General features: G+C 65.1%; 59 protein-coding genes (2 of these 59 only partly in view). 30 read left to right on the plus strand and 29 right to left on the minus strand.

What is annotated here, in order from left to right; translation table 11 throughout:
* Window positions 1-1,242: the 3' portion of a flagellin N-terminal helical domain-containing protein gene (locus RID11_RS14570; protein ID WP_350140445.1), read on the plus strand. The gene continues 237 nt to the left of window position 1, outside the view; 1,242 of the gene's 1,479 nt are visible here — the last part of the coding sequence; its start codon lies beyond the left edge, outside the window; it ends in the stop codon at window positions 1,240-1,242.
* Window positions 1,243-1,425: 183 nt separating this feature from the next.
* Complete coding sequence (gene rpoN / locus RID11_RS14575) at window positions 1,426-2,748, plus strand: RNA polymerase factor sigma-54 (protein WP_350140446.1); 1,323 nt, start codon at window positions 1,426-1,428, stop codon at window positions 2,746-2,748.
* Between the two features lie 6 nt (window positions 2,749-2,754).
* Here rpoN and RID11_RS14580 read toward each other — a convergent pair whose 3' ends face one another.
* The gene (locus tag RID11_RS14580; RefSeq protein ID WP_350140448.1) at window positions 2,755-3,414 is read right to left on the minus strand and encodes a hypothetical protein; all 660 of its coding nucleotides are present in this window, start codon (window positions 3,412-3,414) and stop codon (window positions 2,755-2,757) included.
* A gap of 9 nt (window positions 3,415-3,423) precedes the next feature.
* Window positions 3,424-4,122, minus strand: a complete 699-nt coding sequence (locus RID11_RS14585) for a hypothetical protein (protein WP_350140450.1) — start codon at window positions 4,120-4,122, stop codon at window positions 3,424-3,426.
* 149 nt (window positions 4,123-4,271) lie between these two features.
* On the opposite strand from RID11_RS14585, the gene RID11_RS14590 reads away from it, so the two are divergent.
* From RID11_RS14590 to RID11_RS14605, 4 genes are all read left to right on the plus strand, one after another.
* Window positions 4,272-4,859, plus strand: a complete 588-nt coding sequence (locus RID11_RS14590) for a hypothetical protein (protein ID WP_350140452.1) — start codon at window positions 4,272-4,274, stop codon at window positions 4,857-4,859.
* A gap of 109 nt (window positions 4,860-4,968) precedes the next feature.
* Window positions 4,969-6,447, plus strand: a complete 1,479-nt coding sequence (locus RID11_RS14595; RefSeq protein WP_350140454.1) for a hypothetical protein — start codon at window positions 4,969-4,971, stop codon at window positions 6,445-6,447.
* Window positions 6,448-6,658: 211 nt separating this feature from the next.
* Entirely contained in the window at window positions 6,659-7,129 is a 471-nt protein-coding gene (locus RID11_RS14600; RefSeq protein ID WP_350140456.1) for a putative pterin-binding protein, read from the plus strand.
* Window positions 7,130-7,131: 2 nt separating this feature from the next.
* Window positions 7,132-9,771: a hybrid sensor histidine kinase/response regulator gene (locus RID11_RS14605; protein ID WP_350140458.1), complete on the plus strand. Its 2,640-nt coding sequence runs from the start codon at window positions 7,132-7,134 to the stop codon at window positions 9,769-9,771.
* 3 nt (window positions 9,772-9,774) lie between these two features.
* On the opposite strand, the gene RID11_RS14610 is transcribed toward RID11_RS14605, so the two are convergent.
* From RID11_RS14610 to flgB, 13 genes are all read right to left on the minus strand, one after another.
* Window positions 9,775-10,800, minus strand: a complete 1,026-nt coding sequence (locus tag RID11_RS14610) for a sigma-54 interaction domain-containing protein (protein WP_350140460.1) — start codon at window positions 10,798-10,800, stop codon at window positions 9,775-9,777.
* A gap of 130 nt (window positions 10,801-10,930) precedes the next feature.
* Window positions 10,931-11,659 (minus strand): transglycosylase SLT domain-containing protein, encoded by a 729-nt coding sequence (locus tag RID11_RS14615; RefSeq protein ID WP_350140462.1) that lies wholly within the window; start codon window positions 11,657-11,659, stop codon window positions 10,931-10,933.
* Window positions 11,660-11,806: 147 nt separating this feature from the next.
* Window positions 11,807-13,042, minus strand: coding sequence for a flagellar hook-associated protein FlgL (gene flgL, locus RID11_RS14620; protein ID WP_350140464.1), 1,236 nt, complete (start codon window positions 13,040-13,042; stop codon window positions 11,807-11,809).
* Window positions 13,043-13,050: 8 nt separating this feature from the next.
* A complete protein-coding gene (locus RID11_RS14625; RefSeq protein WP_350140466.1) occupies window positions 13,051-17,052 on the minus strand; it encodes a flagellar hook-associated protein FlgK in 4,002 nt (1,333 codons plus the stop codon).
* Between the two features lie 3 nt (window positions 17,053-17,055).
* Window positions 17,056-17,358, minus strand: a complete 303-nt coding sequence (locus RID11_RS14630; RefSeq protein WP_350140468.1) for a rod-binding protein — start codon at window positions 17,356-17,358, stop codon at window positions 17,056-17,058.
* An 11-nt stretch (window positions 17,359-17,369) separates the two neighbouring features.
* Window positions 17,370-18,482: a flagellar basal body P-ring protein FlgI gene (locus RID11_RS14635; RefSeq protein WP_350140470.1), complete on the minus strand. Its 1,113-nt coding sequence runs from the start codon at window positions 18,480-18,482 to the stop codon at window positions 17,370-17,372.
* Between the two features lie 12 nt (window positions 18,483-18,494).
* Complete coding sequence (locus RID11_RS14640; protein ID WP_350140472.1) at window positions 18,495-19,157, minus strand: flagellar basal body L-ring protein FlgH; 663 nt, start codon at window positions 19,155-19,157, stop codon at window positions 18,495-18,497.
* A gap of 10 nt (window positions 19,158-19,167) precedes the next feature.
* Window positions 19,168-19,956 carry a flagellar basal-body rod protein FlgG gene (flgG, locus tag RID11_RS14645; RefSeq protein WP_350140474.1) on the minus strand — a complete coding sequence of 263 codons (789 nt, stop codon included), beginning with the start codon at window positions 19,954-19,956 and terminating at the stop codon, window positions 19,168-19,170.
* A gap of 80 nt (window positions 19,957-20,036) precedes the next feature.
* Window positions 20,037-20,798, minus strand: a complete 762-nt coding sequence (locus RID11_RS14650; protein WP_350140476.1) for a flagellar hook-basal body complex protein — start codon at window positions 20,796-20,798, stop codon at window positions 20,037-20,039.
* A 20-nt stretch (window positions 20,799-20,818) separates the two neighbouring features.
* Window positions 20,819-22,078, minus strand: a complete 1,260-nt coding sequence (locus RID11_RS14655) for a flagellar hook protein FlgE (protein WP_350140478.1) — start codon at window positions 22,076-22,078, stop codon at window positions 20,819-20,821.
* Between the two features lie 29 nt (window positions 22,079-22,107).
* The gene (locus RID11_RS14660) at window positions 22,108-22,767 is read right to left on the minus strand and encodes a flagellar hook assembly protein FlgD (RefSeq protein ID WP_350140481.1); all 660 of its coding nucleotides are present in this window, start codon (window positions 22,765-22,767) and stop codon (window positions 22,108-22,110) included.
* Between the two features lie 15 nt (window positions 22,768-22,782).
* The gene (flgC, locus tag RID11_RS14665; protein WP_350140483.1) at window positions 22,783-23,205 is read right to left on the minus strand and encodes a flagellar basal body rod protein FlgC; all 423 of its coding nucleotides are present in this window, start codon (window positions 23,203-23,205) and stop codon (window positions 22,783-22,785) included.
* Between the two features lie 3 nt (window positions 23,206-23,208).
* Window positions 23,209-23,595: a flagellar basal body rod protein FlgB gene (gene flgB / locus RID11_RS14670; RefSeq protein WP_350140485.1), complete on the minus strand. Its 387-nt coding sequence runs from the start codon at window positions 23,593-23,595 to the stop codon at window positions 23,209-23,211.
* An 85-nt stretch (window positions 23,596-23,680) separates the two neighbouring features.
* Here flgB and RID11_RS14675 point away from each other — a divergent pair, with 85 nt between their 5' ends.
* Window positions 23,681-24,103 (plus strand): hypothetical protein, encoded by a 423-nt coding sequence (locus tag RID11_RS14675; protein WP_350140487.1) that lies wholly within the window; start codon window positions 23,681-23,683, stop codon window positions 24,101-24,103.
* A 158-nt stretch (window positions 24,104-24,261) separates the two neighbouring features.
* Window positions 24,262-24,432, plus strand: coding sequence for a hypothetical protein (locus tag RID11_RS14680; protein WP_350140489.1), 171 nt, complete (start codon window positions 24,262-24,264; stop codon window positions 24,430-24,432).
* Window positions 24,433-24,502: 70 nt separating this feature from the next.
* On the opposite strand, the gene RID11_RS14685 is transcribed toward RID11_RS14680, so the two are convergent.
* Together RID11_RS14685 and RID11_RS14690 are read right to left on the minus strand one after the other, a co-directional pair.
* Complete coding sequence (locus tag RID11_RS14685; RefSeq protein ID WP_350140491.1) at window positions 24,503-25,141, minus strand: hypothetical protein; 639 nt, start codon at window positions 25,139-25,141, stop codon at window positions 24,503-24,505.
* A complete protein-coding gene (locus RID11_RS14690) occupies window positions 25,138-25,497 on the minus strand; it encodes a hypothetical protein (protein ID WP_350140493.1) in 360 nt (119 codons plus the stop codon). The genes RID11_RS14685 and RID11_RS14690 overlap by 4 nt, the downstream gene beginning before the upstream one ends.
* 133 nt (window positions 25,498-25,630) lie before the next feature.
* Between RID11_RS14690 and RID11_RS14695 the strand changes: the two genes are divergently transcribed.
* Together RID11_RS14695 and RID11_RS14700 are read left to right on the plus strand one after the other, a co-directional pair.
* Complete coding sequence (locus tag RID11_RS14695) at window positions 25,631-26,122, plus strand: flagellar basal body-associated FliL family protein (RefSeq protein ID WP_350140495.1); 492 nt, start codon at window positions 25,631-25,633, stop codon at window positions 26,120-26,122.
* Window positions 26,123-26,179: 57 nt separating this feature from the next.
* The gene (locus RID11_RS14700; RefSeq protein WP_350140497.1) at window positions 26,180-26,329 is read left to right on the plus strand and encodes a hypothetical protein; all 150 of its coding nucleotides are present in this window, start codon (window positions 26,180-26,182) and stop codon (window positions 26,327-26,329) included.
* Window positions 26,330-26,345: 16 nt separating this feature from the next.
* Here the strand turns inward: RID11_RS14700 and RID11_RS14705 are convergent, their stop codons facing one another.
* From RID11_RS14705 to RID11_RS14755, 11 genes are all read right to left on the minus strand, one after another.
* Window positions 26,346-26,558 carry a hypothetical protein gene (locus tag RID11_RS14705; RefSeq protein WP_350140499.1) on the minus strand — a complete coding sequence of 71 codons (213 nt, stop codon included), beginning with the start codon at window positions 26,556-26,558 and terminating at the stop codon, window positions 26,346-26,348.
* Window positions 26,555-26,866: a hypothetical protein gene (locus RID11_RS14710; RefSeq protein ID WP_350140501.1), complete on the minus strand. Its 312-nt coding sequence runs from the start codon at window positions 26,864-26,866 to the stop codon at window positions 26,555-26,557. The genes RID11_RS14705 and RID11_RS14710 overlap by 4 nt, the downstream gene beginning before the upstream one ends.
* Before the next feature lie 17 nt (window positions 26,867-26,883).
* Window positions 26,884-27,276 (minus strand): flagellar export chaperone FliS, encoded by a 393-nt coding sequence (locus RID11_RS14715; protein WP_350140503.1) that lies wholly within the window; start codon window positions 27,274-27,276, stop codon window positions 26,884-26,886.
* 82 nt (window positions 27,277-27,358) lie between these two features.
* Window positions 27,359-30,730 (minus strand): chemotaxis protein CheW, encoded by a 3,372-nt coding sequence (locus RID11_RS14720; protein ID WP_350140505.1) that lies wholly within the window; start codon window positions 30,728-30,730, stop codon window positions 27,359-27,361.
* Between the two features lie 32 nt (window positions 30,731-30,762).
* On the minus strand, window positions 30,763-31,167 hold the full coding sequence (locus tag RID11_RS14725) for a response regulator (protein WP_350140507.1): 405 nt from the start codon (window positions 31,165-31,167) through the stop codon (window positions 30,763-30,765).
* Window positions 31,168-31,224: 57 nt separating this feature from the next.
* Window positions 31,225-33,033, minus strand: a complete 1,809-nt coding sequence (locus RID11_RS14730) for a methyl-accepting chemotaxis protein (protein ID WP_350140509.1) — start codon at window positions 33,031-33,033, stop codon at window positions 31,225-31,227.
* Window positions 33,034-33,165: 132 nt separating this feature from the next.
* A complete protein-coding gene (locus RID11_RS14735) occupies window positions 33,166-33,687 on the minus strand; it encodes a chemotaxis protein CheW (protein ID WP_350140511.1) in 522 nt (173 codons plus the stop codon).
* Between the two features lie 2 nt (window positions 33,688-33,689).
* Window positions 33,690-34,793 (minus strand): protein-glutamate methylesterase/protein-glutamine glutaminase, encoded by a 1,104-nt coding sequence (locus RID11_RS14740; protein WP_350140631.1) that lies wholly within the window; start codon window positions 34,791-34,793, stop codon window positions 33,690-33,692.
* Window positions 34,793-35,599 (minus strand): CheR family methyltransferase, encoded by an 807-nt coding sequence (locus RID11_RS14745; RefSeq protein ID WP_350140513.1) that lies wholly within the window; start codon window positions 35,597-35,599, stop codon window positions 34,793-34,795. The genes RID11_RS14740 and RID11_RS14745 overlap by 1 nt, the downstream gene beginning before the upstream one ends.
* Window positions 35,596-36,810 carry a chemotaxis protein CheA gene (locus RID11_RS14750; protein WP_350140515.1) on the minus strand — a complete coding sequence of 405 codons (1,215 nt, stop codon included), beginning with the start codon at window positions 36,808-36,810 and terminating at the stop codon, window positions 35,596-35,598. Before RID11_RS14750 ends, RID11_RS14745 begins: the two co-directional genes overlap by 4 nt.
* 132 nt (window positions 36,811-36,942) lie before the next feature.
* Entirely contained in the window at window positions 36,943-37,251 is a 309-nt protein-coding gene (locus RID11_RS14755) for a hypothetical protein (RefSeq protein ID WP_350140517.1), read from the minus strand.
* A 367-nt stretch (window positions 37,252-37,618) separates the two neighbouring features.
* On the opposite strand from RID11_RS14755, the gene RID11_RS14760 reads away from it, so the two are divergent.
* The 19 genes from RID11_RS14760 (at window position 37,619) to RID11_RS14850 (ending at window position 52,973) form a co-directional block, all read left to right on the plus strand.
* Complete coding sequence (locus tag RID11_RS14760) at window positions 37,619-38,731, plus strand: sigma-54 interaction domain-containing protein (protein ID WP_350140519.1); 1,113 nt, start codon at window positions 37,619-37,621, stop codon at window positions 38,729-38,731.
* Window positions 38,732-38,743: 12 nt separating this feature from the next.
* Complete coding sequence (fliE, locus tag RID11_RS14765) at window positions 38,744-39,070, plus strand: flagellar hook-basal body complex protein FliE (RefSeq protein WP_350140521.1); 327 nt, start codon at window positions 38,744-38,746, stop codon at window positions 39,068-39,070.
* 31 nt (window positions 39,071-39,101) lie between these two features.
* Window positions 39,102-40,769 (plus strand): flagellar basal-body MS-ring/collar protein FliF, encoded by a 1,668-nt coding sequence (fliF, locus tag RID11_RS14770; RefSeq protein WP_350140523.1) that lies wholly within the window; start codon window positions 39,102-39,104, stop codon window positions 40,767-40,769.
* Window positions 40,766-41,800: a flagellar motor switch protein FliG gene (fliG, locus tag RID11_RS14775; protein WP_350140525.1), complete on the plus strand. Its 1,035-nt coding sequence runs from the start codon at window positions 40,766-40,768 to the stop codon at window positions 41,798-41,800. Before fliF ends, fliG begins: the two co-directional genes overlap by 4 nt.
* A 3-nt stretch (window positions 41,801-41,803) precedes the next feature.
* The gene (locus RID11_RS14780; RefSeq protein WP_350140527.1) at window positions 41,804-42,598 is read left to right on the plus strand and encodes a FliH/SctL family protein; all 795 of its coding nucleotides are present in this window, start codon (window positions 41,804-41,806) and stop codon (window positions 42,596-42,598) included.
* A complete protein-coding gene (locus tag RID11_RS14785; RefSeq protein ID WP_350140529.1) occupies window positions 42,595-43,929 on the plus strand; it encodes a FliI/YscN family ATPase in 1,335 nt (444 codons plus the stop codon). The genes RID11_RS14780 and RID11_RS14785 overlap by 4 nt, the downstream gene beginning before the upstream one ends.
* On the plus strand, window positions 43,926-44,342 hold the full coding sequence (locus RID11_RS14790; protein WP_350140531.1) for a hypothetical protein: 417 nt from the start codon (window positions 43,926-43,928) through the stop codon (window positions 44,340-44,342). The genes RID11_RS14785 and RID11_RS14790 overlap by 4 nt, the downstream gene beginning before the upstream one ends.
* A gap of 61 nt (window positions 44,343-44,403) precedes the next feature.
* Window positions 44,404-45,552 (plus strand): flagellar hook-length control protein FliK, encoded by a 1,149-nt coding sequence (locus RID11_RS14795; protein WP_350140533.1) that lies wholly within the window; start codon window positions 44,404-44,406, stop codon window positions 45,550-45,552.
* 8 nt (window positions 45,553-45,560) lie between these two features.
* Window positions 45,561-46,130 (plus strand): flagellar basal body-associated FliL family protein, encoded by a 570-nt coding sequence (locus RID11_RS14800; RefSeq protein ID WP_350140535.1) that lies wholly within the window; start codon window positions 45,561-45,563, stop codon window positions 46,128-46,130.
* A 9-nt stretch (window positions 46,131-46,139) separates the two neighbouring features.
* Window positions 46,140-47,117 carry a flagellar motor switch protein FliM gene (gene fliM / locus RID11_RS14805; protein ID WP_350140537.1) on the plus strand — a complete coding sequence of 326 codons (978 nt, stop codon included), beginning with the start codon at window positions 46,140-46,142 and terminating at the stop codon, window positions 47,115-47,117.
* A 22-nt stretch (window positions 47,118-47,139) separates the two neighbouring features.
* On the plus strand, window positions 47,140-47,451 hold the full coding sequence (gene fliN, locus RID11_RS14810; RefSeq protein WP_502949359.1) for a flagellar motor switch protein FliN: 312 nt from the start codon (window positions 47,140-47,142) through the stop codon (window positions 47,449-47,451).
* A gap of 81 nt (window positions 47,452-47,532) precedes the next feature.
* Window positions 47,533-47,805 carry a flagellar assembly protein FliO gene (locus RID11_RS14815; protein ID WP_350140538.1) on the plus strand — a complete coding sequence of 91 codons (273 nt, stop codon included), beginning with the start codon at window positions 47,533-47,535 and terminating at the stop codon, window positions 47,803-47,805.
* Entirely contained in the window at window positions 47,802-48,536 is a 735-nt protein-coding gene (gene fliP, locus RID11_RS14820) for a flagellar type III secretion system pore protein FliP (RefSeq protein ID WP_350140540.1), read from the plus strand. The genes RID11_RS14815 and fliP overlap by 4 nt, the downstream gene beginning before the upstream one ends.
* Window positions 48,536-48,802 (plus strand): flagellar biosynthesis protein FliQ, encoded by a 267-nt coding sequence (fliQ, locus tag RID11_RS14825; protein WP_350140542.1) that lies wholly within the window; start codon window positions 48,536-48,538, stop codon window positions 48,800-48,802. Before fliP ends, fliQ begins: the two co-directional genes overlap by 1 nt.
* A gap of 3 nt (window positions 48,803-48,805) precedes the next feature.
* Window positions 48,806-49,627: a flagellar biosynthetic protein FliR gene (gene fliR / locus RID11_RS14830; RefSeq protein ID WP_350140544.1), complete on the plus strand. Its 822-nt coding sequence runs from the start codon at window positions 48,806-48,808 to the stop codon at window positions 49,625-49,627.
* Entirely contained in the window at window positions 49,620-50,768 is a 1,149-nt protein-coding gene (locus RID11_RS14835; RefSeq protein WP_350140546.1) for an EscU/YscU/HrcU family type III secretion system export apparatus switch protein, read from the plus strand. The genes fliR and RID11_RS14835 overlap by 8 nt, the downstream gene beginning before the upstream one ends.
* 3 nt (window positions 50,769-50,771) lie before the next feature.
* Window positions 50,772-50,960: a hypothetical protein gene (locus RID11_RS14840; protein WP_350140549.1), complete on the plus strand. Its 189-nt coding sequence runs from the start codon at window positions 50,772-50,774 to the stop codon at window positions 50,958-50,960.
* Window positions 50,961-51,141: 181 nt separating this feature from the next.
* Entirely contained in the window at window positions 51,142-51,759 is a 618-nt protein-coding gene (locus RID11_RS14845) for a LuxR C-terminal-related transcriptional regulator (protein WP_350140551.1), read from the plus strand.
* A 167-nt stretch (window positions 51,760-51,926) separates the two neighbouring features.
* Complete coding sequence (locus tag RID11_RS14850; protein ID WP_350140553.1) at window positions 51,927-52,973, plus strand: sodium:calcium antiporter; 1,047 nt, start codon at window positions 51,927-51,929, stop codon at window positions 52,971-52,973.
* Window positions 52,974-53,018: 45 nt separating this feature from the next.
* On the opposite strand, the gene RID11_RS14855 is transcribed toward RID11_RS14850, so the two are convergent.
* The gene (locus RID11_RS14855) at window positions 53,019-54,290 is read right to left on the minus strand and encodes an MFS transporter (protein ID WP_350140555.1); all 1,272 of its coding nucleotides are present in this window, start codon (window positions 54,288-54,290) and stop codon (window positions 53,019-53,021) included.
* A gap of 225 nt (window positions 54,291-54,515) precedes the next feature.
* Between RID11_RS14855 and metG the strand changes: the two genes are divergently transcribed.
* A protein-coding gene (metG, locus tag RID11_RS14860) for a methionine--tRNA ligase (RefSeq protein WP_350140557.1) crosses the window boundary here: on the plus strand, window positions 54,516-55,606 show its 5' portion. The gene runs 622 nt beyond the window's last position; 1,091 of the gene's 1,713 nt are visible here — the first part of the coding sequence; it begins with the start codon at window positions 54,516-54,518; its stop codon lies off the right edge, out of view.

Genomic DNA, 55,606 nt, shown 5'->3' on the forward strand with positions numbered 1-55,606 from the left:
GCGCATGTCGAAGTATCGAACATGCTTCAGCGTCTGCGCGAACTCGCCGTGCAGTCCTCGAACGACACCAATACCGCGTCCGACCGCTCGAACCTCGGTGCGGAATCCAAGCAGTTGCTGACCGAGATCAACCGCGTTGCCCGTGACACCACGTTCAACGGGATGAACATCCTCGACGGCTCGTTCTCCGGCAAGCAGTTCCAGATCGGCGCGGATTCGGGCCAGGTGCTGAATGTCAGCGTCGATAGTGCCGCCGCCACTGATATCGGCGCACATACCTTCACGTCGAATGTGTCACTGGCTGCCGGTGCAGGCACCGCCGATACAGGCATCGCCGCCGCGACCACGATCAACATCACCGGCTTTGCCGGTAGTGCCGAACTGACCACCACCGCAGGCCAGTCCGCACAGGAAATGGCCGCAGCCGTCAATAATGTCAGCGCCTCGACCGGCGTGACCGCCTCTGCCGTCACCAAGGTGGAACTGTCGGGCTTTTCGGCCGCCGACACCATGACTCTCGACGTCAACGGCGTGAACATCGGCACTGTTGCGGTCTCCGACACGTCCGACCTGCGCGGCGTCGCGGTCGCGATCAACAACCAGTCGGGCCGGACCGGCGTTACCGCCGAAATGGGCAGCGACAACTCCACCATCGTCCTGACCGATGCCACGGGCGCAGACATCCTGATCGAGGATTTCACCACCGGCACAGGCGCAAGTACGATGGCCGCCACGGCGCTCAACTCCGATGGCACTGCATCGGGCGCGACCGCAGGCACCCACACCGCGACCCTCGACGACACCGACAATGACACCGCGATCAGCGGTCAGGTGGAACTGAGCTCGACCAAGCTCTTTTCGGTGGGCACCGATGTGACGACGGCGGGCACGGCATTCTTCGAGGCCGCCGCCAACACCTCCACGCTGAGTTCGGTCGCAGAAATCGACCTGACGACGCTGGATGGGGCAGCTGCCGCCCTCAAGGTGATCGACGTGGCGCTGCAAAAGGTAAGTCAGGCGCGCTCCGACCTCGGCGCCGTCTCGAACCGGCTCGACAGCACCATCTCGAACCTGACCAACATCACCGTGAACGTCGAAGCGGCGCGCTCGGGGGTGATGGATGCGGACTTCGCGAAAGAATCATCCGAGATGGCACGCTCCAAGATTCTCGCTCAAGCCAGCACCGCGATGCTCGCACAGGCCAACAAAGCGTCGGAAAACGTGCTCAGCTTGCTCCGCTAAGCGTCGAAATCCCGACAGTATCGAAAGAACCCCGGCGTTATCGTCGGGGTTTTTCTCGTTTTATCAGACAGTTGAAACAACAGGATCAGGCGTCGGATTTTCGCCCGCACCGCTGACGCATTGGCGATCTTCACCTTAACGGCAGCAGCTTTCATCATTTAAGCGAAAGTTCGGAGAAAAGTTATGAATATCCACGTTTCACAGCGCACCAGCCAGAGCCAGTCCCTCACGATGACCGGGCAGATGCAGCAGGCGATCGCCCTTCTGCAACTCTCCAATACCGATCTGCAAAGGTATATCGAGAAGGAGGCCGAGGAAAATCCCTTTATCGACGTGACCCCTGCCAATCGTACCATGCCCGCGCTGCCCTATTCGGGCGGTGGCCGCGCCGAGGGAGACGATCCCGCAAGCCGCCTCGCCGATCATCCGCTCTCGCTTTATGGCCATGTGGCGGCGCAGTTCGACCTGATGTTCTCTGATGCAAGCGAGCGCGCCATCGCCGAACGCTATCTCGAAGCGCTCGACGCCAATGGCTGGCTGAGCGAGCCTCTCGAAGAGCTGGCCTTTGCCTGCGGCCTCGACATGGACGGGGCCGAGGACATGCTGTGCCGCGTGCAACAGGTGGAACCGGCCGGGCTGTTCGCGCGCAACCTCGCGGAATGCCTCAGCCTTCAGGCCGAAGATCTGGGACTGATGACACCGATCTTTCGCCGCGTGCTGGACAACCTGCCCCGCCTCGCCGCCGCCGACCTTGTCGGGCTGGCCCGGGTGTGCGGCTGCGACATGGACGACCTGCGCAGCACGCTCAAGCAATTGCGCGGCCTCAACCCCAAGCCGGGCGCAGATTTCAGCCTTGGCGAGGTGATGGAGCGCGAGCCTGACCTGATTGTCACCCGTGGCGCAGATGGCTGGAAGGTCGATCTGAACCGCTCCACCCTGCCCGCCGTCACGGTGGACGAGGACAGCGCCACCGCGATCACCCGCGACGCCTGTGCACGCGGCTATGTCGGCGAGCGGCTTGGCGTAGCGCGCTGGCTGCGCCGCGCGGTCGAGCATCGCAACCAGACGACCCTCGCCGTCGGGGCCGAAATCGTGCGCCGCCAGACCGCCTTTCTCGAACACGGGCCGTCGCAGATCGCGCCGATGACGCTGGCGGATGTGGCGCAGGCCATCGGCGTGCATGAAAGCACCGTGAGCCGCGTCACCACGGGCATCCTGATGGTCACGCCGCAGGGCACGCTGGGGCTCAAGCGGTTTTTCAGCACCGCGCTCCAGGGCGATGCCTCGGGCGAGGGCGGTGCCTCTGCCGCCGCCGTACGCTACCGTATCCAGAAACTCGTCGCAGCAGAAAACCCGGCCAGCCCGCTCAGTGACGATGCCATCGCCCGCGCGATCAGCGATGGCGGCCCGGTTCTGGCCCGGCGCACGGTGGCGAAATATCGCGACATGCTGAACATCCCGTCCTCGTTCCAGCGCAAGCGGCGCGGCAAGCTCAACGCGATCTGAGCCGCGTCATTCGGTCTGCGGCTGCGGCCGCGCATGGACAAAGCGTAATGCCGGGGCAAGGTCCTGCATCTGACGATGCAGGCCCTTCTCGCCGCGCGCCGCGATGATCCGCCACAGGCGAAAGCCCCGCGCGCTGCGATCCGCGCGCACCAGCGACGGGGCGGCACGCCAGAAATAGAGCCAGATCACCGCCTGCACCAAGCCCCCCGCGATCCATCCCAGCGGCAGACACAGCGCCGAGAGCGCCGCCCACAGCGCCAGCGCCCCCCACAGCCGCATCTGGATCAGGTGGATCGGCACCAGCAGCGCCATCCAGGACGCGCGGCACGGCTGCACATCATAGCGCCCCCCGGCGTCCACCATCACCTCCCAATTGCGCAGCCCCTCCGCCGGGGGCGCGTTTGGGACAGGATCAGGCAAGGTGGCCCCGCGCCACCGGCCAAGCGCCGGGGTTGGGCTCAGCACCTGCCAGATCTCGCCCGCGCGCCAGACGCAGAGCGCATGTTCGGCCCCATCGCGAAACCGCGCTTGCAGGGTCGCGGTCCGGCCATCAATCTCCTGCCCGTCGAGACGCAGCAGAATATCACCCGCCCGAAGGCCGAGCGCGCGACCCTGCGGGTTGACGCTGTCGAGACGCAGACAGGCGGGCGCAGCATCTGGGGTCATAGCGCGCATTCAGGGAAACGAAAACGGATTGGGTTCAGGCCGCGGCGCGGGGCGCGCACGGCGCACCGGGGCCGGTTTGCTCGGTGTCGCCGCCACGGCTTCGGTCTTTTGCTCGACCGGACGATCAGCCAGCATCCGGGTCAGCGCCAGTTGCAGATCGGACAGCCCAGCGGCGAAATCGGCGCGCGTCTCGGCATGGCTCGCCTGCATCCTCTCCGAGAGGCTGCGCAACATCTGTGGCGTGGTCGCCGGGCTGGCCTCATCCGGTTCAGCCTCGGTCAGCCTGGTCTGCAATTCCGTGAATTTCGCCTCGAGCACGGCCTGAACCGCCTCGAACCCTGCCGCCTGCGCCGGTTCGAGCGCGGCCAGCGTCTCGGTTACCCCGTCAAGCGCGGCAAGCTGCGCCTGAAGGTCGGCCACCGACTTGGAAAACACCGTCAGCGCCTCGGTCTGCGTGGCGGTCGCCGCGCGCATGTCCGACAGCGTGCGCAGATAAACCAGCCCGCCCAGCCCGATCGCCAGAACGGCCCCGGCGACGACCCCCATCATCACCGGTTTCATCACCTTGGCAAAGCCGTCCAGCCGGGCGGCGGCGGCCTGCGTATCGGCCGACAGGCGCGCCACGTCCTCGGCGCTGTCATTGGCGGCGGCGGCGGCCTCCAGCGCCAGTTGAATGCTGTTTTCAAGATCGGTCGGTGTCGCGCTCATCGCTGGCTCCTGTCAGGATCATGCGGCCGCAAGATCGGTTTCGCCGCATTTGGCCGTCTCCTGCATGCATCGTGCCAAGCACGGGCTAAACTCTGCCACCGCACTGCCGTTGAATGGGTATGCGCCACAGGGCAACCAGAGATCAGATCATGCAGATGCACCCCCAGATGACCGACATCCAGACCCCGAGACCCGGGGCAGACCGCCCGCGCAGCGCCAGCCATGGCCATAGCTGCCGTGCCAAGGCACCTTTCGCCCGCCTCGGGATCGGGCCGGGCACCTACGAGGTGGCCGAGATGGCCGGCGACAGCGCCCTGCTCGCCTTTCGCGTCGAGGGACAGCAGGAATGGACCGCGCTCGACCGGCCGATCTCGGATGGCTGGGTTGAAATCGCCGCAGATATCATGCTGCTGGATCCGGACGTGCTTTTCGAGTTCCTGCAAACCCACGCGCTACGCGTGACGACAGAAACTGAACCGCCCTACGAGATGGAGTTCGACACGCTCGGCGTGCGCTGGTCCGCGCGTCTGCTGGAAAACCGCGACGGCGAGGTGCGCTTCGGGGATGAGGCATGGCAACACGCCCGGCTTGGCCTTCAGGCTCCGAGAGACGGGCGCGCACGCGCAATCATGATCCTGCTTGCCACCACGCGCGACGCACGCGCACGCTTTGAGCCGCATATCAGCAACTGGGCGCGCCGCATCTCACAAGGGGTCAGCGTTCAGCCGATCCTTTAACACGTCGGTCACGAAAAAGGGGTCGAGAAGAGCCACGTCATCGCGTAACAGCCGCAGCGGCAGCACATCCCCGACGGACGTGGCTGCCTCCGAACGACCGCGAGGGCACATGCAGACTCTTCTTTCTCCCAGACCGACACCGCCGCCCGATGCCGCATTGCAGGAGGATTGGTTTTTCGGTCAAACGACGGAATCCTTTCTGGCCCAGTGGCAAAGGCGTGCGGAACAGCAGCCAAGACTTTACCTCTGGGTCTTTTCGATCTTCTGGCTGGTGTGGACACTGGCCTACATGGCGACGATGCACCGGCACGAGCCGCCGATGGTCGCCGTACACGCCGCCCCCCATATCGGCTATTCTGCCATCGTCTTCGGCGCGATCCTGTTTCCGCGTCAGAACTGGTGGCTGCCTATGGGGTTGTTCGCCGGACTTTTCGCCCTGACGCTGCCCAGCGCAGAAATGCAACCGTTCCTGCGCGACGGCACGGGCATGACACTTGGCGCGGTGACCTTCGCGCTCAACATGGCGCTTGGGCTTATCGCCGCATATCTGGCTCAACACCTTGCCCCGCGCATCGTCGCGCGGCACCCAGATGTCAGCCAGGATGTGGTGATCCTCTGTGCTCTTTTCTTGAGCGCGCCGCTTGTGGCTGTGGCGATCCACCTCTCTGAATGGCTTATCGTCGTGGCGCTCAGCGGCCAGGAGGCCGCGCTGTCGCTCTACGGCTACGGAGCGGAGTCGGCGGTGCATGTGCTGCATCGGGGCATTCGCGCGGGTATTGTGGCTGTGGTTCTTCTCGTGATCTTCATTCGCCCGCCTAAGCGACGTGAAGTGAGACTGATCGCGATCAGCCTGCCGTTCTTCGGGCTGCTTGTATTGGCCCAGACCCGGTTCGGACTGATCTTTCCCGAACTGCAACTGGCCACGGTGATGTTGGCCTATGCCGTTCTGATGCCTCCCGCGGTGACAGCTGCGGTGATCATGGGGGTTGTCTGGCCGTTCGCGTTCTGGAGCGGCATATTCGTGCAGCCGATCGACAGTGCCTCATCCGAACATGTGCTGACCGAAGCGGTATCGAGCGTGCTTATCGTGCTTCTGGCCCTGCTGATCGCCAACCGCCTGCAATCCGAAATCCGCAACCGCCAACGTGACAGCCACATGCTGCGCATGAAGCGCGTGCGCGATCTGGCGGATGTGGGGCGGTTCACGCTCGACCCGCAAGCGGGTTGGATCAGCATCGACGGTGCAGCCCAACGCCTCACCGGCGCGCCCGCGACCAGCGATCTGGACAGTTTCGCAAGCCATCTGGATGAGGACAGCCAATCAAGACTGACTGCGATTCTGATGCGGCCATCAGAGCACAATCATGCACTCACCCTGCACCGCCCCGAACGCATGCATCTTCCGGCGCTTGATCTCAGGATCAGCTTCTGGTCGGATACCGATCCGTTCGGCCATGTTCTATTTCACGGATATCTCGTCAACGTGACCGAAGAATACGCTCGCGAGGCCAAGCTGCGCTTTGCCTTGGCACAACTGACCGGACAGGGCAGTTCTAATCCGCAAGGCATTGATATCCCAGACCTATAGCACTCATCATATTGGGAAAACCTCCGCCAATCATGCGCACGCAGGCCCGACCTAGGCGGACGCATGACAGTTCTGGAAAGCCATTAACTATCTTTCGATAGTTTGCTCGCTATAGATAGAGTCGTGTCGACCAAAAACTCTGCTATCCAAATGCCGTTATATCCCTTGTTACAACCGGAAAGAGTATCTTGTGATGAAGCGCAGACTATTCATGACACTTGCAACCGCAGCCATGCTGATCGGGGCGGGGCCGCGCCTTGCGCATGCCGATGCGACGATCCTCACGGTCAATGATCTTGGCCGCGGGACCACGACACGTTTCAGCGACGGCGACCTCGCCGCCCTCACACAGCAAAGCTTCGAGACCGCGACGATCTGGACCGACGCGGTGCGCACCTTCTCTGGTCCGTCCCTGCACACGATTCTGGATGCAGCGGGTGCCGAACCGGCACGCTTGCGAATCTATGCGATCAACGACTACAACGTCGAGTTTCCCGCCGAGAAAATCACGGAAATCACCCCGATCCTTGCCAATCGCATCGACGGCGAGAGCTTCTCGGTGCGCCAGAAGGGGCCGCTTTGGGTGATCTTTCCCTTTGACCAGAACCCGGAATTCCAGAGCGAAGAGATATTCGCGCTGAGCGTCTGGCAGGTCAAGCGGATCGACGTTCTGACCGACTGACCGTGGCACAACTCTCCCCCTCCGGCACGAGCACCGACAGGGTGGTCAGCCCGACCCGGCGACTGTCCGCGCAAATCCTGCTGTTCCTGATGCTGGTGGCGAGCATCGCACTGCTGATCAACGCGCTCGCCTTCAAGCAACGGCTGGAGGCGATCCGCTCGGCCAGCAGCGACAACGGTGGCTGGGTGGTTGCGCAGTTGGAGGTGGACCACCAGGGATTGATGGGGGTTCTGGACGATGCGGCCTTTGCCGTTCGTCCATATGCCCCCCGCCCTTTGGATGCTGCGGCGCTCACCCGGATCAAACAGGAATTCGACATCTTCTACAGCCGGGTGGATATCTTTTCCTCGACCCTGCGCAGGATGCCAATCTCGGCGGAAACCAAGGCCAAGGTCGCCGATCTGAAGGCCACGCGCGAAACATTGGCAGAACGGATCGACGCCATTGCCGAACCGGATTCGACCGCCATCATGGCGTTCCGGCAGGAGGTCATTGATGTCTATCCGCTGGTCCGCGACATGACCGTCTCGGCGCTCAAGGAAATCACCGTTGAAACCGCCCGTGCCCGCGAAGAGGAAGAGCGCCTCTTCATCCGGTTCTTCGTGCAATCGCTGATCCTGCTTGGGCTGATGGGGCTCGGCACTTATCTGGTGGTCCGCCTCTGGCGCGAGCTTGAAACCCGCACCGCTGAAACCGCGCGCATTGCCGCGATGCTGTCCACTGCCTTCAACTCGACCCTGAACGCGGTGGTCGTCACCGACACCCGGTCGCGCATTCTCTACAGCAACGAAATGGCACAGCGCCTCCTCGGCTATCGGGCCGAACGCCTTTTGCACATGAAGCTGGAGGATGTTCTGGTGCTCGACAAGGAGCCTCCTGACAGAGAAAAAGTCACGGTCGGTCCCACTGGGCGCCTCAACCTGATCGGCAAGGGGCCGGTGACCAGCGCCTGCCGCTGCGCCGACGGGCGTGCGCTGCCGGTCGAGGTATCCTTAGTCAAGGATCAGGACATAAGCGGCCAGACCATCGTGATTGGCTTTATCCGCGACATCTCGCGGCAGGTTGCGGCCGAAACCGATCTGCGAGAGGCGCTCAGAACCGCGCAACAGGCTGCACAGGCCAAAAGCATGTTCCTCGCCACCATGAGCCACGAGATGCGCACGCCGCTGCATGGGCTGATGGCCTCGCTCGGACTGATCGAGGAATCGCGGCTGAGCCCGGCCAATCGGGCCCTACTCAAGACCGCACGCGATTGCAGCGCGCGGGCGCTTATGCAGGTCGATGACGTGCTCGAACTGACCCGGCTGGGCGAAAGCCGCGAAACACCCGAAGAATTCCGCCCTGCCAGCATTGCGGCCGACATTGTCGACGAATTGCAGCCGCTCGCCCGGAAATCCGACAACCGGATCGAGCTTGTCACCGAAGGTGCGTTCGATCTCCACCGTGTCGAGGGGCTTCCGATCGCGTTCTCGCGCGCGCTCTACAATTTGGCCGGTAACGCGGTAAAGTTCACCCGAGCCGGGCAGATCACGATCCGCATGACAATGGACGGCACCCCCCTTGACGGGCTACGCCTGCGGGTCGAGGTTGAGGATACCGGCATCGGCATATCCCCTGCAGACCAGAAACGCATTTTCGAGAATTTCGAGACCGCAGATCGCAGCGAAGTCAGCTCCACCACCGGGTCAGGGCTCGGCCTCCCGATTGCGAAGCTGGCGATTGAGCGTCAGGGCGGCAGTCTCGGTCTCGACAGTCGGCCGGGGGTTGGCAGCCGCTTTCATTTCAGCATCCCCCTGAACCTCGCACAGCAGCCCGCAAAACCCGCGCCTACGACGGCCCAGCGACCGGCGGTGCACCAGACAGAACCTGCGAAACAGGTTCTCGTGGTCGATGACAACGAGGTCAACCTCACGCTGATGGTAGAGATGGTCCGCCGCATGGGGCATCACCCCGATATGGCGCGCGACGGGCAGGAAGCGGTGGAAAAGGCGCAGGCGCGGGCCTATGACGTCATCCTGATGGATTTCTCTATGCCAGTCATGGACGGGCCAAGCGCGGCACAGGCGATCCGCATCTCAAAGGGGTCCAGTTCGCAAGCCGTGATCATCGGCGTCACCGCCCTGATCGAGACAAGCGTCGGCAGTGGCAGCGCCGCCGTGATGGACGACATCCTGACCAAGCCGGTCAGCCGTCAGCAACTTGCCGACGCCATTCACCAGACCCGGCATGCTGCGCCCTCGGACGCTGACGTCGATGCAGACATCACACCCGGCGCTCTGTCACAAACCGCAGCCGAGGCCTTTGACGAACTATGCGACATGGTCGGGCGCGACACCGGGCTGAGGCTGGCCAAGGCCACGCTTGACGATGCCGAGCACGCGATGACTGCCATCGCCTCCCGGGCGCTGTCCGATACGGAACGCGCGGATATAGTCCACAAGGCGGTGGGTTCGGCTGGCCTCATGGGGTTTCTCGATCTCTCCGAAACCCTGTCAGAGGCCGAAACGATGTTGCGCGCCGGACGCGACCCGGCTGGCACCGATGTGGCCGAAACCGGCGGCGCATTGTTGCAGGGCCTGCGCGACAGCTACGGCCCTCTCCTCCGCGACCTCCTGGCAGAGGCACAGAACGAGCAGGCCTAAACCTCATGCGGCGTCAGCATTCAGGCCCAGTTTCTGCATCCGACCGATCAGCGTCGTGCGCTTGAGCCGCAGCATGTTCGCCGCGCGAGACACGCGCCCCTCGGCCAGATCAAGCGCGGATTCAATCAGCTTCACCTCAAGCCGCTCCAGCATGCCACGAAGATCGACCGTTTCGCTGTCGCGCAGCATCTGCTTTAGATCCGGCGTCTGACCTGCCAATGCGCCTTGCGCACCGCCGGGCAGATCGACCTGCGCCGGCAACAGGCCAAGCGTGGGGATGAGGGCACTCTGCACATCACGCGCGGCGATAGTGCGGTTGCGAAACAGTACCTGTGCCCGGTCGTGAAAATTGCGCAACTCACGCACGTTGCCCGGCCAGTCGTGCCGGATAAGCATTTCCTGCGCATCGGGCGTCAATTGAAGGATCTGGCCATCCCGGCTATTCTGGGTCATCGCCCGAAGGATCGCCGGAATGTCCCGGGCACGATCGCGCAACGCGGGCACCGCAAGGGCGAAGACCTCAATCCGAAACAGCAAGTCCTCACGGAAACGGTTCTGGCGCACATCCTCGTGCAGATCGCGATTGGTGGCGCTGACCAATCTGAAATCGACCGGAATCGGCGTGCCACCGCCAACGCGCTGAATCTGTCGCGTCTCCAATGCGCGCAACAGCTTGACCTGCACATTGGCTGGCATCTCACCGATCTCGTCGAGGAAAAGCGTGCCGCCCTGCGCCTGCTCGATCAGCCCGATGCGCCGCGTCTGCGCGCCGGTGAAGGCCCCTTTTTCATGACCGAAGAGTTCCGATTCCAACAGCTCATCGGGGATCGCCCCGCAATTGACCGGGATCATCGCGCCGCTGCGGTTCGACATCAGATGCAGCGCCTCTGCCACCACCTCCTTGCCCGCGCCGGTAGGTCCGGTCACGAGCACCGAAACGTCGCTGGGCGCTATGGCCATGACCGCCTGCTTGAGGCTGTGCATGACCGGCGTATCACCAACCAGAAGGGTGTCGAGCCGCAGATCCACGGGGTATTGGTCCGTGAGTGATGAAGGTGTCCAATAACTCGTCATGATATGTCGCTCTACCCGTTAAACGCGTGCACGCACCTTAGCGGCGAACGAATTATTATTTGAGCGGGCAAAGGTTGTCGCGATACTATCTTTTGATGCGACCCGCACGAATGACGGGATCGCGCGGCAGACGCGGCAACGTGCCTTCAGGCAGTCCTGGGTGCTGCCAGTAATGGCTCTGGCTCGACAGGCGGATCAACGGATCGCCGGAACCGAACCGTTGATCGCCTGGCTCTTCCATGCCCGACGCCGCCTGCACCATACCGCGCTCTGGCGCAGGCTCTGGTGTGCTGGATGGGTCAAGACGGGCCATTGCGCGGCGCACGCGGCCAAGATAGGCCTTTCCTCGCGCCGGATCGCGTGAGTGGTAATAGCGTGTGGCGGTGTCCCAATCGCCGGTCTCGTCGCGCAATTCCCGCAGGTATCGCGCCGCATAGTCGACGTTCTGCGCCGGGTCGATCATCTCCTCCAGCGTATCGAAACGCGACCCGTGCCAGCGGTAGTTCAACTGCATGCAGCCCACATCAAAGCTGCGCTCGCCGCGTGCGACCACGGTCTCCAGATGTTTCAATGCGTCGACCTTGCTGTCGTAGTAATGCCCCCGCCCCCGGATATTCGAGGTCCAAGGCCAGGCGCGCGGGCCGTTACCACCCTGTGAGCGCCCCGATTCGGTCCGCGCGATAGCGGTCAGAAGGCCCTTGGGCAATCCATGCCGCTCGGTCGCCTGCGCGGAGAGCGTTTCGCAACCCGGCACCCCCGCAACTGCGGCGGGCGCAAGAAATGTCAGAACAAGTGCAAGATATATCGGCTTCATGACCGCGTGACTGCAAGAGCCGCGCCAATTGATGAGGCACAGGGCGGCTATGACCTGACACAGTCATTAAGTGACCGACTTAACGTGCTGCGCGCTTGGTGCTTCTGTCCGCTTAAGAAAACAATTCAGCGCCCGCCACCCGGCCCGCTATCGCAAAAAGTCGAACAGGCTCTGCTGCGTGATTTTCGCATAAGTTTGCTGCGTCGCCTCGCGAGTCAGCATCGACTGCTGCAACCGGGTCAGCGCATCCGCGAGATCAAGATCCTCGAGACCCGACACGGCCTTTTCCATCGACAGCATTCGGTTATCGATCACCTCCGCCTGCCGCGCGGCATTGGCCGACAGCGCACCCAGCCGGGTACGCTGGTCGATGAAATGGTCGGTGGCGGCTTGCAACCGGTCGATCGCCGCCGCGCGGGTCTGATCGGGCGCGACGACAGGCTGCGTGACGCCTGCCAAGTCGCTGACCTGCATCAGCGCGCCTCGCTGCACGGGCGCAACCCCGATACCAGACAGCGTAACAGTCCCATCAGCCACCAGCCGCAGCGCGCCACTCTGCGGATCGAGCATGGCGCTGATCCCAGTCTCCGAACTCAACGCATTCACTGCATCGACGGCGCCGGAGAGAGCGCCCGCCGCCGCGGTAAAGCGCACGTCAGCCTGCCCCAACGGGCCTTCAAGCGTCATCTGCCATTGCGCAGGATCGCGACCCAGCGCAGGGCGCAGATCCATTCCGCCCTGCACCGTCACACGGTCACGGGGGCGGTCCGCCACACCACCCAATGTGCTCAGGAAATCGTCGATCGTGGCAAAGATATCACCGACCTCAGCCCCCCGAAACACATCGGCGCCACTCACGCCGGTGGCGATATGGATCGATTCCGAAACCTGCAGCCGGGGCTGCCCGCCATCGCCGCGATAGATCACGCCTTGCGGGCCATCCTCAAACGGGTCTGCCTGCGTGCGAAACCCGCCAAAGAGCGCATGGCCCGCCTCATCGCGCGCATTGGCAAGACCCAAGAGCCCCTCGCGCAGGGCGCGCACCTCGGTGGCGATGCTGTCACGCTCGCCTGCCGTGGCGGTATCCGATCCCGCCCGCAGCGCCAGTTCGCCGATGCGGCGCATCATGTCGCCCGCCTCGCCCAACACGATATCAGCCTGATCGAGCCGCGATTGCGCGTGATCGAGATTGGTGCCGAACCGCTCCAGCGCCTGTTTCTGTTCATTGGCAGCCGAAAGGCGCAGCGCACGCACCGGATCGGCGGAGGGGCGCGGATCGGTCTTGCCCGATGACACCTGTCCCTGAAGAACCGCGATCCGGTCACTGACCGACGCCATGTTCTGCACGGTCAGGCTGTGAAAGAGGGAGGTGCCAATGCTCATTCAGGGCCTCATATCGCTTGCAAAAGGGTATCAAAGAGCTGCCGCGCCACCGACAGGACCTGCGCATTGGCCTGATAGGCCTGCTGCTGTTCCATCAGGCGCGCGGCCTCGGCATCGAGATCGACGCCACCCAAGTCCGATTCCGCACGCAGGGCGCTCTGTTCCTCGGCCTCGGCGGTGGTAAGGCGCGATTGCGCGGCGTTCACCTGCGCCCCCGCACGCTGCTGCAACCCAGCAAAGCCGCTGGCATAGCCGCCCTGCCCGCTCAGCCCGTCGCGCTGCCGCAACCCCGCCAGCCCCTCGATGATGCGCGCGTCCCCGGCGCTGCCGGTATTGGGGGCCAGCGTATAGCGGTCGCCCGTGGCGATGCCGCCGCCTAGGGTGACCTCCAGATCGCCGAACCGCGCCACCCCCGCCGCATCGAGGCTGCGGCTGGCCAGATGCGCGTCACTGTCAGAGTCGAACAACCCGACGAGGCCCGCGCCAGCATCGAGCACGCGCAGTTCACGCACGCGCGCAGCGCTCTCCCCTTCGGTGATTTGCCCAGACAGACGCAACGCGCCCTCGCCCGTCAACGCCACGATCATATCCTCACCGGGCAGACCCGCCAAGCGCAGCGACGTGCCGCCCGGCCCGCTCTCGCTCGTGATGTCAAGCGCGCGGTCATCGGTCGCGGTCAGGCGCAGCGCGCCGTCCGCGACCTCGGCCACAAGGCCCATCGTGTCGAGCCCGGCATCCGCCGCACCCGCCTGCGCGGGCACCGTCAACGCCCCGGCGCGGGCATCAAAATGAATCTCGATCCGGCCGTAGGAGGTGTTGATATAGCCGGTGCCCGGGAAACTCGCAGGCAGCACGACCGCCCCCGCCGACACGCTTACGGCATGGTCGATCCCGCCCAGGGTCACGGTGAAGGACGCAGGCAGGTTGCCCGCATCAAACGGCTGACCGATCACGCTTGTGACCGGCGCATCCGCCACGCCCATGCCGAACCTTGCAGCCTCTCCGGCATCAACGGGCAGGCGCAGGGCCGCCCCATCCAGATCGCCGTCATCGGTCTCGATCACCAGGCGGTTCTGCGCATCGAAACGCGCGCTGATGCGTCCCGGCTCCGGCCCGGTAACGACCGGCGCACCGCCGCTCATCGTGATCGCGTAATCCTGCGCGCCCAGCGCCACGCGCATCTGCGCGCCATCGGGGGGGATGGATTGCAGCGGCGCGCCGGTGATCCGGCTTGCCGGGGCCTGCGCGCGCAGATCGGCAGCCAGTGCCGTTGCAAGCGTCGCACCAGCGCCCAATGCCGGGTCGGCCTCGGCTTGATGCACACGGCCGTCGGCCCCCGTCACAGCGATGCGGCGCAGCGTCAGGTCGCCCGGTGCGGGATCGGACGGGCGCAGCGTCACGGCGCTGCCCGCGCCCGAGGTCTCGCGCGTGATCAGACCGGCGGCGAATCCGTCAGGGTTGGAGGTGACAAGGCTTCCGTCCTCACTCACGCCGAAGGCGCTCGCACTGCTCAGCCGCAGCGTGCCCGAAATGCGAGCGGCATCCGCCCCACCCGCGCCCAGCGTCACAGCGCCGAGTGCTGCACCATCGGGGGACAGCCGGGTCACGGTGATCGCCGCACCTTCCGACTGCGTCAGCCCAGTGAGGGTGATATCCGCACCCTCACCCTGCACCAGATGAAGCCGGTCACCGCCAGGCGACAGCTCGGCCCGGATACCGGTGCGCGTGCTCTGCGCGTTGATCGCGGTTTGCAGGGCGGCGGGGCCACCGGTGGCCAGATCGGCCTTGATTGTGACGGGCGACAGCGCCACGCCGGTCAGGCGAAACGACAGCGTGCCACTCGCAGGTAGATCCAGCGCAAGGCGCGTCTCTGCCTCGGCGCGCACCGGCAGCGCCTCGGTGATCTCCTGCGCCGCCCAGGCCGCACTCGCCCCTTGCGGCACGGTAAGTGTCAGCGATTGCGCCGCCCCCTCAAAACCCAGCACACGCGCCGGGGCCTCGGGGGCGGGGGCGTTGCCCGTCCAAGCGACAAGGCCGCCCGACTGCCCGAGCAGCGCCACGTGATCGCCCTGCGCCGACATCCGGTCAAGCGTCAGCCCGCCATAGGGCGCGGCCCCCTCGAGATAAGCGGCGGAATAACTGGCCTGCGGATCAAACCCGTTCTCCGGTATGACGAACGCCGCCGCCTCGGCGGGGCTGAGCGGTGGGCCTGAGAGCTGCCGCCCGTCGCGGGAAAACACCGAGAGCGCAGCCGCATCCGCCGCATCAGCGACGATCACACCCGCCGCACTGCCCTGATCAGTGGTGAGCGTCGCGCCCACCGGCAAGGCACCGTCGCGGGCCAGCAGGGTGAGGGTACCATCGCCGACCTGTGCCAAAAGCCCCAGATCGCGCAGGCTCTGGCCGTCACCGGTAAGGGCCGCCCCGGAATTGAGTGCCTCGGCCAGCGCCGTTCCCTCCAGCCCCGGCGCAAGATCGAAACTTACCGCGCCCGCCACCGTCGTGAGGCTCAGGCTTTGCGCCACTGACCCCTCGGGTAAGGCCATGTCCATTGCCGCAAGGCGCGGAGGCGCGGTCAACTCCGCCGCTGACGCGCCAGCCGGGATCACGCCGACCACGCCGGGGCTGATGAATTCCACCGCCTCCGCCCCCAGCACCGTGGCGAGATCGGGCAAGCCCGTACCTTGGTCCACCCGCCGCAGGGTCAGCGGTGCGGTGCCCGTGTTGTCCGGCGCGGCGCTCACGATCAGCGCACCGCCCGCCGCGACCCTGTCAGGATCGTCGAGCGTCATGGCCATGTAGCGCGCCGCGTCGTCGCGGCGGTCAAGCGTGATTCGGTCGCCATCAAGCGGCGTGCCGCTGAGGTCGATGCGCAGCCCCGGCAGGCTCAGGCTCTGTGCGCCAGAGGCAAGCACAACCCCGGCACTGTCGCGCGCCTGCCAGAGCCCGCTCGGCCCGTCATGGACAAGGCTTAGCGGCCCCTCCGGCATCGCAGCGTCATCGGTGACAGTGACCTGCGCCGCCGCATCGCCGCGCATCAGCGCGCCGGGCGTCGCCGCCCATCCCGAAAGGGTAAGGAGCGAGCCGCCTGCCTGACCGTCCGGGGTGATACCCTGCGCGTGCACCGTATTGATCTGCTCGGCCATGCGCCCGGCCCAGGCGTCAAGATCGCTCTGCGCCTGCGCGATGGCGCCGCCCGCATCACTGAGCCCACCCAGAACGCCGCCAGAGACCAGCGCCTGCACCAGTGGTGCATCGGCATCCGCCGGAACCGCCGTGAGACGCCCGTCGCCCGCCATCTCGATCCGCCCGGCACGGCCCTCTTCCAGCAAGACCGGCCCTGATCCTGCCGCCCCAAGTCGCATTGTGGCGCGCCCCCGGTCATCCAGCGTTACCTCGACCTCGACCAGCCGCGCCAGATCGCCCAGCATCGCGTCGCGCCGATCCAGCAGCGGATTGCGCGCGCCGCTATCGGTGGTGCGCGCCAGTTGCGCCTGCAAATCTGCGAGGCCCCTCAGTGTCACATTGACCTCGTCCACTGCCTGCGCAGTCTCGTCCCGGACACCGCGCGCAAGGCTCTCCAACCCCGCTGCCAAATCCGACACGCCGCCTGCAAGCGCCTCTCCGGCACTCAGCATCGCCTGCCGAAGCCCCCGGTCCGATGGGGCCAGCGAAAGCCCGTCGAGCGCGTCGAAAAACCCGTCGAGCAGATCTGGCATGCCGCCATCGCCGGGCAGCATCCGGTCTTCCAGCGCCTGCACATGGGTCAGGTAGGTCCGCGCGGCACCCTCGGCACTTTGCGCATCGCGCGTGCGCCCAGCCATCAGCGCGTCAAAGGCGCGCCGGATATCCGTCACCTCAACCCCAGTGCCGGGGCCCGTCTCGCGCATCACCGCGTCGCGGCGGCGATAGCCGGGGGTATCCACATTGGCCACGTTCTCGCCGGTCACGCCCAATGCCGTGCGATAGGCCAGAAGCCCGCCCCGCCCGATATCCATCACGTCGACCATGGATTACTCCCGCGTTTTGCCAAGGTGCCCAGCGAACTGACGATAGATCGCCTCCGACAGGCCCAGACCGGCGCGCCCCGCACCCGTTTCGGTCAGCTTGCTGTCGAGCAGGGATTGCGTGGTTTCGGTCGCAGAACTTTCTACCAACGAGTCACCAAACGACGCGGCGCGCCCCGATTTTAGGAGCTGGTTCAGAAACAGCGCCTCGAACCCTTCGGCGGCCTCGCGCAGACGCGTCTCCTGCCGTTGCGCGCGGGCCTGCGCCGGGTCGGGTGCGGCAGATTGCGAAAGAGGGGGAAGATCCATGCCGCCCCGCCTCAGATCACGATCAATTCGGCGCGCAGGGCGCCGGCGCGGTGCAGCGCCTCGAGGATTGCCACCAGATCGGCGGCGCTTGCCCCCACGGCGTTGATCGCATCCACCAGGGATGCGAGCGACACTCCGGGATCAAAGACAAAGGCGGGGTTGTTTTCCTGCTCGACCTCGATTTCGGTGTCGGGCGTGACCACCGGATCGCCGGGCACGACCACGCCGCCATCGCGCCCGGCCACGACCGTCGCCCCCTGATCGACGTTGAAATCCTCGTTGACGCGCACGGTCAGCGACCCGTGCGAGACCGCAGCCGGGGTGACGCGCACCTGCCCGCCGATGACGACGGTGCCGGTGCGGGCGTTGATGATGACCTGCGCGGGCGGGGCGGCGGGGTCGACCTCGATCTGCTCCAACAGGCCCATGAATGGTACCCGCGCAGAGGGGTCGAGGGGCGCGCGCACGCGCACCGAACTGCCATCGAGCGCCACCGCGACGCCCGCACCGAACTGCGCGTTGACCGCTTCGGCCACGGCACCGGCGGTGCTGAAATCGGGGCGGTGCAGGTTGAGCACGAAATACTCGGTTTCAAGGAACGCCGTCTCGACCATCCGCTCGACCGTGGCACCGCGCGGGATGCGGCCCACGGTGGGCACATTCACCACCACCGACGATCCATCACCGCCTTCGACGCCCAGACCGCCGACCACCAGATTGCCTTGTGCGATGCCATAGACCTCGCCATCGGCCCCCATCAGCGGTGTCATCAAAAGCGTGCCACCCTGCAAAGACTTGGCTTTGCCGACGGTCGAGACGGTGACATCCAGAACCTGACCGGGCTTGAGAAACGGCGGCAATTCGGCGGTAACCATGACGGCGGCGGCGTTCTTGGCATCGAGACTGTTGGCATCCACTTCCAGCCCCAGCCGAGAGATGATCGACTGCATGGATTGCCGGGTCAGCCCGGAATTGCCATCGCCAGAGCCACCAAGACCCACCACAAGGCCGTAGCCCACCAGCGGATTGGCCCGCACCCCGGCCACATCGGCCATATCCTTGAGCCGGTCCGCCGCAGCAAGCACCGGCCAAAACCACAGGATCAGGATCAGAATGCGCGCCATCACAGGGCCCCCTTACATCGGTGACACGGCGGTCAGCGCGCGGCGCAGCCAGCCATGTTTACCAGTATCGGCCACGTCGCCCGCGCCGACATACTTGATCTCGGCATGGGCAATCCGGTCCGAGCGCACGACATTGTCAGCCGAGATGTCCGACGGGCGCACCATGCCGCGCACCCGCACATATTCGTGCCCGTTGTTCAGCGTCAGCTTCTTCTGGCCCATGATCTCCAGATTGCCGCCAGGCAGGACCCGCACCACCGAAACCGAGATGCGCCCGGTCAGCGAATTGGATTGCGTGGCGCTTCCTTCGCCCGAGAAGCTGCGCGTGGTGCCCCCCGTGAGGCGCGCATCGTCAAACCCGAAAGAGACGACATCGGGGATATCGACGGCAAAACTGTCGCTCTTGCTGGTATCGGCGGCCTGAGACTTGCTTGCGGCGAACCGCTCGCGAAACTCCACCGTCAGGAGATCGCCGACTGCGGCGGCGCGCCGGTCGGCGGCAAAGAGCCCCTTGGCATGGCCCGAATAGATCGAGCCCGAGGGCATAAGCCGGTCCTGCTCGACCTCGCCCATCGGAAAAACCGGGGCGTAAAGCGCCGATTCAGCCTCTTCGACCTGGGTGGAACAGCCCGCCAGAACGGCGAGCGCGAGGGTAGCGGGGATAAGGCGTGACATGGAATGTCCCTTACAGCTTGTTGGCCAGATAGCTCATCATCTCGTCCGAGGCCGAGATCGAGCGCGAGTTGATTTCGTAGGCGCGCTGCGCCTCGATCATCTCGACGAGTTCCTGCACCACGTTGACGTTCGAGGTCTCGAGCGCGCCCTGCACCAGATCGCCCATCCCGTCCTCGACCGGCGCACCGACTGCAGGCGGACCGCTGGCCGTGGTCTCGACCGCGAGCGTCTCGCCCACCGGCTCCAACCCGCGCGGATTGGTGAATTGCGCGAGGGTCAACTGCCCCACCTCCTGCGCCTCGACCGCGTCAGGCAGGACCACGCTGATGATGCCATCACGCGACACGCTGATGCTGGTGGCCTCGCCGGGGATCTGGACCTCGGGTTGCACGACATAGCCGCTGGCGGTGGTCAGAACGCCTTCGGCATTCTGCGAAAACGTGCCGTTGCGGGTATAGCCGATACGCCCGTCGGGCATCAGCACCTGAAAGAACCCCTTGCCGTCAATCGCAAGATCAAGCGCGTTGTCGGTGGTGGTCAGGTTGCCCTGGGTATACATCTTCTCGGTGCTGACCAGACGCACGCCGGTGCCGATGGTCGTGGGCGAGGTCTGCGCCGTGGCCTCCGAGGTCTGCGCACCGGCGGGCCGCACGGTCTGGTAAAGCAGCGACTCGAAATTCGCGCGGTCGCGCTTGAAACCGGTGGTGTTGACGTTGGCCAGATTGTTGGAAATCACCTGAATGCGCGCCTGCTGCGCGTTAAGGCCCGTCTTGGCCACATGCATCACGTTCGAGGACATCGGCACCGCCTTTCCTGAAAAGTCCGTTCAGGACTATCCTGCAAGCGGCGTGCCAGAGCGCGCCTCGTGCGCCCGATGGATCAGCCCTCGGGGGCCTGCATCACGCGCGCGCCGCTTTCATCAAGGTCGCGGGCGGTCATCACAAGGCGCATGCCATGCTCAAAGCGGCGCTGCATCTCCATGGTAGAGAGCAACTCCTCGACCGGATTGACATTGCTGCCCTCCAGCGAACCCTGAAGCACCTCGGCCATCTGGTTGGGCGCGGGCAAGGCACCCTCGATAGGGCGGATATTACCATCAGCGCCCTTGGTCAGCGCGGTGCCGTCGGGCGGCACGGTGGTCGCCAGAACCCCTGCCAGCACCGCCTCGCCTTCGGGCGCGTCAATCGGCTGGATGAACACCTCGCCGATATCGGTGATGCGGATATTGCGATAGGGCGGCACCTGCACCGGGGCCAGGTCAGGCCCCAGCATCGCATCGCCCGCGCCGTTGCGCAGGGTGCCATCGACATCGCGGCGCAGGTCGCCCCGGCGGCTCAGGGCGGGCTCGCCATTACTGGGCTGGATGTAGAAATACCCGCGGTCGGCAATCGCCACGTCAAGCTCCTCATCGGTGCGCGTCAGCGTACCCGAGGTGTCGGAAAACCCCGCCGGGCCGGTCTCGATCTGAAACGCGCGCGTGGTCAGCCCCTGCATCTGTTCGAGAAACCGCACCCCGCCCTCATTGGGCAGGTCACGGCGATAGCCAGGCACAGTCTGGTTGGCGAGGTTCTGCGCCTGCGCCACCTGGCTGTCACGAGTGACCGCGAGCGCGTTGAGCGCGGTATAGATCATCCGGTCCATGACGGTGCCCCTCTTCCGGCTTAGCTGCGGATATTCATCACGGTTTCAGCCAGCGTGCCATTGGTCTCGAGCGCCTTGGCCGAGGCCTGATAGTTGCGCTGCGCCATGATCAGGTTGACCAGCTCTTCGGTCAGGTCGACATTCGAGCGTTCGACCGAGCCCGACTGCACCGAACCGAAACCCGAAGTGCCCGGCGCGCCCAGACGTGCGGGACCGGAATCGCGCGAAGCAAGGTAGGTGGCATCGCCGATGCTGCTCAGCGCCTGAAGATCGGCGAAGTTGGCAACCGAGACCTGGCCCACGGCAACCGACCGCTCGGCCCCGTAATTGGCCCATACGGTGCCGTCATCGCGCACCTCGACCGAGGACAGATCAAGCCGGCTGCTGCCATTCTGACCGACATCGGTCACACCAAACGGCGCCTGCGTGGCCCGCGACCCGGCAAGGTTCAGGCTGATTGCACCAGCGCCAGAGGTAAATCCCATATCCGTCAACCCACCGGTCTGCACGCCGTCGCCGCCAAAGGACAGCCGCGCGTCGGCATCCGCTGGCGTGGCGATCTCTCCATCAAGCACCAGCTGCACGCTGTAGGCGAGGCTGGGATCGGTCGCATCCGGGGCCTTTGTCATCACGAAATAGGCCTGCGCGGGCACCGCCTCGCCCTCGGCATTCAGCGCCGGAACCTGCGTCGCATAGGCATAGCTGCCCGGATCGGCCGGATCGAACGGCACGGGCGGGATCGCCGCCTGCGTGCCCTGCCCGCCATTGTCGTCCAACGAGACGTTGAGCGACAGATCGACCGACGTGGTCGCCTGCGGCACCCCGAATTGCTGCGGGATCTGCAACCGGTCGGTCTGCGTGGTGCTGAGCGTTTCGCCATTCTCGGCGGTGGGAAACACCGTCAGGTAATGCCCGGCAGCATTGGTCACGAACCCGTCGGCATTCATCCCGAAGGCCCCCGCGCGGGTATAGCCCAGATCGGCCCCGGCATCCGGACCGGTGCGCACCTGAAAGAACCCCGGCCCCTGCAATGACAGATCGAGCACATTGCCCGTCGCCGTGATCGACCCCTGGCTGAAATCCACCGCGATGCGGCTCACTTCGGTGCCTGCCCCCACCTGCGAGGCGGGGCGACTATAGGGATTGTTGGTGAAGATATCGGAAAACTCGGCCCGGCTGCCATGAAAGCCGAGCGTGCCCACATTGGCGATGTTGTTGGAGGTGACCGAAATATCGGTCTGGGCGGCGTTAAGCCCGGAAAGGGCGGTAAAGAAACTCATCTGTCGGCTCCTGTCGGTATGTCGTTCTGTTAGCGGATCGAGGTGATTTCAAGACTGCTGCGCAGCCCGTAATCTTCCACATCAAGGGTCAGGTCCTGCCCGCTCTCGGGCAGTTGCACGCCCACCACGCGGGCATAGACAAAGGGGGCGGCGGGCGCGGCCCCCTCGGCCTGCACGGCGATGCGCACAGCCCCGCGTGCCTCGACCAAAGCGGGCGGCGCATCGCGCCATTCAAAGCCCATCAGGCCTGCGGGCTGCGCACCCATTTCCTGGCGGTGCAACACCGTGCCTGTCTCGGCATCCGTATAGGTGACGCTCACGGCACTTGCCGCTTCGGGCAGGTCGGCCACGCCGTGCAAGACACCCGCCGCATCGGGCCGCGCAAGGCTGCCCGGCACCAGCACCTGCTGACCCAGCAGCGACGAGGCGGTGGCGATCCGGTTGCCGCCGATCTGGCCGCTGATCGCGCCCAGCGTTTCATTCACCGTGTCGAGCCCGGACACAGTCGAAAACTGCGCCATCTGCGCGAGAAACTCGCCGTTCTCCATCGGGGCGAACGGGTCCTGATTCTGCAATTGTGCGGTCATCAGCGTGAGAAAGTCCTCCTGCCCGAGTTCATTGTTCTTGCGCTCGAACGGAGCCGCGGCAAACCCCGGCCCCGCCCCCGTGAGACTGGTGATATCAGCCATTTCTCAAACTCCTCCTCACTGGCCCATCTTGACCGTACGCGCCATCAGCGTGCGCAGGGTCGAGACGGTTTCCAAAACGTTCTGATACTGGCGGCTGGCCTCCAGCATCTCGACCATCTCCTCGTCGGTATTCACCACCGACTCGTAGACAAAGCCTTCCTCGTCGGCCATCGGATGATCCGGGCGGTAGGCGCGCACCGGCTCGCGGTCGAGCGTGACCACCTCGCGCACCCGTGTGGTCGAGAGGCCGTCGCGCCCCGCCTGACCCATCTGATCACCATAAACCGTCTCGAACACCGGACGCAGCGGGCGATAGGCGCCCTCCTTGGTGTCGCTCACGGTCTGGGCATTTGCCATGTTCGACGACACGGTGTTGAGCCGCACCATCTGCGCGGACATCGCACTCTTGGCCACGTCAAAGACATTCTTCACGATCATAGATCATTCTCCCTTCATCGCCTGCATCAACCCGGATATCCGCCGGTTGAGCAGCGTCAGGCTGGTCTGGTAGCGCAGGCTGTTCTCGGCAAATTCCATCTGCTCGACTGCCAGTTCCACGGTGTTGCCATCCAGCGACGGGTTGACCGGCACGCGGTAGCCCGTCTGCGCGCCCCCGGGCGTGCCAGTCGCGAAATGCCGCGCATCGCTCACCGCCATCGGACCTGCACCAACTTCAGAGGCCAGCACCGACTGAAAATCCATGTCACGCGCCTTGAACCCCGGCGTCGCGGCGTTGGCGATGTTTGAGGCCAGCATCGCACCGCGCTGTTCGCGCAGGCTCAGCGACGTGGAAAAAACGCTCAGGTGATCGCGAAACGTATCGGTCATGCGGCTCCCCTTTTGTTGATTGGTCCGGTCCTTGCAGGCCATCTCTGCAATTCCGGTGCCAACCCGCCTCACAAAAGGATGTCACATGTCACAGACCGCCCCCCGCCCAGGCCTGAAAAAGCCGCTGACCCTGCCGCGCAGTTTCAGCCGTGTGCTTGGCCGCCTGATCGCGCTGCCCCACGACGAAAGCCTGCCACTCGCCAAGACGGCCTACGAAACCGCGAAAACCCCGGCAGAGCGCCTTCTCGCCATGCGCCTGCGCCTGCGTCTGTTGCAGGAGGCCGCCGAGGCCGCAGCGAGACCGGAACCCACCCCGGCCCCGGAACCGCTGGCACCGCCAGAACCCGAGCCGGAACCTGACCCTGAACCGGTTGAGGAAACGCCGCTGCCCAAACCGCCCAAAGCCGCAAAACTCATCGCGATGGACCCTGCGAGCGACGCTCTCAGCATGATGATGAGCGAGTTGGGCGGCAGCGGCGACGATGACGATTTCTTCGGCGATGACTGAATGCGGTCGCACATCCACGAAGTGTTAACCCGGACAGGGCAGTATCTTTGGATACGCATGTTGTCTTTCGCCATCCCGTGCGACCCGTTTGCGCGCTGTGCAGGGCACCGGGAAAATGACAATGTGGGTCCACATCCAAATCGCCAGGAGCGGTGAAAATGAAACATGTACCAACTGAGATGATCCACGCCGATTCGTATCGGATTGCGCAGCATCCCCCTGAATGTGGTCAGCGACTGCCCAATGCGTGGTGGCTGATCCCAATGGCTGCCGCGGGTTCTTTCATTTGGTTCTGGTTGATTTCCACCCTCCTGTTGATCTTGGGGTGACACTCCCCTCCAGAGTTGATCAGAACACCTGACCCGGTCGAATATTCGACCGGGTCTTTTTCTGCGCGCGTCACTCCGTCGCGCAGGAACGCGGACGGTCCTCGATCGCCAGAACACGACACAAACGACCGAATTCCGCCCCGGCACGCACCTGCACAGACAACCGCTGCGCGGGCTCAAGATCGCGTATCGCCGCCTCGCGCAGCACTATAGCGTGCCGCACCTCGAACGCGGCCGCCAGTGTGAACCACAGCGTGGCCTCCTGCAGGCGCGCAGGGCTACGAATTTCCATCTCGATCCGGCCAAGCCCAACAAGCGCCTGCATCTCACCACGCTCCACCTGCGCGGTCAGATCCTGCAGAAGGCGGTCGGCCAATGCCGCGCGGGCGTCCTGTGTCAGCCGTGTCATCAGGTGATCGCTTAGCCCGGCGGCGCGTGTCTCACCGGCCAGCCGCGCGCGCCACGCCCAATAGGCCGCCGCCGCCTCGTCCTGCGGCAGACCCTGCCCGCGCGCTTGCATGACCGCCAGATTGACCTGCGCCGCAGCATCGCCCGCGCGCGCCAACTGTCGGAACATCGCGACCGCCACGGCCCACTGTCCGCTGCGCGCCAGTTCGAGCGCAGTATCGAATCGCGCTTCCTGACCGGCATCGGCAGAACATAAACCAGCCACAAGGGCGACGGTGGCAAGGATCAGACGTCGCCTCATTTGCCCGCCATCATCACCAGCTGCAGATACATCAGCCGCCGCAGCGAGCCATCAGGCTGCGTCTCGTGCACCACGATGCGCTGCCGCTGCGTGGCGCTAGTCTCGACACCGATACGCACGCTTTCTGGCAGGAACACGTCATACCGTGCCAAAAGTGCCTTCGGATCGGACATCAGCGCGGCGCTGAACTCGCGGTCGATCCAGCTTCGCGCCAGCGCCCGGCCAAGGATCTCGGGCAAATGTCTCTCGACCCGCGCGATATCCTGCAAGGTCGTGGCGCGCCGCACGAGAGCAAAGCGGTCAGGCGCGTCATGCGCCTGCGCCCGCTGACCGGCAAACCGGTTCAGGCTACGCATCATCCGGCCTCCTGCTGTCCAACCCATAGTACCCTTCCCGCTGTCCGGCCAACCCGGGCTTGCACTGGGATCAACGGCACAAAATCCCGGCGCTTTAGCCCGCAGTGGCGCGGTTCTTGCTGCATGACCCGACATGAGCACCCGCCGTATCCCCCTGCCGCTCTTGGCCTTCGCGTTGCCCGCGCTCGCGCTGCCGCTCGGGCTGGGCCTCGCCAGCTTATGGGTCTTGCGCGTGCCTCCTCCCCCAATTGCCACGGCCCCGGCAGAGACGGTACCGCCCGTGACCAAAGAAGAACGCATCTACCTGCCGCTTGTCACCCCGATCACGGTTTCCTTGCCCGGTGATGGCCCACGCCTCAAGATCGAGATCGGCGTGGCGATCCGTGCAGAGGGCGGCTACGCCCTGCTGACGCGTCTCAAGGAACGGCCCGAAGCGGTGCAATCGGGCCTTGCCGAGACCGTGCTGCGCACTGCCGAAGACCTTGGCCCAGAGGCCAGCACCGAGGATCTGCGCGCTGCCGTGCCAAAGGCCCTGCGCGCGGCAATGAACCAGAGGCTGGAAGACTTGGGCGAAGACCGCGCCGTGCTCGAAGTGCTGATCACCGGATGGGCGCGGGCCGACTGATTGGCATCCTTCTTGCTGCACCTCATCCGAACCACGATCCAGATGAAAGGCTCCGCCATGTCCCTGACGCCTCAGACCCGCATCCCGACCCCCGGCACCGATCTGCGCCACCTCGCTGTGGAACTGGTGGTCTGTGACGCATCCGGTCAGCCCCAAAGGCAGCATCTCTGGGGCCTGCTGCGCCTGTTGCGGCGCGCGCCCGCCTGACCAAGGCGCCTGACGCTTACGCCACCCGGCTATGCCGCCACAGCCGCAGCGCAAAGAGTGCAACAGCCGCAAGGCAAATGCCTATACCGATCATCAGCGGCGAGGGCATCAGACCCGCAAGCGCAGTGGCCCAGCCCGGTTGCAGGTAAAGCCCCGCGATCAAGCAGCCCGCCACAGTCAGAAACACTCGCAGCCGCAGGCACAGCGCGCAGGTGGCTGCACCGCTCATTTCTCGCGCCCCACGCCACGGTCGGTCTTGAGATAGACCAGATCACAGCGGTTGCGCGCCGCAGCCTTTCGCGCCCGTTCGGACAGCAGGGCCGCGGCTTCTCGCACCGCCGACAGCGCGTCGATCAATAACGCAAGACGCCGCTCGGCCCCGTCCTCAGCCAATGACGCACCCCCGATCAACGCGATCACGGCACTGCGCAACGCATGGTCGCACCGTTCCACGGCTGCCAAGTCACCGCATGTGACGGCCGCGTTCAGATCATCGGTGATCTGGCGCAACCGCACGGCCATGGCAGCGTTGGTCATATGCTGAACCGGGTCGATCATGCGACGGGTGGCTTGACCTGCGCGCCGATCTCCTGCCACGCCTGCAGGATATCGCCGATCGCCAGTGCCGCCTCCGCCAGCCGCGCGCCATCCTCGCCGCGCCAGGCCTTGAGCACATGGAACCGCGCGAATTCGTAAAGCTGGAACAGGTCGCCCGCGATATCACCACCGGCCTCGAAATCGAGGCTCGATTGCAGGATATAGAGCGCGGTCAATGCCCTGTTCACGTGATCGGCAGGCAAGGCCCGGTCCTGATCAAGCGCGGCAGCCAGCACCGACAGCGAGCGGGTCAATTCCTTGAGCGTGACGAAAACGACGTCATGCGGATGGTTTACCCCATCCTGGGCAAAGCTCTCGGCCTGACGATAACGGGCGCGTGCAAAACTCATCGAAACCATCCTTTGACGTGGTTGCCTGTCTGATTGTTACAACGGCAGCAGGGCGCAGCGTGTTAGGCGCGCCCGGCCCCGTTCAGGCCGCGCGCACCGTGGCGGATGCGATCGCACTCACCGCGACAACCATGCCAACCTCGCCCCCCGACAGGATGGCGATTCCGCTCATGTCGCGCACCGACGAAAGCACACCCTGCAAGGGCCGCAGCAGCACCAGTTGCTGGCCCAGCAACTCGTCCACGGGAATGGCGATGCGCCGGTCGTTGCTGCTGACAACCACAAAAAGCCGCGCGTCTCCCGCAGACGCACCGGATTGCGCACAGAGCGGGTGAACCGGCACCAGCCCGTCCTCGCCCATGTTCAGCATCCGCGCATCACCCGCCGCCGTCACCGGCATCAGCCGGTCAGTCTGCAGAATGCGCTGGATCGCGTCGATCGGCAGCACGTAACGCACCTGTCCCACGCGCACCACCATCCCGTCGAGCACGATCATGTGCTGCGGCACCTTGAGATGGAACCGCATGCCAGCCCCGGCGGGTAGACGCGCATGGCGCAGCGCGCCCTTCTTGCGCTGCAAATCGGCCTCGATCTCCGCAAGGCCGCTCCGCGTCGCGGGGCTCGGACTGTTATCGGTGACCTCGACACGCACATGGTCGCTCTCGGCCTCGATCGAGACATGAAACCGCGTCGCCGCGTGATCGACCCCGAGGCGCAGATTGATCAACGCCTTGAGCAATCCGCGCAAGTCCTCGATCAACATCTGGTCAAGCACCACGTCACCGCCCACATAGGTCATCGACGCATCGCCCCCGGTCTTGCGCGCGCGGGTTTCGACATAGGCCTGAAGCGGACGAAACAAGACATCGGCGGGGCGCGACCGACGCTCCACGCTCTCTTGCTGAAGCTGTGACAGTTCCGCAGCGAGCTGCGTACCCGACTCGCTGATTTCCTGCAGCCGAAGGCTATGACGATCCAGCCGCTCGCGCAGCACCGAGCGGATACCGGGATCAAGCTCGGATACCCCGGCCTGACGCAGCGCACCCATCACATCCTCGACCAGATCGACCGAGGCAAGTTGCCCCAACTCGTGATCAAGGAGCGCGTGGCTCGCAGAAATGGCACCCACGGCCTCAAGCAGCGCGAGACTGTCCCCGGTATCGCCGATCGCGATGGCCTCCATCCCGTCTGCGTCAGGCGACTGGTCAGCCTCGTCCTCGGCGGCGCGTACGGTCAACACCCGCGCCATGCTCAGACGCGTGCCCGACGCGTCCAACATCGCCAGCCGCTCGGTCATCTGATCCTGGTCCAGCGTCGAGGCGACAAGGAAATCGAATAGTGTCGAGTGATCCAGAAACACCGTGACGTTGGTGATCATCCGCACAAGGCCGGAGGTGATCCACTCCAGGAACCCTTGCGCCAACGCGTCATCGTCGTTGAGATCGGCGCGCAGAATGTAGAAATGCAGCCCCTCCTCTATCGCCTCATTGGCGGATTTCACGCTCTCGGGCGACAGTACGCGATGAAACTCTGGCGGCAGTCCCAGCCGGGTCTCGATAGTCTTGGCGGTCACCATGCCGCTCGCCACGAAACAGGCATTCGTGGCCTCTTCGAACATCTGCTCGATACGTGCGGTATCTGGCGTGTCGCCCTGATCGAGCGCGTCAAACACCAGTTCCATCGTATCGACAAAGCCGCGCCCCATCTGGACGAGAATGACATCCGGCGGCACCCCCTCGACGCGCACCCGCGCGAAGAGGTCGATCAGCGCCATGGTCAGCTGTGCTGCAGTGTCGATGTGATAATTCAGACAGGCAAAATGCACCTGCCGCATGAATCCCTCGAAATCGGGGAACCAGTCAGGCCCCGGCGCGGCCTTGCGATTGTCCAGCCCTTCGCGCAGGCTTTGCAGGGTCTGAAAGACGTGATCGGCACACCAGGCGCCCAAGAGCTTGCTCGGGGCCACCAGATCGTCATCGAAGAACGCTGGCGGCAGGGTCCGTTCGACACTGACCAGCTCCTGATAAAAATCGAGCTCTGCCATGCGGTACGACGGCCCCGCTCCCATGATGGCAAGCGTGCGCGCGGTGTCGACGACGCGGACCAGCCCGGCGGGTTCGGCAAGCGTCGCGATCTCTTCGGACAGCGCATCGCGCTCCTCGGGCGTGGGCGGCACATCGCCCCCCATTCGCATACCGATATCAGCCAGTCTCGGATAGAAATCCGCCATCGCGGTAAAAAACGCGGTGGCGTCGTCGGTTCCGGCGTCATGCGACGGGGCGGCGGGGGTTGCATCCGCCTCACCCAGATCGCGCGCGAAAAGATCACGCAGCGCGGCACAGGCCGATTGCGCGGTCTCTGGCGTCGGCTCTGTTCCAAGAAAATCACCCAGCGCGGCGGTCCAGTCACCAAGGCCCAGCTGCTCTGCGGCATAGCACAGCCCATCAGCCTCCTTGCGCGCAGCCCCAAGCATATCCGCATCCGACACGGCACCGTCCAACGCGATGACGGTCTTGCTGACCATATCCGTGAAAATCTGGCGATACATCGGGTCGACGTCCAAGAGCCCGCCCTCGGGCTTGCCCTCGGTCACCTCGGCCAGCGTCGCCACCGGCGCGGGAGCGGGGTCGTGCTGCTCCGGCTCTGCCGGGTCATCCACGGCAGTCTCGGGTGCCGCGCTGTCCTCATCCTCTTCGAACGCATCGAAATCGAATCCGCTACCACCGTCCAGCTGATCCAGCAGACCGGCAAGCGCCGGATCCATCGCCGGGGGCTTTGCCTGCGCGGCAGGAGGTGCGGCGGGCGCAGCGGCCTCGTCCTGTGCCTCGCCCTGCGGCTCTTCTCGGGCCTCGGCCTCCGTGTCGGGCCCTGCCTCGGCTTCGACACCGGCGTCAGACGGCGCGCTCAAAGCCTCCTGCGGTGTATCCTGCTCGGCGTCCTCCGCCTCCGGCGTCGTGTCCTCGGGGGCCGTCGCATTGGGTTCGGCCGGTGCATTCGGGGCCGTCGGGGCCTCGGTCTGCGGGCTATCCTCTGCCTCAGTTTCCGCCTCGGCCCCCGTCAAACGCCCGATCAGCGCGCGCAAATCATCCTTCAGCCCCTCCGACGGGGCAGGGTCCACATCCTCGCGGGTATCGGCGGTCTGCTCCAGCATGCCGCGCAGCACATCGACCGACCGCATCAGGATATCGGTGATCTCGCCGGTCAGCGCGACGCCATCGTCACGCACCAGCCCAATCAGATCCTCGGCCAGATGCGCCAGCGCCTCGACATTGGCAAGGCCCAGAACACGGCTGTTGCCCTTGAACGTATGGACCGCGCGAAACAGCGCACCGATATGCGCCGCCGGATCTTCGCCGTCCTGCAACGCGTCAAGCGCAGCCTCGGCGGCATCGAGCGCCTGCGCCCCGTCATCGGCGTAAAGCGCCCAGATTTCGTCCATCTCATCCGTCATCATGTCACCCGTTTGGCAGGGTTGCGTTGTGGCCCTCAGGCCCCGACCAGCGCCCGCATAACGCGCGTCAACTCGTCTCCGGTCTTTTCTTCCAGGTCATGCGACACCGTGCCCGACGGCTTCGACACGACGCCATCCGCACCCAGTTCACGGGCCTTGGCCGCCAGCGGTGAGCCCTGCACCGTCACCGACGAGAGCATGCAGATCTTGGCCCGGGTCTTGAGCTTGGCGTGGCGCAGGAATTCCAGCCCGTCCATCACCGGCATCTCGATATCCAGCAGGATCAGGTGCAGGTCGGGCAGGTCCGGCAGCTTGTCGAGTGCCTCCTGCCCGTTGGCGGCCTGCGCGACCAGCTTGAACTCCTTGCGGGAATTCAGAAAGCTCGACAGGTAGAGCCGCATCATCGCAGCATCCTCTACAACCATCACATTATAAACCATTGTTCAGTCTCCGCATTGATAGGGAAAGGGCCGGGCGGCAGACCGCCCGGCATTCTCTCAGAAGCCCTGATAACCGCGCTCGTCGAGATCGGGAGAGCCCGCACCGTTGCGAACCGCCCCGTTGGGCTTGCCATTCAGCATGGCCTGAATCTGCGCCATCATCTCGGGTGTCAGCCCGTTGAAGGCCCCCGTCGGCATCGCCGTCGCGGTCTTGCGCAGGGTAAAGCGCTTGATTTCCTCTTTCATCTGCTCGGTCGCGGCGCTCATCTCGGCAGCTCCGGCGGCCAACTCGTCAGCCTGCTGGCTGGTATCGAGCGCGGATTTGGAAATCTCGGTCATCGCCTGCGAAATCTGCGCCACACCGCGCGACTGTTCAGCGCCCGAGCGGTCGATCTCCTCGACGATATCCTTGACCTGCGTGATCTGGGTGGAAATGCCGGTGAACGCCTCCGATGTCTCATCGGCGATGCGAACGCCCGCGTTGACCCGGTTCGACGCGTCCTCGATCAGCTCGGAGGTTTCACGCGCCGCCTTGGCCGAACGTCCGGCAAGGTTGCGCACCTCCTGTGCGACCACGGCAAACCCGCGCCCATGCTGGCCCGCGCGCGCCGCCTCGACCGCGGCGTTGAGCGCCAGAAGGTTGGTCTGGAATGCGATCTCGTCGATCACCTTGATGATCTTGGCGATGTCCTGCGACGACGTCTTGATGCCGTGCATCGCGGTGACCATGCCCTTGATCTTTTCCGCACCCTGATCGGCAAGGCCCACGGCGCTGCCGACAAACTGCGCGGCCTTTTCACTGGCCTCGGCATTGGCACGGACCTGCTGATCGGTCTGGTTGACCGAGGCCGACACCTCCTCGACCGAGGCCGAGGCGACCTGGCTGTTGGTCGACAGGATCTGGCTGGAATGCGACACCTGACTCACGCTCGCGGCAACCTGGTCGATCTGCTCGGACATCACGGTAAACGCGGTGTTGAGGCTGCCGAACGCATGCTCAAAGGATTCCACCACATTGCGGTACTCACCCTTGAACTTCGACAGATCGGCCTGAACGTCGAGATTGCCCGCAACGATGGAATCCGACAGCAAGCGGATCTCGCTCACCACGTCGCGGAAATTCGCGCGCACCTTTTCGATGATGCGGTTGATAAAGATCTTCTTGCCCGGCAGCGTCTCGAAAGGCGCGTCGAAATTGCCTTCGCCGAATTCCTCAACCACAGCGAGCGCCGCCTTCTTGGTGTCGATATGGGCCTTGACCATCCAGTTGACCCTTTTGGCCGCGTCCTGAACGCTGTCGAACTCGAAACTCTCGATATCCAGAAAGACGTCAATGTCACCTGCGTCATGGGCCGCCGCCATGCGTTCCATCTCGTCAAGAAGCAATTTAAACTGCTCTCGCGAAAACTTGCTCTGCCGGTCCATTTCTTCACGCTCTGTGACGTCCCGCCATTCGACCAGGACCAGCTGTGAACGGTTGGCGTCGTCGAACACGGGTGTGGCCGTGAACTCCATGGTAATTTTGCCGATTGTGAACCGCCCCAAATGGGGCTTTGTCATGCCATCCATGATGCGGCGCTGGTAGGATGGGTTCTTGTGAAAGATATCGACATTCTTCCCGACAACTTCACGCGCGCGAAAATTTGGCAGGTCTGTGCGGATATCCTCTTCAAGCCGGTAGAACATCGCGAAGGCGGCTTCGTTGCAGTACAGGCTCTTGTAGTCGCTGTCGGCAACCATCACCGGGTTGCCCAGTGATGCCAAAAGGCGTACCGAACTTATCTGCTCCAGAAATTCGGCACCGACAAGCTCCCGGTCCGGGCTTTCGTCTTTCGTCAAGTTGTCCGATTTATTGTTTTGGGTCATGGTCTCTTTCCTTTCACTGGCACCGGCGGGCTGGTCCGGCAGGGTCTCTGGGGTGGGGGCGTCCGCCTCGGGGGGCTTGGGCCGTTGGGAGATGGCGTTTGATGGCTTGCGCGGGGGTTTGGCGGTCACGGCTCAGACCTCCGCGAGGTCGGGCAGGATCACCTCGCCCGCCTCCAGCAACTGGTTGACGTCAAGCAGGATCGCCACGCGATCCTCCAGCCGCCCCAGCCCCATCACGAGGTTGCGGCTGTTGCTGCCCGAAAAGCCGTTGGCGCGGTCGACCTGGTTGTCGGGGATGTCGAGCACCTCGTTGACCCCGTCCACGACTAGGCCCACCGGCGCGTCATTGACCTGCAACACGATCACCACGGTGCGATCGTCGTATTCCTTTTCGGCCATGCCAAAGCGCAGCCGCACATCCATCAGCGGAATGACCTTGCCGCGCAGGTTGATCACGCCCTTGATATAGGGCGGCACGTCGGGCACATGCATGATCTTTTGCAGGCCCACGATCTCGGTCACCAACCCGATGGAGACGCCGTATAGCTCGGCCCCCACCGGAAAGGTCAGGTACATGGTCTCGATGGAATCCGACGGTTCGGCCTGCACCTCTGCCTGAGGCGCCTGCATATCGGCAGGGTTTGTCTGTGTCATGGTCAGACTCCTTTCTGGGTAAGTCGTGGTTCGGCCGCGCCGTATGTCGCTGCCAGTGCAGATGTCGTGCCAACCGAGGCCATGAGCCGCGCCGTCATCTGATCGAGCGGCACCTGTTCCATGGCACCACCACGCTCCCACGCGCGGGCGGGCATGCCGTAAATCACCGATGTCGCCTGATCCTGCGCAAAGGTCTGCGCACCCGCGAGCCGCATCGACAGCAGGCCATCGGCCCCGTCGCTGCCCATGCCGGTCAGCACCGCACCGCTGACATGCGCCCCGACCACACGGGCGGCAGAGGCAAAGAGAACATCCACCGCCGGGATCGAGAAACAGACCGGATCACCCGGCACCAGATCAACACAGAGCCTGCCCGTCCCATCGCGCGTGAGCAGCATGTGACGGGCCCCGCCCGGCGCGATCAGCGCCTGGCCCGGGCGCAGCGGATCACCGGCGCGCGCCTCGCGCACATTGATCACGCAGGACAGGTCGAGCCGCTTGGCAAAGGCCTCGGTAAAGCCTTCGGGCATGTGCTGCACGATCACGATCGGCGGGCAGCCCGCAGGCATCGCCTGCAACACCGCGCCCAATGCCTGAACGCCGCCGGTCGAGGCCCCGAGCGCGATCACCCAATCTTGCGCGGCCGCTCCACGCGGCGCGGGGCGCACCGGTGCGCGGTCCACATCACGGTCCCGAACACGGGCTCGTGCCACCGCCTTCACGCGCTGCGTGATATCGCCCAGCGCCACATGGTCGGGTGTGCCGGGCGCCAGCCCGCGCGGCTTGGGCAGCACATCGACCGCCCCCGCCTCAAGTGCCTCGATGGTCATCTTCGCGCCGCGTTGCGTCTGCGACGAAATCACGATGGTCGGGATGCGCAGCCGGGCGATATGCTTGCGCAGGAAAACCAACCCGCCCTCGCCCGGCATTTCCAGATCAAGCGTGATCACGTCAGGCCGGATGCGGGCAATGAAATCCCGCGCCGCCTCGGCACTCATCGCCTCACCGATCACCTCGATCATCGGATCAGCCGCCAGCGCCCGCGACAGAAATCGCCGGAATACTTGAGAATCGTCCACCACGAGGACGCGCACAGGAGCCACCATCACGATGCCCTCCTGTAAAGGCCCGTCGCCACCGGTTCCCACATCGAGCCCAGATGCCGGATCGATTCCGTGACCGAGGTCACCAGCCAGCCGCCCGGCTCGACCACGTCATACAGCGCGCGCACCGTCGCCGCCTGATCCGACCGGTCAAAATAATACAGGATATTGCGGCAGAACACCGCCTGAAACGGCTTGGTGAACGGGTAGGGCGTCGCCTTGAGGTTCATCCGCCGGAAGGTACAGACATCGCGCAATTCGGGATTGACCCGATACTGGTTGATGCCGGTGGGCTTGAACCAACGCTGCACCAGATCCGGATCGGTCTGCGCGAATTGCCGGCTGGGAAAGACTCCCAGTTCGGCGCGCTCGACCACCGGCGCGCTGATGTCCGAGCCGAGGATGCTGACCCGCTTGAGCACCTGCGGCGACAGCCGTTCGGCCAGCAGGATAGCGATGGTATAGGCCTCCTCGCCGGTGGAACAGGCCGCCGACCAGATACGAAACTCGGGTCGGTCCTGAAAACTCGGCAGCGCGGTCTCCATGAACCGCTCCAGCACTTCGGGCTCGCGGAAGAAATAGGTGTGGTTGATCGAGGCCGCGTGCATCACCGCAAGCTGCACCTCGCGCGCGCCGACCATGGTCAATTCGCGCGCCAGCTGGTTGAGATCGGCCATCCCGAAACGGCGCAATACCCGGCCCATGCGCTGACGCAAGAGATCTGACTTATGCGGCGGAAAGTTGAAACCGCAACGCTGGCTCAGCCAGTCGCGCACCTGCTCGAACCCGGCCTGATCGACGGCGCTCATCCTCGCCCCTCCCCTGTCGCAAGACGCTCGCAATCCAGCACCATCGCCACCTCCCCCGAGGCCAGAAGGGCGCAGCCCCAGCTTGCCCGCACGCTTTGCAACGCGCCGGTAAGGGGCTTCATCACCACCTGCTGACGGTCGAGCACCTCATCGACAGGCACGGCAATCGGCCCCGCGCTGGTCTCGAAGACAATCGACACCATGTCCGACAGCGGCGGCAGATCAGACCGCATGCCGTCAAAGAACCGCTCCAGCCGGCAAACCGGGATGAACCGGTCGCGCAGCCGCAGCGTCTCACGCCCGGCATCGGCGCTGATCTGCAATTGATCGCTGGCTCCGGGCTTGGCGATTTCAGCGATATCCTCGATCGGCACACAGAAAAGCTGTCGACCAAGCCGCAGGATGATGCTGTCGAGAAAGGCGAGCGAGACGGGAATATGCAGCGCCACCGTGGTGCCCTGCCCCTCGAGGCTATCGACCGAGATACGGCCCCGCAGATCCTTCATCGTGGTGTTGAGCACATCCATCCCCACACCGCGCCCCGAAAGCGTGGTCACCGCCTCGGCGGTCGAAAACCCGGGCTCGAAGATCGCCTTCCAGACCAGCGCGTTCTCGGGCTCCTCGGTTGGGCCGAACATGCCGCGCTCGCGCGCCTTGGCAAGGATACGGTCGCGATTGAGGCCACGCCCGTCATCGGCCACCCGGATCCGCACCTCACTGCCCACCTGCGTCGCCGACAGGGTGATGCGCCCGGCGCGCGTCTTGCCCGCCGCCTCGCGCTCCTCGGGCGGCTCCAATCCGTGATCGGCAGAATTGCGCACCACATGCAGCAGCGGATCATAGAGCCGGTCGGCGACCAGCTTGTCGATGGCGGTCTCCTCGCCCTCGATCACCAGGTCGATCTCCTTGCCGGAGTCGCGCTGCAACTCACGCACCATGCGATTGAGCCGCCGAAACACCTCGGCCACCGGCACCAGCCGCAATTCGGTCGCGGCATCCTGCACTTCGCGCACGATCATCGACAACCTGTGCGCCGCCGCCTCAAAGCCGACGAGATCAAGCTCGGCCAATTCCGGCGCGTTGATCGTCTCCGAGACCGACAGCGACAACTCCCCCACCAGATCCATCAGGCGCCCGATCTTGTCCGACGACACGCGCAACAGCGCACCGCCCGCAGACGCCTCGGCGCTCCGCTCGGGACGGGCGCTCATGTCGCGCCTCCCGGCCGGGCAGTTCTGTAAGGGAATGCAGTAACCATCTTGTCACGATCTTTCAGGGACACCCCTGACGGGGCCAGTTGTCCTACGCCTCATTGCAAGCCGCGTTCCAACCGGCGCATGCCGTCAGGCCGCGTTCTCGTCATTGCCCTCGAAATTGAAGATGCAGACCCCGTCGAACCCGGTCGACCGGAACAGAAAGGTCTTCTTCATCGTGTCGATGAACCCGCCATGCTTCTTCTCGAACGTCTTGAGATCGGCGATCGAGGGAAAGAACAGATTGACCGAGATATCCCCCTCCTTGCCGATCATCACGGTCAGCCCCGACATCCGGCATTCGGGAATCGCGTTACCGAGAATGTCGGTGATGAACGGCGTCGCGATCTGCGCCGCATCGAGGCTCGGGAACTTGAGATGGTAGGTTTTGGATAACATGTCTTCCTGTCCTTTGGACTCGTCTGAATGGTGAAACGGTGCGCCCCGAGAAAATGTGAGGCGAAGTTGCAAACCCGACCCGGGTATCTTTGGATAGTGCTGTCCTCGCGTTCGGCGTAAGGCGCGCTCCAAAGGGTCCGCACATCGCATTGGAGCGCATGCTAATCCCGCAGAACTGACGCCCGACCGACACATGACGCAAAGCGGGTGGCCATTCCGTCGACTTTCCGACGGTTTCGCGCTCCTTCACCAAGTCAACGGCAGGGCAGCGCCCCGATTTAGGTCTCAGCCTGCCAGAAACCACCTGAAAACGTGAATGGCACGGTCCCTGCTTGGGTGTTTTCGAACAGCACTCAAGAGGTTTGACATGGCCGATATCTGCATCACCGCTCCGGAATTCCCGCAACTCAACGGACTCGTCTCCCTGCTGGAGGCGCGGCGACTTCGGGTCCGGCTCGGCTTTCACCCGACCTGCCACACCCTGTTGCAGCCCGGCCCGCTCAAGGATCAGCGCGCGCTTGTTGATCTCGCGCGCAAGCTGGGCGCCAAGCGGATCATCGTGCTCGACCCCGCCGCAGAGGCCTGGCAAACCCGCGAAGACCTAGGCGGGCGCATGATTCATGTCGGCCTGCCCCAAACCGGCCTGCCCTACCTGCGCGACGCCGCCCTGATGATGCTGGCCGATCTTCTGGCCGAACCTTTCGGCGCGATGGTCGCCGCCGACCCCGCCACCGGCGATCTTCTGGACATGGCCCGCCGCGTCGCGCGCTTTGATGTCAGCGTGTTCATCAACGGCCCCACCGGCAGCGGCAAGGAGGTGCTCTCGCGCCTCATTCACAGTGCCTCGCCGCGCGCTGACAAGCCGTTCATCGCGCTCAACTGCGCCGCAATCCCCGAAAACATGCTCGAGGCCATTCTCTTCGGCCACGAAAAAGGCGCCTTCACCGGCGCCACCACCCCCAACCAGGGCTTCATCCGCGCCGCCGACGGCGGCACGCTGCTGCTCGATGAAATCTCCGAGATGCCGCTTGCCCTTCAGGCCAAGCTGTTGCGCGTCTTGCAGGAAAAGGTCGTCACTCCGATCGGCAGCCAGACCGAGACACCGGTCGATATCCGCATCCTCGCCACCTCCAACCGCGACATGGAGCACGAGATCGCCAAGGGCACCTTCCGCGAAGACCTGTATTACCGCCTCAACGTCTTCCCGCTCGAAACCCTGCCGCTCGCGGCGCGCGCGCAGGACATCCCGGTGCTGGCACAGGCGATGCTGCGCCGCCACACGCCCGCCGGCGCGCAGACCCCGTTCCTGTCGCCCAAGGCGCTCAACATGCTCGCTGCCCATCCCTGGCCCGGCAATGTGCGCGAACTGGAAAACGTCATGCAGCGTGCGCTGGTGCTGGCCGACGGGGCCGAGATCGCGCCCGAGCATATCATGCTGATGGCCCGCCCCGTGGCCCTGCCCACACCCCGCGCCGCCTGAGGCTGACCCGCCATGAGCGTGACCGGCATCTCCCCCTCGATGAGCGCGCTGCAGGCCGCGCAGGGCGCGCAGCGCCCTGACCCGATCGCCCGCCCGACACCGGCGGGCGAGGCGCAGGGCCCCGGCTTTGCCGAACGGCTCGGACAGGCGGTGGAGAACGTCAACACGCAACAGGCCAAGGCGTCGCAGGCCGCCCGCGACTTCGAGACCGGCCGCACCGAGGATCTGGCCGCCGTGATGGTGGAGCAACAGGTTTCCTCGCTCGGTTTCCAGATGACGATGCAGGTCCGCAACAAGGCCCTCACCGCCTATCGCGACATCATGAACATGCCGGTCTGAGGCATCGACCAGAAAAGCAGGATCACCCCCGATGGACGGCACCAACACCCTTCCGGCACAGGCAGGCACCGCATCGCTCACGGCGCGCGCGCGTCAGGCGCTGACCCACCTTGACGGCTTTGCCACACAGCCCGCGCTGCGCCGCGCGCTGCCCGCCATCGGCGTGCTCTTCGCCGTCGTTCTGGCGCTCGCCGCGTGGCTGCTGCTTGCGCCTGCCGATCGCGTGGCGCTGCAAACCGGCCTGCCCCCGGCCGAAAAGGCCCGCGCGCTCGAAACCCTGACCACCGGCGGCATCGACGCCCAGCTCGATCCTTCCTCAGGCGCACTGACCGTCGCCGCCGACCAGTATCACCGCGCCCGCATGGTGCTGGCGAGCGAAGGCTTGCCACAAGGAGCCGTGGACGGGATGCAGGCCATCACCGACATGCCGATGGGCACCTCGCGCCAGGTCGAGGCCGCCCGCCTGCGCCGCATGCACGAGCTTGATCTTGCGCGCTCGATCACCGAATTGCGCCCGGTGCGCGCCGCGCGCGTGCATCTCGCCCTGCCCGAACGCTCCGCCTTCGTGCGCGACCGCGAACCGCCGCGCGCCTCGGTCTTTCTCGAACTCGCCCCCGGCCTCTCGCTCGAACAGGCGCAGGTCCGCGCCATCGTCAGCATGGTCTCGGCGGCAGTCCCCGACATGGCGCGTGGCAATGTCTCGGTGGTGGACCAGACCGGCGCATTGCTGACCATGCAGGAAGAAGACCCGGTGCAGGCCGAGGCCGACCGCCAGATGCAGCACCAGCAACGGCTGGAGCGGCTGTATCGCGAGCGGGTGATGGCCCTTCTGACGCCCATCGTCGGGGCCGGAAATGCCGCCGTCGAGATCACGCTCGACATGGATTTCACCCGCTCCGAGATCACCAGCGAAGAATATCTCCCCGACACCGCCCTGCGCAGCGAACAAAGCAGCCGCCAGCAGACCAGCGGCGCCGGGGCCGGCGGCATCCCCGGTGCCGTCGCCAACACCCCCCCGCCCGCGGGAGAACTGGCCGAAGACGTGGGCGGGGCAAAGGCATCCGGCACTACCAACAGCGCCACCTCGATGACCCGCAACTACGAAATCAGCCGCCGGGTCGAGACCCGCCAGCCACAGGTCGCCCGGATCAACCGCGTGCATGCCGCCGTGTTGCTGCACCAGATGCCCGCAACCAACGGCGAGGGCGACGCCCCGGCCGGCCCCCCGATGGAAGAGATCGAGGCGCTCACCCGCAGCGCCATCGGCTTTGACGAGACGCGCGGCGATCTGGTGACGGTGGCGAGTGCCCCCTTCATGGCGACCGCGCCGATGCTGCCCGCCGCCCGCTGGTATGAGGCGCCGTGGCTGCCCACGCTTGGCCGCACTCTCGCGCAACTGGCGATCCTCGGGCTGGTGATCCTCGGCGTGGTGCGCCCGCTGCTCAACCGGTTGCTGCCGCCTGCCGGTGCCGCGCAGGGCATGGCCTTTGCCGATGCCATCGAGGTGCCCAAGGACGAGAGCATGTCAGCCCTGCGCCAAAGGCTGGAGACCGCGGCCCCCACGGCGGATGATCTCAACGGCGCGATCACCTACGAGGAAAAGATCGACCTCTTGCGCCACATGGCCGGGTCCGAGACCAACCGCATCGCCGGGGTCTTCAAGACCATGCTCACCCCGCAGGAGGAGGCGCGCAAATGACCCTCGCCCTGCCCGCCCCGAACGGCATGACCGCCGACGCCCTCAGCCCCGTGCAAAAGGCCGCAATCCTGATGATGGTCTGCGGCGAAGACACGGCGGCACAGATCCTGCGCACGCTGTCGCCCAATGAGGTGCAGCTTCTGGGCGAGGCGATGTATACCGTCGAAGGGGCCGATCACGACACCGTCGATGCCGTGCTCAACGAGTTTCTGTCGGTGGTCAGCACCCAGACCGGGCTTGGCGTCGGCGCTGGCGGCTATGTGCGCCGCGTGCTCGACAGCGCGCTTGGCGCGCACAAGGCGCAATCCGTGCTGTCACGCATCGTCCCGCGCAACAGCGAACGCCCGATCGAAATCCTCGACTGGATGGACCCCTCTGCGGTGGCCGAACTCATCCTCGATGAGCACCCACAGATCATGGCGCTGGTGATCGCCTCGCTTGACTATGCGCAGGGGGCCGAGGTGCTGAAACTCCTCCCCCCCGAGGCGCAGCCCGAGATCATCCGCCGCATCGCCACGCTCAACACCGTCCAGCCCGAGGCGCTGCGCGATCTCGAAGAGGTGATGCGCGCCAAGTTCAAGGCCAACACCACCCTGCGCGCCTCGCAGATCGGCGGGGTAAAGGCCGCCGCCCGGATCATGAACTTCACCCGCCAGGACATGGAAGAGCGGATCATGAAGGACCTGCGCAAGGGCGACAAGATGCTGTCCGAGGACATTCAGGACAATCTCTTCGTCTTCGATTACCTCATCAAATCCGACGAACGCGCCCTGCAAACCGTGCTGCGCGAGATCGAGACCGAAACGCTGGTGCTGGCGCTCAAGGGGGCCGCCGCCAACCTGCGCGACAAGCTTCTGGGCTGTGTGTCGCAACGCGCCGCCGCCAATATCATGGACGAGATGGAGGCCATGGGGCCGGTGCGCCTCAGCCAGGTGCAAGAGGCGCAGAAACAGGTCATCACCATCGCGCGCCGCCTCTCGGACGAGGGGCGCATCACGCTGGCCGGGCGCGGCGGCGAAGAGATGGTCTGATCCATGAGCGCCGCCCCCGCCACAACGCCCGACGCGCTCACACCCGAGGATCTGCTGACCCTCGTGCGCCGGTCGTCGGGCAAGTTCCAGAAACACATGCCGGGCGCGCCCGACACCGAAGCGTCGGGCTTTGCCCCGCTTTCATTCGTGAGTGCGCCAGAGCCCGAGACGGAGCCCGAAGCCACACCGCAAGAGCCCGAGACCGAACAGCCCCCCGCCAGCGAACCAGAGGCGGAGGCAGGCTTCACCCCCGCCCCTGCACCGCAACCCATCGACATCGAGGCCGAGCGCCGCGCGGCTTGGGCCGAGGGCCATAGCGAAGCCCTGCGCGAGATCGAAACCGCCCGCGCCGAGGCCCGCGAGGCGGCCCTGGAAGAATCGCGCAGCCTCGCCGCCGAAGAGGTGGCCGAGGCGCGCGACATCTTCACCGCCGCCGTCTCTCGGTTGACCACGGCGGAACACGAAATGACTGAGGCCCTGACCGCCAAACTGGAACAGGCCGTGCGCCTGCTCGCCGCGCAGCGCGCCGGGCAAAAGATCGATGAGGCTCCCCGCCCCTTCCTGCGCAAGATCGAGAAGATGACCCGCGAAATCGCGGCAGGTTGCGACAGCACCGTGGTCCGGATGAACCCCGCCGACCTCGTCGCGATCAAGCCGCATATCAAGGGCTTCAGCCCCCTCGCCAATGCACGGCTCACCCCCGACACCACCCTCGGGCGCGGCGATATCCGCATCGTCATGGACGACATCACTTTTTCCGACGTCATCGCCAAACGCAGCGCAGGAGGACTGTCATGAGCGATCTTCTGACCCGGCTGACCGAGGCCACCGACGCAATGAGCCAGCCGCCCGCGCCCAGCTATAGCGGGCGGGTGCTGCGCTATGACGGGCTGATCGCGGAATGCGCGGGCTTTCACGCCAGCCCCGGCACCCGCTGCCGCATCGAGACCGAGGACGGCGCTGACGTGACCGGCGAGATCGTCGGCTTCGCCAACGGCCGCAACCTGCTGTTTCTCAACCAGCCCGGCGCGCGCGTCACTGCCGACTGCGCGGTGCATCGCCTGTCGGGCGGGCATGATGCCTCGATGGGGCCGCAGCTTCTGGGCCGGGTGCTCGATGCCGATGGCGCGCCGCTCGACAACCTGCCGCCACCCAACTGCGCCGAGATCCGGCCCCTTGCGGGCCGCGAGATCAACCCGCTCGCCCGCCAGCCGGTGGATCAACCGCTCGACGTGGGCGTGCGGCTGATCAATGCGGCCCTCACCGTCGGGCGCGGGCAGCGGGTGGGTATCATCGCAGGCTCCGGCGTGGGCAAATCGGTGCTGATCGAGATGATGACCCGCTACACCGAGGCCGATGTCGTGGTGGTGGGCCTGATCGGCGAACGCGCCCGCGAGGTGGGCGATTTCGTGGCCAAGGTGATGACCGGCCCGACCCGCGACAAGACCTGCGTCGTCGCCGTGCCCGCCGACCGCTCGCCGCTGCTGCGGCTGCGCGCGGCACATCGCGCCACCGCCATCGCCGAATATTTCCGCGACCAGGGCAAGCAGGTGATGCTGATCATGGACAGCCTCACCCGCGTCGCTCATGCCCGCCGCGAGGTCGGGCTGGCGCTTGGCGAACAGCCCACCGCCAAGGGCTATCCGCCCTCGGTGGTCTCGATGATCCCCGGCCTTATCGAACGTGCGGGGCCCGGTCTTGCGGGCGAGGGCAGCATCACGGCGTTTTACACCATTCTGGCCGATGGCGACGACACGGTGAACGACCCCGTGGTCGACACCGCCCGCGCCATTCTCGACGGGCATTTCGTGCTGTCGCGCAAACAGGCGCAGATGGGGATCTATCCGGCGATCGACCTGCCGCAATCCGTCAGCCGGGTGATGAAGGACATCACCGACAAACCGCATGACCGCGCCGCCGCACGCCTGCGCCGGATGATCGCAACCTACATGGAGAACCGCGACATGATGCTGATGGGGGCCTACACGCCCGGTCAGGATGCCACGCTCGACGAGGCGGTCACGCTCTGGCCCCGGATCGAGGCGTTCATCCGCCAGGACATAGACGAGCCCGCGACGCTCGCCGACAGTATCGCGGCGCTCGACACGCTGACCGGGGGTGGCGCATGAGCCCCCGGCAATTGCACCTGCTGTCGCTGATGGCGACCCGCGCACGCGGCGAGGTCGGGCAAATCTCGGCACAGATCGGCGCGCTGCGGCACCGCGAAATGCAGCAGTTCGACATGGCCGACCGGCTTGGCCGCCTGCTTGAGGAAACCGCGCAGGCCCCGGCCCAACCGATGACGCGCGGAGAGTTGAATGCCGCGCAGTTCATGGGCCGCACGCTGGTGCAGCATCTTCAGGACACCCGCAGCCAGATGGCGCAGACCCGCGAGGAACGCACCGCGCTCGAGGCCGATCTGTCACATCAGGCACGCCGTCAGACCGTGCTTGACGCGCGCACAGACGAGACTCGCCGCGCGCTGCACCGCGCCCGCTTCGACGCGCAGGACAGCGCCACGCCGCCCCGCCGTCGGGGTTGAGGCTTGGCACCGAACTTGCATCTCGCCTGCAAGAGACACATCCGAAACGGACCTCACCGACATGCGCGCCCCGGCCCTGACAGACCTCATCGCCCCGCCCCCGATCGCACCCCGCGCGACCGGCGGGACCGGTGCGCCCGGATTTCCCGACGCGCTGCGCATGGCGCAAATCCGGGTCACTCCCGCCGATATGCCCGCCACCGTTCCGGCAACATCCACGCCTGCCCAAACCACACAAGCTCCGACGATCCCGGCGGCCCCCATTCCCGCCAGCCCTCAAATTACCGTCCGGCGGATGACGCCGGAACAGCCGTCGCACCCCACGCCTGCCGAGGGCAAGCTGTCGACAGAGATCGCGCAACCATCCGGTTCCGAAATCCTGACCACCGAGAGTATCCCGGCAACCGACGCATCTCCGGCCATCACACCGCAAGCCGTAGCACCGGACGCGCCTCTTGCTCCCGAGACGGCACCAGCCGAGAGCACCACGGAAGAGACTCACCCGGTCGACATCCAGACGCCCGAGACACCCCCGACAGACGCCATGCCGCTGGCAGCACCCCTGACCCCGGCCCAGCCCGAGACCCCGCGCGCGGCCCCGGCGGCACCACCCGCCACAACCACGTTGCAACAGGCCCCCGGGATCACGCCCCCCGAGGCCACCGCAGATCCCCTCCCTGCGGAGGCACCGGCACCGATCCGCACCGGCGAGGCCGCTCTTCCCGCCGCCGCGACGCCCGCGCCCGCCACGCCTCAGCCGATAGCCGACACAGGCCCATCACGGCTCGACATGACACAGGCACAATGGGCCGAGACGCTGGTCGAAGACATCACCCGCCACGCGGCAGGGCCTGCCACCGAACGCCTCACTCTCACGCTCACGCCCGAGCGTCTCGGCACGCTGCAAATCCGGCTCGAGATGCAGGACGGGCTTACCCATGTGCATATCGTGACCGAAACCCCCGAGGCCGCCCGCGCCGTGGCCGAGGGTCAGCACCGGCTGGCCGACGCGCTCAGCCGTGCAGGTCTGGAACTTGGCTCGCAATCCACCCAGTCGGGCGGCACCGGGCGCGATCCGGGCCAATCCGGCCAGCCTGCCCCCGATACCCGCGCCGGGCCAGAGCCACAGCCCGATGACCGCGTCGCCACCGATCCCGTACCCCAGCGCACCACCACACGCGCCACCACATCCGTCGATCTTCTCGCCTGAGGTTTCCCATGTCCGATGCCGCCCTCCCCGATCTGCAAGGCCGCCCCAAAGGCGGGTTGCTCAAGAAACTGATCCTGTTTCCGCTTGGCATCGCCCTCCTTGGAGGGGGCGGATTCGGCGCGGGGCTCTACTATGCGGGCGAGCGGCTATCGCCCTCGCAAGAGGTGCTGCGCCTGATCGAACAGGAGAGCGCCGCAGCGGAGGCCGAGGGCGAAACAGGCCCCAAACGCGTGCCCAAGGAAAAACCCGAAACCCCCGTGTTCGAAACCCAGTATTACGAGTTTCCCGACCCGCTCACCACCAATCTGAAGGGCTCGCGCCGTTTCCTTCAGATCGGCGTCGGCGTCTCGACGCAGTATGATGCCAGCGTCATCGCCAATGTCGAAACCCACGCCATGGCGATCCGTTCGGACATGCTCGCCGTGATCAGCGGCTTTGCCGAGGATGAGGTCGAGGGCACGGCGGGGCGCGCCGCCCTTGCGACCGCGCTGCAAGACGCAATCAATACCCGGCTCGAAACGCTCGAAGGGTTCGGCGGCATCGAGGGGGTCTATTTCCCCTCCTTCGTGCTGCAATAGGGGCACACAATGGGCAAACCCACCACCAACAGCACCCACAAGCTCAGCTCCAACGAGGTCGCGGCGCTTGTCGATGGCCTGTTCGACATGGACAAGGAGCAGGGTAGCGGCCCAGAGAACGTGAAAAGCTATAAGTTTGGCAGCGACAACCTGTCGATCATGGGCGATTATCACGGGCTCCGGATGATCAACGAACGCTTCTGCCGCCTCGCCCGGCCCGTGTTCCTGCCATTCCTGCGCATGCATCCGCGCATCTCGGCCTTCCCGCCCGAGGTCAAGAGCTTTGACCACTATTGCGACGAGCTGGAAAACTTCGTCAGCCTGACCACGGCACGGGTCGAGGCCCTGCGCAGCAATCAGTTGATCATGCTGCCGCCGAATTTCGTCTCGCTGCTGACCAATGCCTATTACGGCGGCAACATCGCCTATCTGCCCAATGGCCGCACCGAATTCACCGCCGCCGAGACCCGCGTGATCACCATCGTGACCGACGGGTTGCACCGCGCGCTCGAAGCGGCTTGGCGCGATCTGATGCCGCTCGCCTTCGCCAACCCGGTGCACGAGGACAACCTGCAATTCGCCACCTTCGTCGAAAGCGAAGAAAAGGTCGTGTGCTGCTCGTTCATCGTGCAACTGCCGGACGCGGACCCGGCGACGATGGATCTGATCTACCCGCTTCAGGCGCTCAAGCCGATTGCCGCACGCCTGCGCTCGCGGATGCAATCCGATCAGGTCGATGACGACCTGCGCTGGCGCGCCCGCTTGCGCGACGCAGTGATGTCAGTGCCGCTCAACGTCACCGCGCGGCTGGCGCAACCCACGGTGCCGCTCACGCATCTTGTCGGGCTCAACCCGGGCCGCGTGGTGCCGGTCGACCTTTCACCGCGCCCGCAGCTTCTGGTCGAGGGCACGGCGCTTTTCGATGGCGAGCCGGGCGCGCAGGGCGGGCGCGCGGCACTCTCGCTGACCCGCAAACTCGACAACTGACAGATTTCCCGGAGACACACCCATGACCGAAGACACCCCCGACATCCCGCAAGAGCCCGCAAACGCCATGACAACCCCCATTGATCTCGGCCTGCTATCCAATGTCCGCGTCTGCATGACCGTCGAGGTGGGACAGACGCAGATCACCTTGCAGGACCTTCTCCACCTCAACGAAGGCTCAGTGGTGGAGCTTGACCGCATGGCGGGCGACCCGCTCGATATCCTTGTGAACGGCACCCCCATCGCCAAGGGCGAGGTGGTCGTGGTGGGCGAGAAATTCGGCATCCGCTTCGGCGATATCGTCGATCCGAAACAGCGGCTCGAGACTCTCTGACGCAGCCAGAACCGGCACACAGGCATGGCACGAAACCTGCAGGGGATTGCGCAACCACCCCTTGCAGAAGGCGTCTCACTCGTGGACCTGCTCACCCCTGACCGTATCCTGACCCTCGCCGGGTTTCTCGGCCTGCTCATCCTTCTTTGGGCCGCCATCCGCTTCAACCGCGCGCCGCTCGCGGCGCGGCTCAAGGGCGACCGCCGGATGGAGGTGGCCGAGGTGCTGCCGCTTGGCGGCGATGCCCGCGCCATCCTGATGCGCGCCGATGGGCATAGCGTGCTGATCGTCACCGGACGCAAGGGCGGCACCGCGATGCTGCCCCTCGCCGCCATACCGGAGACGGGCCAATGATCCGCGTCCTCCTCCCGCTCGCGGTCCTGCTCTCGGGCCCGGCCATGGCGCAACAGGGCGTGCCGGTGCTGACCCTCTCGGACGAGGGCGGCACCACCTATTCGCTCTCGCTCCAGATCCTCGCGCTGATGACGGCGCTGACGGTGCTGCCCGCGCTGGTGTTGGGGATGAGCGCCTTTACCCGGATCATCATCGTGCTCTCGATCCTGCGGCAGGCGATGGGTACGCAGCAGACCCCGCCCAACCAAGTGCTGATCGCGGTGGCGCTGTTTTTGACCTTCTTCGTCATGCAGCCGGTGCTGAACGACATCTACACCACTGCCGTCGCGCCCTATCTCGACGGTCAGATGGACCCCGGCACCGCCGTCGGCCTCGCCTGGGACAAGCTGTCGGCCTTCATGCTCGCAAATACACGCCAGAACGACCTGCTGATGTTCTCGGAACTGGCGGGCAACGGCCCCTATGAGAGCACCGACGCGGTGCCGGTCTCGGTGCTCCTGCCCGCCTATATCACCTCGGAACTCAAGACCGCATTCCAGATCGGGTTCCTGCTGTTCCTGCCGTTTCTGGTGATCGACATGGTGATCGCCTCGATCCTGATGGCGCTCGGCATGATGATGCTGTCGCCGATGATCGTGTCGCTGCCGTTCAAGCTCTTGCTGTTCGTGCTGGTAGATGGCTGGGCGCTGACCATGGGCTCGCTCGCCTCCAGCTTTCAGGGCGGCTTGTGATGAATTTCGACACCAATATCGAGCACTTGCAACTGGCCTACTGGAACATCCTGCTGACCGCCGGGCCGGTGCTTCTGGTGGCGCTTGGCGTGGGTCTGGTGATCGGCATCCTGCAGGCCGCCACCTCGATCAACGAGGCGACGCTCAGCTTCGTGCCGAAAATGGCCATCGTGATCCTGACCATGGCGGCGATGTCGGGCTTCATGCTCAGCACGCTGAGCGATTACTTCACCCATGTGTTCGACACCATCGCGACAATGCGCTGAGCGATGCTGCCCGATCTCGCCCCCTCCGCCTCGGGCCTGCCAGGTCTCGAACTGGCCCAGCTCACCGGGCTGGCGCTGCAATTCCTTTTTGCCATGCTGCGGATCGGGGCCTTCGTGGTCTCGGCCCCGCTCTTTGCCGCGCGCTTCGTGTCGCTGCCGGTGCGGATCATCATCGCGGTCGGCCTGACGGTGCCGCTGATGGGCAACATCCCCATGCCCGAGCCGGAAACGCTCGCCTCGCTGGCCAGCGTCACCATCGCCCTGCGCGAACTGGCGATCGGGCTGGCGGCGGGGCTGGTTCTGCAAATCCTCTTCGCCGCCGCCGTCATGGCAGGCGACCGCATCGCCAACACCGCCGGTCTCGGCCTCGCGGCGCAGGTCGATCCCGCGACCGGCTCGCAAAGCCCGGTGATCGGGCAATTCTTCATGCTGTTCCTGCTGTCGATCTTCGTGACGCAGGACGGACATCTGGCGGCAATCCGTCTGATCCTCGACAGCTACCGCCTTGTTCCCATTGGCGCAGCCATCACCGGCGAGGCGCTGACCGATGCCGGGCTCACCGCCACCGGCGAGATGTTCCGTAGCGCGGCGCAACTCATGATGCCGGTGGTCACCGTCCTGCTTTTGCTCAACATGGTGATCGGGGTCATCACCCGCTCGGCCCCCACGCTCAACATCTTCGCCTTCGGCTTCCCCCTAACGATGAGCGTCACTCTTTTGCTGCTCTTCCTCACAACTTCCGGCCTCGGCGCCGCACTTTCGGAGCGGGTGGCACGCGCCTTGCAGCACCTGATGGAGATGCTGAACGGATTACCCAATGGCTGACGCCGACGACGGACAGGAAAAGACCGAAGAGCCGACTCAGAAACGCCGCGACGAGGCGCGCGAAGAGGGCCGCGTCATCACCTCGACCGAGGTCTTCGTGCTGGTCACGCTGGCCGCCGGCACGCTGATGCTGGTGATCGGCAAACCGGCCCTGCCCGGGCTCACCGGGCTCTGGGCCTCGGGGCTGGTGATCGCACCGGGGGATGCGCTCGATGCGCTGATGATCAGCCGCACGCGCGACGCGCTTTGGTGGATGCTCGCCGCCGGGCCGGGGCTTGGCCTGCCGTTGATGGCGGTCGTGCTGATGGCCCAGAGCGGCATGGGCGGGCTCAATTTTGCGCCCAAGGCGCTCGGTTTCAAGGCCGACAAGATCAACCCGCTCGAAGGCCTCAAGCGCATGGTGTCGATGAAGGCGCTGGTCGATCTGGGCAAGGCGGCGCTCAAGGTCACGCTGCTGCTGACGGCCGGCGCGCTGATGTTGCAGCCGATCCTGCCCGCCCTCGAAAGCGCGGCGACACTCGCCCCCGGCGATGCGATGGTGCTCTTTGGCACGGCGATGCTGCGGGTGCTGGGCGGGCTTCTGGTCGGGCTGGCCCTGATAGCGGCGCTTGATCTGGCGTGGCAGATTCACTCCAATACCAAGGCCCTGCGCATGTCGCGGCAGGATATCAAGGACGAGACCAAGGAATCCGAAGGCTCGCCCGAACAAAAAGGCGAAGTCCGCCGTCGCCAGATGGAGGCCTCGCGCCGCGCCTCGGAGCGCAAGGCGCTGGCCGATGTGCCGATGGCCACCGCGATCATCAGCAACCCCACGCATTTTGCCGTGGCGCTGCAATACGACCCCGCGAGCGGACACGCTCCGGTTGTCCTTGCCATGGGCCGTGGCCGCATCGCCCGCGAGGTGATGCGCCGCGGTCGCCGCGCCGGGGTGATGACGCTGCAAGTGCCCCCCTTGGCGCGCGCGCTCTACTTCACCGGCGCGATCGGGCGCGAGATCCCCGAAACGCTCTACACGGCGGTCGCGGTGATCCTCGCCCATGTCTGGCGGCTCGAACAGGGCCAGCCCGAACCCACCCCCGAGGTCGATCTGCCCAGTGATCTGCGGCTCGACGAATTTGGCCGCCCAATCAACAGGAGATAACCCATGCGACACAGACGCACCTCCACCGGCGAGATGATCTCGACCCTCTGTTTTCTCGGCGTCGGGCTCTGGGCCCTCGGTGAGGCCGCGATGGCCCCCTGGCCCAAGGCGACGATCCTGACACTCTGTGCCTCTGCCTGCCTCGCCGGGGCCGCCCGGCACCCAATCGCGCGCGTTTTGCAGCGCGACTGACCCAGAAACCACAATTTGCCGCCTAAATGCCGCCTCAAATCCACGATATCGCCCGCGAACACGCATGGCCTATTGAAAATTCCTACGGCGAGTCTAATACACGCATTACGGTTGTAGAACGTGTGGTTGGGGGCAGCGTGACGCGACAACGACCTGAAATAAGTGCGGGATAACCCAACCCATGGCTCTAAAAATTCTACTGGCCGACGATCACAACCTGCTGGCCGAGGCTGTCGGCAACATGCTCAACGCCCTGCCGGATTACGAGGCGATCACCACCGATTCGCTTGACGGCGCACTCAGCGTGCTCGGCGCGCAAAACGATATCGACCTCGTGCTGCTCGATCTCAAGATGCCCGGCATGGTCGGTCTGGCCAGCGTCAAGACCGTCATCGACAAGGCAGGCGACGGCAAGGTCGCGCTTTTTACCGGCATGGTGGATCGGCATTTCCTCAACAGCGCACTCGATCTGGGCTGTCGTGGCCTGATCCCCAAGACGATGCCGCTGCAATCGCTCAACAGCGTGATTCAGCTGATCATGTCGGGACAGGTCTTCGTGCCCACCGGCGCGACACAGGCCACCATCGAAAAATCCGGAAGCGACGGCGCGGATCTTTCGGAGAAGGAACTGTTCGTGCTGCGCCTCGCGGCGGACGGGCTGACCAACAAGGAAATCGCCCGCGACATGGATGCCAGCGAAGTCACCGTGAAAATGCACATGCGCTCAATCTGCAAGAAACTGGGTGCCCGCAACCGCGCGCACGCGGCAATGATCAGCCGCGAACGCGCCCTGATCTGAGCCTTCACAGCCGCAGCGAGGGGCCCGGTGCGCAGCAACGGCGGCGCATTGGTCGCATCGACAATCTTCAAGCCAATGCACAAGGGTGATACGCTAGTTATATAACCGGCAGCTTTGAGGGTGCCGGACAGGCCTGCCCATGCTCGAGACGGAAAGGACCGCGCCCGATGTTTGACAGCTGGTCGACACCGTATCTGGGCGCAGGCTTTCTGCTGGCGGCGGCTATCGTGCTGTTCACCGGCCTTCGCATCACCCGGCTCGTGGACAAGCTGGCCGATCGGACTGGCATAGGAGAGGCGCTTGCAGGCGCTGTTCTGCTCGGCGCGGCCACCTCCCTGAGCGGGACCATCGTGTCGATCACCGCCGCGCTCGACGGACAGGCGTCGCTGGCCTATTCGAACGGGATCGGCGGCATTGCCGCCCAGACCGCCTTTCTCGCCATCGCCGATGTGGTCTATCGCAAGGCCAATCTGGAACATGCCGCGGCCGATCTCGGCAATATTTTCCAGTCGATCACGCTGATCGTGCTGCTGACCTTGCCACTGCTTGCATCGAACTGGGCAGAGACCACGGTGTTTGCGGTTCACCCGGTCTCGCTGATCATACCGATTGTCTATGTCAGCGGGCTCTTTGCCACCCGCGCGCTGCGCGAACAGCCGATGTGGCGGCCCGTATCGACCGCTGAGACACGTGAGGACCGGCCCGAACCGGAATCCGCAACCGATCGCCGGAAGAGCACAGGGCGGCTTTTCCTCGACCTCGCCCTGCTCATGCTGATCATGGGCAGCGCCGGGTGGGTCATCGCCAAGACAGCCGGGACACTCACCGGGCGCCTCGAATTGTCAGAGTCGCTGGTCGGGGCCCTCGCGACCGCCGTGGTCACGTCCTTTCCAGAACTCGTGACCACCGTCGCCGCCGTGCGGCGCGGGGCACTGCAACTGGCCGTCGGCGGCATCATCGGCGGCAACAGCTTTGATACACTGTTCCTGAGTGCGGCGGATATCTCGTTCCGCGACGGTTCGCTCTATCACGCGGCAGGCGCAGGTGACCAGTTCTGGAACCTCACCGCCATCCTGATGACCGCCGTTCTGCTGGGCGGGCTGGTCTTGCGCCAGCGCGTCGGACCGGCCCGGATCGGGGCTGAAAGCATGGCGCTGCTTGGCATCTACGCCTGCGCCATCGCGATGCAGATCACGGTGATGTCCGGACCCTGACCATCGTTCGCAGCACCGGCCATGTTCCGCATGTCGGCGCGCGTCCTAAACGTCGCGCGCCTCGTCATCCTCGGCGGTCTCTTCGGCAGTATCCACATACCATTCCTGTGCTGCGGCCAGCGCCACCGGCGAGCCTGTCGGGCTGACCCCGAGATAGGCCCCGGTCTCATCCACCGGCACCGAAGGCCGCCGCGTCATCCGCCATGTCGCATAGACCGCGATCAGCGTGAATAGCCCCGCAAGAAACAGCCAGAACCCGTGCGGCCCGACCACGTCCATCAACTGCCCGGTGGCCACCGGCCCGATAATCGCCCCCATCCCGTAGACGAACACCAGCCCCCCCGAGGCGGCGGCCATGTCCTCGACCTCCAGGAAATCGTTGGTATAGGCGATGAAGAGCGAATAGAGCGGCGACGCCATGCCCCCCATGACAAAGCCCAGCACCAGCAGCGTTTCGAACTCCACCCCCAGAAATGCGCCGACCCCGGTGCTGACCGCGCCCACCGCCGATACGCCAAGGATCAGCAGGCGCCGATCCAACCGGTCCGACAGCCATCCCACCGGCACCTGAAACACCATCGCCCCGGTAAAGATCGACGCCACGAATCCACTGATCTGCCCCACGCTCAGCCCCGCCTCGGCCCCATAGACCGAGGCCATGCCGAACTGTGCCGCGAAAATCCCGCCAAGGATCAGCATGCCGACACTGGCCAGCGGCGAACTTTCATAAAGCTGGCGCAGGGTCATCGGCTTGTCGGTCTCGAAGGCGGGCGTCGGCGTCGCCGACAACAGGATCGGCGCAAAGCTCAGTGACACCAGGATCGAGGGCACGACAAACAGGAAATATCCCGCAGCCTCCCCCAGGTTCATCAAGCCCTGCGCCGCGATGATACCGGTGGTCTGAGCGATCATGTAGGCCGACAGGATCTTGCCCCGCGTGGTATTCGTCGCAGCATTGTTGAGCCAGCTTTCTGCGGTCACGTACACGCCCGACAGGCAAAACCCCAACAGGATACGGATCACCGTCCAGCTATAGGGATCGGTCAGCACCGGAAAGGCAATAAGCCCCGCCGAGATGAACGACCCAAGCGCGGCAAAGACCCGAACATGCCCGACCCTACGGATCATCTCGGGTGTCACCCGACTGCCCACCAGAAAGCCCAGGAAATAGGCCGAGGTGATGACCGACAATTGCAGCGTGCCGAACCCTTCCAGCGCGCCGCGCACACCCATCAACGTGGCCTGCATGCCATTGCCGATCATGATCAGCGTCATGCCAAGCAACAGCGCCCAGACCGATCCCAGAACCTTGAACATGGCGGGCGTTCCTCTCGCATGATCCCCCGGACGCGCGCCGCCCGCATGCCCGCGCCGCTACCACCGACCGGACGCACGCGTCAAATCGGTTTCACTCGGCCCGGCGATGGAAATCGAGGGATTGCGCAATATTGCGGCAGCGCCCTGCACGCCCTCTGGTCCTTTGGGCGCGAGACAGGTAAACGCGGGACAAGACACGCGACCCGGCAAAGGCAGACACACCCGATGGCACGGCATCTGATCACCTCGGCAATTCCCTATATCAACGGGATCAAGCATCTCGGTAATCTGGTGGGCAGCCAGCTTCCCGCCGATCTTTTCGCCCGCTACTGCCGCGCGCGGGGCGATGAGGTGCTGTTTCTCTGTGCCACTGACGAGCACGGCACCCCCGCCGAACTGGCCGCCGCCAAGGCGGGCCAGCCGGTGGCGGACTACTGCGCCGAGATGTGGCAGGTGCAAAAGCGCCTCTCCGACGGCTTCCGCCTCAGCTTCGATCATTTCGGGCGTTCCTCCAGCCCGCAGAACCACCGCCTGACCCAGCATTTCGCCAAGCGCCTGCATGAGCAGGGGCTGATCCGCGAGGTGTCAGAGACGCAGATGTATTCGCCCACCGACGGGCGCTACCTGCCCGACCGCTACATCGAGGGCACTTGCCCCAATTGCGGCTTCGAGTCTGCACGCGGCGATCAATGCGACAACTGCACCAAGCAGCTTGACCCGGTCGATCTGATCAACCCGCGCTCGGTAATCTCAGGCGCGACCGATCTGGAGATGCGCGAGACCAAGCATCTCTATCTTTGCCAGTCACAGATGAAGGACGAGCTTGAGGCCTGGATCGACAGCAAGACCGACTGGCCGATCCTGACCACCTCCATCGCCAAGAAATGGCTCAATGATGGCGACGGCTTGCAGGATCGCGGCATCACCCGCGATCTCGACTGGGGCATTCGGGTCAAGCGCGGCGACGAGGACTGGCCCGGCATGGAAGGCAAGGTCTTTTACGTCTGGTTCGACGCCCCCATCGAATACATCGCCTCCGCGCAGGAATGGGTCGAAGCGGGCAAGGGCGACGACTGGCAACGCTGGTGGCGCACCGACAAGGGCGCCGAGGACGTCACCTATACCCAGTTCATGGGCAAGGATAACGTCCCATTCCACACGCTCAGTTTTCCGGCGACGATCCTGGGCTCGGGCGAGCCGTGGAAGCTGGTGGATTACATCAAGTCGTTCAACTACCTCAACTACGATGGCGGCCAGTTCAGCACCTCGCGCGGGCGCGGCGTGTTCATGGATCAGGCGCTCGAGATCCTGCCCGC

It is taken from the genome of Roseovarius sp. (genome assembly GCF_040219995.1).
Lineage (GTDB): Bacteria > Pseudomonadota > Alphaproteobacteria > Rhodobacterales > Rhodobacteraceae > Roseovarius.

Excerpts from the sequence above, each read along its gene's own strand:
- rpoN (WP_350140446.1), top strand. The coding sequence starts at position 1,426 with ATGAATATCCACGTTTCACAGCGCACCAGCCAGAGCCAGTCCCTCACG.
- RID11_RS14580 (WP_350140448.1), bottom strand. The coding sequence starts at position 3,414 with ATGACCCCAGATGCTGCGCCCGCCTGTCTGCGTCTCGACAGCGTCAAC.
- RID11_RS14585 (WP_350140450.1), bottom strand. The coding sequence starts at position 4,122 with ATGAGCGCGACACCGACCGATCTTGAAAACAGCATTCAACTGGCGCTG.
- RID11_RS14590 (WP_350140452.1), top strand. The coding sequence starts at position 4,272 with ATGCAGATGCACCCCCAGATGACCGACATCCAGACCCCGAGACCCGGG.
- RID11_RS14595 (WP_350140454.1), top strand. The coding sequence starts at position 4,969 with ATGCAGACTCTTCTTTCTCCCAGACCGACACCGCCGCCCGATGCCGCA.
- RID11_RS14600 (WP_350140456.1), top strand. The coding sequence starts at position 6,659 with ATGACACTTGCAACCGCAGCCATGCTGATCGGGGCGGGGCCGCGCCTT.
- RID11_RS14615 (WP_350140462.1), bottom strand. The coding sequence starts at position 11,659 with ATGAAGCCGATATATCTTGCACTTGTTCTGACATTTCTTGCGCCCGCC.
- flgL (WP_350140464.1), bottom strand. The coding sequence starts at position 13,042 with ATGAGCATTGGCACCTCCCTCTTTCACAGCCTGACCGTGCAGAACATG.
- RID11_RS14625 (WP_350140466.1), bottom strand. The coding sequence starts at position 17,052 with ATGGTCGACGTGATGGATATCGGGCGGGGCGGGCTTCTGGCCTATCGC.
- RID11_RS14630 (WP_350140468.1), bottom strand. The coding sequence starts at position 17,358 with ATGGATCTTCCCCCTCTTTCGCAATCTGCCGCACCCGACCCGGCGCAG.
- RID11_RS14635 (WP_350140470.1), bottom strand. The coding sequence starts at position 18,482 with ATGGCGCGCATTCTGATCCTGATCCTGTGGTTTTGGCCGGTGCTTGCT.
- RID11_RS14640 (WP_350140472.1), bottom strand. The coding sequence starts at position 19,157 with ATGTCACGCCTTATCCCCGCTACCCTCGCGCTCGCCGTTCTGGCGGGC.
- flgG (WP_350140474.1), bottom strand. The coding sequence starts at position 19,956 with ATGTCCTCGAACGTGATGCATGTGGCCAAGACGGGCCTTAACGCGCAG.
- RID11_RS14650 (WP_350140476.1), bottom strand. The coding sequence starts at position 20,798 with ATGGACCGGATGATCTATACCGCGCTCAACGCGCTCGCGGTCACTCGT.
- RID11_RS14655 (WP_350140478.1), bottom strand. The coding sequence starts at position 22,078 with ATGAGTTTCTTTACCGCCCTTTCCGGGCTTAACGCCGCCCAGACCGAT.
- RID11_RS14660 (WP_350140481.1), bottom strand. The coding sequence starts at position 22,767 with ATGGCTGATATCACCAGTCTCACGGGGGCGGGGCCGGGGTTTGCCGCG.
- flgC (WP_350140483.1), bottom strand. The coding sequence starts at position 23,205 with ATGATCGTGAAGAATGTCTTTGACGTGGCCAAGAGTGCGATGTCCGCG.
- flgB (WP_350140485.1), bottom strand. The coding sequence starts at position 23,595 with ATGACCGATACGTTTCGCGATCACCTGAGCGTTTTTTCCACGTCGCTG.
- RID11_RS14675 (WP_350140487.1), top strand. The coding sequence starts at position 23,681 with ATGTCACAGACCGCCCCCCGCCCAGGCCTGAAAAAGCCGCTGACCCTG.
- RID11_RS14680 (WP_350140489.1), top strand. The coding sequence starts at position 24,262 with ATGAAACATGTACCAACTGAGATGATCCACGCCGATTCGTATCGGATT.
- RID11_RS14685 (WP_350140491.1), bottom strand. The coding sequence starts at position 25,141 with ATGAGGCGACGTCTGATCCTTGCCACCGTCGCCCTTGTGGCTGGTTTA.
- RID11_RS14690 (WP_350140493.1), bottom strand. The coding sequence starts at position 25,497 with ATGCGTAGCCTGAACCGGTTTGCCGGTCAGCGGGCGCAGGCGCATGAC.
- RID11_RS14695 (WP_350140495.1), top strand. The coding sequence starts at position 25,631 with ATGAGCACCCGCCGTATCCCCCTGCCGCTCTTGGCCTTCGCGTTGCCC.
- RID11_RS14700 (WP_350140497.1), top strand. The coding sequence starts at position 26,180 with ATGTCCCTGACGCCTCAGACCCGCATCCCGACCCCCGGCACCGATCTG.
- RID11_RS14705 (WP_350140499.1), bottom strand. The coding sequence starts at position 26,558 with ATGAGCGGTGCAGCCACCTGCGCGCTGTGCCTGCGGCTGCGAGTGTTT.
- RID11_RS14710 (WP_350140501.1), bottom strand. The coding sequence starts at position 26,866 with ATGACCAACGCTGCCATGGCCGTGCGGTTGCGCCAGATCACCGATGAT.
- RID11_RS14715 (WP_350140503.1), bottom strand. The coding sequence starts at position 27,276 with ATGAGTTTTGCACGCGCCCGTTATCGTCAGGCCGAGAGCTTTGCCCAG.
- RID11_RS14720 (WP_350140505.1), bottom strand. The coding sequence starts at position 30,730 with ATGATGACGGATGAGATGGACGAAATCTGGGCGCTTTACGCCGATGAC.
- RID11_RS14725 (WP_350140507.1), bottom strand. The coding sequence starts at position 31,167 with ATGGTTTATAATGTGATGGTTGTAGAGGATGCTGCGATGATGCGGCTC.
- RID11_RS14730 (WP_350140509.1), bottom strand. The coding sequence starts at position 33,033 with ATGACCCAAAACAATAAATCGGACAACTTGACGAAAGACGAAAGCCCG.
- RID11_RS14735 (WP_350140511.1), bottom strand. The coding sequence starts at position 33,687 with ATGACACAGACAAACCCTGCCGATATGCAGGCGCCTCAGGCAGAGGTG.
- RID11_RS14740 (WP_350140631.1), bottom strand. The coding sequence starts at position 34,793 with ATGGTGGCTCCTGTGCGCGTCCTCGTGGTGGACGATTCTCAAGTATTC.
- RID11_RS14745 (WP_350140513.1), bottom strand. The coding sequence starts at position 35,599 with ATGAGCGCCGTCGATCAGGCCGGGTTCGAGCAGGTGCGCGACTGGCTG.
- RID11_RS14750 (WP_350140515.1), bottom strand. The coding sequence starts at position 36,810 with ATGAGCGCCCGTCCCGAGCGGAGCGCCGAGGCGTCTGCGGGCGGTGCG.
- RID11_RS14755 (WP_350140517.1), bottom strand. The coding sequence starts at position 37,251 with ATGTTATCCAAAACCTACCATCTCAAGTTCCCGAGCCTCGATGCGGCG.
- RID11_RS14760 (WP_350140519.1), top strand. The coding sequence starts at position 37,619 with ATGGCCGATATCTGCATCACCGCTCCGGAATTCCCGCAACTCAACGGA.
- fliE (WP_350140521.1), top strand. The coding sequence starts at position 38,744 with ATGAGCGTGACCGGCATCTCCCCCTCGATGAGCGCGCTGCAGGCCGCG.
- fliF (WP_350140523.1), top strand. The coding sequence starts at position 39,102 with ATGGACGGCACCAACACCCTTCCGGCACAGGCAGGCACCGCATCGCTC.
- fliG (WP_350140525.1), top strand. The coding sequence starts at position 40,766 with ATGACCCTCGCCCTGCCCGCCCCGAACGGCATGACCGCCGACGCCCTC.
- RID11_RS14780 (WP_350140527.1), top strand. The coding sequence starts at position 41,804 with ATGAGCGCCGCCCCCGCCACAACGCCCGACGCGCTCACACCCGAGGAT.
- RID11_RS14785 (WP_350140529.1), top strand. The coding sequence starts at position 42,595 with ATGAGCGATCTTCTGACCCGGCTGACCGAGGCCACCGACGCAATGAGC.
- RID11_RS14790 (WP_350140531.1), top strand. The coding sequence starts at position 43,926 with ATGAGCCCCCGGCAATTGCACCTGCTGTCGCTGATGGCGACCCGCGCA.
- RID11_RS14795 (WP_350140533.1), top strand. The coding sequence starts at position 44,404 with ATGCGCGCCCCGGCCCTGACAGACCTCATCGCCCCGCCCCCGATCGCA.
- RID11_RS14800 (WP_350140535.1), top strand. The coding sequence starts at position 45,561 with ATGTCCGATGCCGCCCTCCCCGATCTGCAAGGCCGCCCCAAAGGCGGG.
- fliM (WP_350140537.1), top strand. The coding sequence starts at position 46,140 with ATGGGCAAACCCACCACCAACAGCACCCACAAGCTCAGCTCCAACGAG.
- fliN (WP_502949359.1), top strand. The coding sequence starts at position 47,140 with ATGACCGAAGACACCCCCGACATCCCGCAAGAGCCCGCAAACGCCATG.
- fliP (WP_350140540.1), top strand. The coding sequence starts at position 47,802 with ATGATCCGCGTCCTCCTCCCGCTCGCGGTCCTGCTCTCGGGCCCGGCC.
- fliQ (WP_350140542.1), top strand. The coding sequence starts at position 48,536 with ATGAATTTCGACACCAATATCGAGCACTTGCAACTGGCCTACTGGAAC.
- fliR (WP_350140544.1), top strand. The coding sequence starts at position 48,806 with ATGCTGCCCGATCTCGCCCCCTCCGCCTCGGGCCTGCCAGGTCTCGAA.
- RID11_RS14835 (WP_350140546.1), top strand. The coding sequence starts at position 49,620 with ATGGCTGACGCCGACGACGGACAGGAAAAGACCGAAGAGCCGACTCAG.
- RID11_RS14840 (WP_350140549.1), top strand. The coding sequence starts at position 50,772 with ATGCGACACAGACGCACCTCCACCGGCGAGATGATCTCGACCCTCTGT.
- RID11_RS14845 (WP_350140551.1), top strand. The coding sequence starts at position 51,142 with ATGGCTCTAAAAATTCTACTGGCCGACGATCACAACCTGCTGGCCGAG.
- RID11_RS14850 (WP_350140553.1), top strand. The coding sequence starts at position 51,927 with ATGTTTGACAGCTGGTCGACACCGTATCTGGGCGCAGGCTTTCTGCTG.
- RID11_RS14855 (WP_350140555.1), bottom strand. The coding sequence starts at position 54,290 with ATGTTCAAGGTTCTGGGATCGGTCTGGGCGCTGTTGCTTGGCATGACG.